At 53.8% G+C, this 51,506-nt stretch carries 74 protein-coding genes, 1 tRNA gene and 1 pseudogene (2 of these 76 cut by a window edge); 37 read left to right on the plus strand and 39 right to left on the minus strand.

All coding sequences use genetic code 11. From position 1 onward, the window contains the following. The 25 genes from ACG0Z5_RS10785 to ACG0Z5_RS10905 all read right to left on the minus strand — a co-directional run. On the minus strand, nt 1–439 hold the 5' portion of the coding sequence (locus ACG0Z5_RS10785) for a Rha family transcriptional regulator (protein WP_394447215.1). Its footprint begins 89 nt before the window's first position; the window shows 439 of its 528 coding nt (coding positions 1–439); the start codon lies at nt 437–439; its stop codon lies off the left edge, out of view. A gap of 198 nt (nt 440–637) precedes the next feature. Next, complete coding sequence (locus ACG0Z5_RS10790) at nt 638–1,117, minus strand: lysis protein (protein WP_394447217.1); 480 nt, start codon at nt 1,115–1,117, stop codon at nt 638–640. Next, a complete protein-coding gene (locus tag ACG0Z5_RS10795; RefSeq protein ID WP_394447219.1) occupies nt 1,114–1,590 on the minus strand; it encodes a glycoside hydrolase family 104 protein in 477 nt (158 codons plus the stop codon). Before ACG0Z5_RS10795 ends, ACG0Z5_RS10790 begins: the two co-directional genes overlap by 4 nt. A 3-nt stretch (nt 1,591–1,593) precedes the next feature. Then, on the minus strand, nt 1,594–1,869 hold the full coding sequence (locus ACG0Z5_RS10800; RefSeq protein ID WP_133459881.1) for a phage holin family protein: 276 nt from the start codon (nt 1,867–1,869) through the stop codon (nt 1,594–1,596). After that, the gene (locus ACG0Z5_RS10805) at nt 1,866–2,264 is read right to left on the minus strand and encodes a putative holin (RefSeq protein ID WP_133459882.1); all 399 of its coding nucleotides are present in this window, start codon (nt 2,262–2,264) and stop codon (nt 1,866–1,868) included. The genes ACG0Z5_RS10800 and ACG0Z5_RS10805 overlap by 4 nt, the downstream gene beginning before the upstream one ends. Before the next feature lie 234 nt (nt 2,265–2,498). Continuing rightward, nucleotides 2,499–2,690 carry a hypothetical protein gene (locus ACG0Z5_RS10810; RefSeq protein WP_394447222.1) on the minus strand — a complete coding sequence of 64 codons (192 nt, stop codon included), beginning with the start codon at nt 2,688–2,690 and terminating at the stop codon, nt 2,499–2,501. 201 nt (nt 2,691–2,891) lie between these two features. Further along, on the minus strand, nt 2,892–3,581 hold the full coding sequence (locus ACG0Z5_RS10815; RefSeq protein ID WP_394447223.1) for a bacteriophage antitermination protein Q: 690 nt from the start codon (nt 3,579–3,581) through the stop codon (nt 2,892–2,894). Then, on the minus strand, nt 3,578–3,718 hold the full coding sequence (locus ACG0Z5_RS10820; protein WP_125353954.1) for a YlcG family protein: 141 nt from the start codon (nt 3,716–3,718) through the stop codon (nt 3,578–3,580). The genes ACG0Z5_RS10815 and ACG0Z5_RS10820 overlap by 4 nt, the downstream gene beginning before the upstream one ends. Further along, entirely contained in the window at nt 3,715–4,521 is an 807-nt protein-coding gene (locus tag ACG0Z5_RS10825) for an HNH endonuclease signature motif containing protein (protein ID WP_394447225.1), read from the minus strand. The genes ACG0Z5_RS10820 and ACG0Z5_RS10825 overlap by 4 nt, the downstream gene beginning before the upstream one ends. After that, nucleotides 4,518–4,880: a crossover junction endodeoxyribonuclease RusA gene (gene rusA, locus ACG0Z5_RS10830; RefSeq protein WP_394447226.1), complete on the minus strand. Its 363-nt coding sequence runs from the start codon at nt 4,878–4,880 to the stop codon at nt 4,518–4,520. Before rusA ends, ACG0Z5_RS10825 begins: the two co-directional genes overlap by 4 nt. Further along, nucleotides 4,877–5,167, minus strand: a complete 291-nt coding sequence (locus ACG0Z5_RS10835; RefSeq protein WP_394447228.1) for a DUF1364 domain-containing protein — start codon at nt 5,165–5,167, stop codon at nt 4,877–4,879. Before ACG0Z5_RS10835 ends, rusA begins: the two co-directional genes overlap by 4 nt. Continuing rightward, a complete protein-coding gene (locus tag ACG0Z5_RS10840; RefSeq protein ID WP_394447230.1) occupies nt 5,160–5,330 on the minus strand; it encodes a NinE family protein in 171 nt (56 codons plus the stop codon). Before ACG0Z5_RS10840 ends, ACG0Z5_RS10835 begins: the two co-directional genes overlap by 8 nt. After that, a complete protein-coding gene (locus ACG0Z5_RS10845; RefSeq protein ID WP_394447231.1) occupies nt 5,323–5,760 on the minus strand; it encodes a recombination protein NinB in 438 nt (145 codons plus the stop codon). The genes ACG0Z5_RS10840 and ACG0Z5_RS10845 overlap by 8 nt, the downstream gene beginning before the upstream one ends. A 188-nt stretch (nt 5,761–5,948) precedes the next feature. After that, a complete protein-coding gene (locus ACG0Z5_RS10850; protein WP_394447233.1) occupies nt 5,949–6,701 on the minus strand; it encodes a DUF551 domain-containing protein in 753 nt (250 codons plus the stop codon). Then, complete coding sequence (locus ACG0Z5_RS10855; RefSeq protein ID WP_394447234.1) at nt 6,691–7,119, minus strand: hypothetical protein; 429 nt, start codon at nt 7,117–7,119, stop codon at nt 6,691–6,693. Before ACG0Z5_RS10855 ends, ACG0Z5_RS10850 begins: the two co-directional genes overlap by 11 nt. Before the next feature lie 10 nt (nt 7,120–7,129). After that, complete coding sequence (locus tag ACG0Z5_RS10860; protein WP_394447235.1) at nt 7,130–7,882, minus strand: hypothetical protein; 753 nt, start codon at nt 7,880–7,882, stop codon at nt 7,130–7,132. Then, nucleotides 7,882–8,322 carry a hypothetical protein gene (locus ACG0Z5_RS10865; protein WP_394447237.1) on the minus strand — a complete coding sequence of 147 codons (441 nt, stop codon included), beginning with the start codon at nt 8,320–8,322 and terminating at the stop codon, nt 7,882–7,884. The genes ACG0Z5_RS10860 and ACG0Z5_RS10865 overlap by 1 nt, the downstream gene beginning before the upstream one ends. Beyond that, a complete protein-coding gene (locus tag ACG0Z5_RS10870) occupies nt 8,319–8,942 on the minus strand; it encodes a hypothetical protein (RefSeq protein WP_394447238.1) in 624 nt (207 codons plus the stop codon). The genes ACG0Z5_RS10865 and ACG0Z5_RS10870 overlap by 4 nt, the downstream gene beginning before the upstream one ends. After that, nucleotides 8,939–9,775, minus strand: coding sequence for a DNA adenine methylase (locus ACG0Z5_RS10875; RefSeq protein ID WP_394447239.1), 837 nt, complete (start codon nt 9,773–9,775; stop codon nt 8,939–8,941). The genes ACG0Z5_RS10870 and ACG0Z5_RS10875 overlap by 4 nt, the downstream gene beginning before the upstream one ends. Continuing rightward, nucleotides 9,772–10,095, minus strand: a complete 324-nt coding sequence (locus tag ACG0Z5_RS10880; RefSeq protein ID WP_394447240.1) for a hypothetical protein — start codon at nt 10,093–10,095, stop codon at nt 9,772–9,774. Before ACG0Z5_RS10880 ends, ACG0Z5_RS10875 begins: the two co-directional genes overlap by 4 nt. Further along, on the minus strand, nt 10,092–10,541 hold the full coding sequence (locus ACG0Z5_RS10885; RefSeq protein ID WP_394447241.1) for a hypothetical protein: 450 nt from the start codon (nt 10,539–10,541) through the stop codon (nt 10,092–10,094). Before ACG0Z5_RS10885 ends, ACG0Z5_RS10880 begins: the two co-directional genes overlap by 4 nt. Next, nucleotides 10,538–11,386, minus strand: coding sequence for an ATP-binding protein (locus ACG0Z5_RS10890; RefSeq protein WP_394447242.1), 849 nt, complete (start codon nt 11,384–11,386; stop codon nt 10,538–10,540). The genes ACG0Z5_RS10885 and ACG0Z5_RS10890 overlap by 4 nt, the downstream gene beginning before the upstream one ends. A 2-nt stretch (nt 11,387–11,388) precedes the next feature. Further along, complete coding sequence (locus tag ACG0Z5_RS10895) at nt 11,389–12,243, minus strand: replication protein (protein WP_394447244.1); 855 nt, start codon at nt 12,241–12,243, stop codon at nt 11,389–11,391. A 32-nt stretch (nt 12,244–12,275) separates the two neighbouring features. Next, nucleotides 12,276–12,575: a CII family transcriptional regulator gene (locus ACG0Z5_RS10900; RefSeq protein WP_394447245.1), complete on the minus strand. Its 300-nt coding sequence runs from the start codon at nt 12,573–12,575 to the stop codon at nt 12,276–12,278. Nucleotides 12,576–12,661: 86 nt separating this feature from the next. Beyond that, entirely contained in the window at nt 12,662–12,880 is a 219-nt protein-coding gene (locus tag ACG0Z5_RS10905; RefSeq protein WP_394447246.1) for a helix-turn-helix domain-containing protein, read from the minus strand. 118 nt (nt 12,881–12,998) lie between these two features. Here ACG0Z5_RS10905 and ACG0Z5_RS10910 point away from each other — a divergent pair, with 118 nt between their 5' ends. Both ACG0Z5_RS10910 and ACG0Z5_RS10915 read left to right on the plus strand, forming a co-directional pair. Further along, entirely contained in the window at nt 12,999–13,709 is a 711-nt protein-coding gene (locus ACG0Z5_RS10910; RefSeq protein WP_394447247.1) for a S24 family peptidase, read from the plus strand. Between the two features lie 168 nt (nt 13,710–13,877). Next, on the plus strand, nt 13,878–14,849 hold the full coding sequence (locus tag ACG0Z5_RS10915; protein WP_394447249.1) for a P63C domain-containing protein: 972 nt from the start codon (nt 13,878–13,880) through the stop codon (nt 14,847–14,849). Between the two features lie 42 nt (nt 14,850–14,891). Here the strand turns inward: ACG0Z5_RS10915 and ACG0Z5_RS10920 are convergent, their stop codons facing one another. Beyond that, entirely contained in the window at nt 14,892–15,095 is a 204-nt protein-coding gene (locus ACG0Z5_RS10920) for a hypothetical protein (RefSeq protein WP_394447250.1), read from the minus strand. An 805-nt stretch (nt 15,096–15,900) separates the two neighbouring features. Here ACG0Z5_RS10920 and ACG0Z5_RS10925 point away from each other — a divergent pair. From ACG0Z5_RS10925 to ACG0Z5_RS11020, 20 genes and pseudogenes are all read left to right on the plus strand, one after another. Beyond that, nucleotides 15,901–16,182, plus strand: coding sequence for a hypothetical protein (locus ACG0Z5_RS10925; protein WP_394447252.1), 282 nt, complete (start codon nt 15,901–15,903; stop codon nt 16,180–16,182). Between the two features lie 136 nt (nt 16,183–16,318). Continuing rightward, a complete protein-coding gene (locus ACG0Z5_RS10930; RefSeq protein WP_394447253.1) occupies nt 16,319–16,570 on the plus strand; it encodes a hypothetical protein in 252 nt (83 codons plus the stop codon). Then, nucleotides 16,567–16,719, plus strand: coding sequence for a host cell division inhibitory peptide Kil (locus ACG0Z5_RS10935; RefSeq protein ID WP_394447254.1), 153 nt, complete (start codon nt 16,567–16,569; stop codon nt 16,717–16,719). The genes ACG0Z5_RS10930 and ACG0Z5_RS10935 overlap by 4 nt, the downstream gene beginning before the upstream one ends. A 72-nt stretch (nt 16,720–16,791) precedes the next feature. Further along, the gene (gene gamL, locus ACG0Z5_RS10940) at nt 16,792–17,076 is read left to right on the plus strand and encodes a host nuclease inhibitor GamL (protein WP_394447255.1); all 285 of its coding nucleotides are present in this window, start codon (nt 16,792–16,794) and stop codon (nt 17,074–17,076) included. 11 nt (nt 17,077–17,087) lie between these two features. After that, the gene (locus ACG0Z5_RS10945; protein WP_023328770.1) at nt 17,088–17,321 is read left to right on the plus strand and encodes a hypothetical protein; all 234 of its coding nucleotides are present in this window, start codon (nt 17,088–17,090) and stop codon (nt 17,319–17,321) included. Then, nucleotides 17,318–17,516 (plus strand): annotated as a pseudogene (locus ACG0Z5_RS10950) (hypothetical protein). The gene ACG0Z5_RS10945 and the pseudogene ACG0Z5_RS10950 overlap by 4 nt, the downstream one beginning before the upstream one ends. 23 nt (nt 17,517–17,539) lie before the next feature. Beyond that, on the plus strand, nt 17,540–17,821 hold the full coding sequence (locus tag ACG0Z5_RS10955; protein ID WP_162268729.1) for a hypothetical protein: 282 nt from the start codon (nt 17,540–17,542) through the stop codon (nt 17,819–17,821). Beyond that, nucleotides 17,818–18,441, plus strand: a complete 624-nt coding sequence (locus tag ACG0Z5_RS10960; protein WP_049126172.1) for a lambda exonuclease family protein — start codon at nt 17,818–17,820, stop codon at nt 18,439–18,441. The genes ACG0Z5_RS10955 and ACG0Z5_RS10960 overlap by 4 nt, the downstream gene beginning before the upstream one ends. Beyond that, a complete protein-coding gene (locus ACG0Z5_RS10965) occupies nt 18,438–18,866 on the plus strand; it encodes a regulator (RefSeq protein ID WP_394447258.1) in 429 nt (142 codons plus the stop codon). The genes ACG0Z5_RS10960 and ACG0Z5_RS10965 overlap by 4 nt, the downstream gene beginning before the upstream one ends. Continuing rightward, nucleotides 18,863–19,027 (plus strand): hypothetical protein, encoded by a 165-nt coding sequence (locus ACG0Z5_RS10970; RefSeq protein ID WP_394447260.1) that lies wholly within the window; start codon nt 18,863–18,865, stop codon nt 19,025–19,027. The genes ACG0Z5_RS10965 and ACG0Z5_RS10970 overlap by 4 nt, the downstream gene beginning before the upstream one ends. Then, complete coding sequence (locus ACG0Z5_RS10975; protein ID WP_394447262.1) at nt 19,024–19,575, plus strand: phage N-6-adenine-methyltransferase; 552 nt, start codon at nt 19,024–19,026, stop codon at nt 19,573–19,575. The genes ACG0Z5_RS10970 and ACG0Z5_RS10975 overlap by 4 nt, the downstream gene beginning before the upstream one ends. Beyond that, a complete protein-coding gene (locus ACG0Z5_RS10980) occupies nt 19,572–19,790 on the plus strand; it encodes a hypothetical protein (protein ID WP_394447263.1) in 219 nt (72 codons plus the stop codon). The genes ACG0Z5_RS10975 and ACG0Z5_RS10980 overlap by 4 nt, the downstream gene beginning before the upstream one ends. Continuing rightward, nucleotides 19,787–20,104 carry a hypothetical protein gene (locus ACG0Z5_RS10985; protein WP_394447265.1) on the plus strand — a complete coding sequence of 106 codons (318 nt, stop codon included), beginning with the start codon at nt 19,787–19,789 and terminating at the stop codon, nt 20,102–20,104. The genes ACG0Z5_RS10980 and ACG0Z5_RS10985 overlap by 4 nt, the downstream gene beginning before the upstream one ends. Further along, nucleotides 20,101–20,292 (plus strand): DUF1382 family protein, encoded by a 192-nt coding sequence (locus ACG0Z5_RS10990; RefSeq protein ID WP_394447267.1) that lies wholly within the window; start codon nt 20,101–20,103, stop codon nt 20,290–20,292. The genes ACG0Z5_RS10985 and ACG0Z5_RS10990 overlap by 4 nt, the downstream gene beginning before the upstream one ends. 353 nt (nt 20,293–20,645) lie before the next feature. Beyond that, on the plus strand, nt 20,646–20,864 hold the full coding sequence (locus ACG0Z5_RS10995) for a TraR/DksA family transcriptional regulator (RefSeq protein ID WP_394447268.1): 219 nt from the start codon (nt 20,646–20,648) through the stop codon (nt 20,862–20,864). Next, entirely contained in the window at nt 20,864–21,256 is a 393-nt protein-coding gene (locus ACG0Z5_RS11000) for a phage protein NinX family protein (RefSeq protein WP_394447269.1), read from the plus strand. Before ACG0Z5_RS10995 ends, ACG0Z5_RS11000 begins: the two co-directional genes overlap by 1 nt. Continuing rightward, complete coding sequence (locus ACG0Z5_RS11005) at nt 21,219–21,458, plus strand: DUF4222 domain-containing protein (protein WP_394447270.1); 240 nt, start codon at nt 21,219–21,221, stop codon at nt 21,456–21,458. Before ACG0Z5_RS11000 ends, ACG0Z5_RS11005 begins: the two co-directional genes overlap by 38 nt. Before the next feature lie 8 nt (nt 21,459–21,466). Next, nucleotides 21,467–21,697, plus strand: coding sequence for a hypothetical protein (locus tag ACG0Z5_RS11010; protein WP_394447272.1), 231 nt, complete (start codon nt 21,467–21,469; stop codon nt 21,695–21,697). 73 nt (nt 21,698–21,770) lie between these two features. Continuing rightward, nucleotides 21,771–22,106, plus strand: coding sequence for a helix-turn-helix domain-containing protein (locus tag ACG0Z5_RS11015; protein WP_072059588.1), 336 nt, complete (start codon nt 21,771–21,773; stop codon nt 22,104–22,106). Next, entirely contained in the window at nt 21,989–23,146 is a 1,158-nt protein-coding gene (locus tag ACG0Z5_RS11020) for a tyrosine-type recombinase/integrase (RefSeq protein WP_394447345.1), read from the plus strand. The genes ACG0Z5_RS11015 and ACG0Z5_RS11020 overlap by 118 nt, the downstream gene beginning before the upstream one ends. A 15-nt stretch (nt 23,147–23,161) precedes the next feature. Here ACG0Z5_RS11020 and ACG0Z5_RS11025 read toward each other — a convergent pair. Continuing rightward, a tRNA-Arg gene (locus ACG0Z5_RS11025) sits at nt 23,162–23,238 on the minus strand. 402 nt (nt 23,239–23,640) lie between these two features. Between ACG0Z5_RS11025 and ACG0Z5_RS11030 the strand changes: the two genes are divergently transcribed. Continuing rightward, nucleotides 23,641–24,318 (plus strand): hypothetical protein, encoded by a 678-nt coding sequence (locus ACG0Z5_RS11030; protein WP_394447274.1) that lies wholly within the window; start codon nt 23,641–23,643, stop codon nt 24,316–24,318. A gap of 896 nt (nt 24,319–25,214) precedes the next feature. After that, nucleotides 25,215–25,847 carry a fimbria biosynthesis transcriptional regulator FimZ gene (gene fimZ, locus ACG0Z5_RS11035; protein WP_394447276.1) on the plus strand — a complete coding sequence of 211 codons (633 nt, stop codon included), beginning with the start codon at nt 25,215–25,217 and terminating at the stop codon, nt 25,845–25,847. Nucleotides 25,848–25,894: 47 nt separating this feature from the next. Here the strand turns inward: fimZ and sfmF are convergent, their stop codons facing one another. The 6 genes from sfmF to fimA all read right to left on the minus strand — a co-directional run bounded on the left by sfmF (nt 25,895) and on the right by fimA (nt 31,912). Next, entirely contained in the window at nt 25,895–26,419 is a 525-nt protein-coding gene (gene sfmF / locus ACG0Z5_RS11040) for a fimbria assembly protein (RefSeq protein WP_394447277.1), read from the minus strand. Nucleotides 26,420–26,429: 10 nt separating this feature from the next. After that, nucleotides 26,430–27,413: a type 1 fimbria D-mannose specific adhesin FimH gene (gene fimH / locus ACG0Z5_RS11045; RefSeq protein WP_394447347.1), complete on the minus strand. Its 984-nt coding sequence runs from the start codon at nt 27,411–27,413 to the stop codon at nt 26,430–26,432. 13 nt (nt 27,414–27,426) lie between these two features. Then, the gene (locus ACG0Z5_RS11050; protein WP_394447279.1) at nt 27,427–30,009 is read right to left on the minus strand and encodes a fimbrial biogenesis usher protein; all 2,583 of its coding nucleotides are present in this window, start codon (nt 30,007–30,009) and stop codon (nt 27,427–27,429) included. Further along, complete coding sequence (gene fimC, locus ACG0Z5_RS11055; protein WP_394447281.1) at nt 30,009–30,701, minus strand: type 1 fimbria chaperone FimC; 693 nt, start codon at nt 30,699–30,701, stop codon at nt 30,009–30,011. Before fimC ends, ACG0Z5_RS11050 begins: the two co-directional genes overlap by 1 nt. Nucleotides 30,702–30,744: 43 nt before the next feature. Next, nucleotides 30,745–31,290 carry a type 1 fimbrial protein subunit FimI gene (gene fimI / locus ACG0Z5_RS11060; RefSeq protein ID WP_394447283.1) on the minus strand — a complete coding sequence of 182 codons (546 nt, stop codon included), beginning with the start codon at nt 31,288–31,290 and terminating at the stop codon, nt 30,745–30,747. Between the two features lie 70 nt (nt 31,291–31,360). Continuing rightward, complete coding sequence (fimA, locus tag ACG0Z5_RS11065) at nt 31,361–31,912, minus strand: type 1 fimbrial major subunit FimA (protein WP_394447285.1); 552 nt, start codon at nt 31,910–31,912, stop codon at nt 31,361–31,363. A gap of 361 nt (nt 31,913–32,273) precedes the next feature. Between fimA and folD the strand changes: the two genes are divergently transcribed. From folD to malI, 4 genes are all read left to right on the plus strand, one after another. Continuing rightward, a complete protein-coding gene (gene folD, locus ACG0Z5_RS11070) occupies nt 32,274–33,140 on the plus strand; it encodes a bifunctional methylenetetrahydrofolate dehydrogenase/methenyltetrahydrofolate cyclohydrolase FolD (protein ID WP_319626827.1) in 867 nt (288 codons plus the stop codon). A 2-nt stretch (nt 33,141–33,142) separates the two neighbouring features. Further along, nucleotides 33,143–33,355 (plus strand): ribosome-associated protein YbcJ, encoded by a 213-nt coding sequence (gene ybcJ / locus ACG0Z5_RS11075; protein ID WP_319626826.1) that lies wholly within the window; start codon nt 33,143–33,145, stop codon nt 33,353–33,355. 236 nt (nt 33,356–33,591) lie between these two features. Next, a complete protein-coding gene (locus tag ACG0Z5_RS11080) occupies nt 33,592–35,091 on the plus strand; it encodes a PTS transporter subunit EIIC (RefSeq protein ID WP_394447288.1) in 1,500 nt (499 codons plus the stop codon). A gap of 91 nt (nt 35,092–35,182) precedes the next feature. Further along, nucleotides 35,183–36,199, plus strand: a complete 1,017-nt coding sequence (malI, locus tag ACG0Z5_RS11085) for a Mal regulon transcriptional regulator MalI (protein WP_319785345.1) — start codon at nt 35,183–35,185, stop codon at nt 36,197–36,199. A gap of 37 nt (nt 36,200–36,236) precedes the next feature. On the opposite strand, the gene ACG0Z5_RS11090 is transcribed toward malI, so the two are convergent. The 3 genes from ACG0Z5_RS11090 to cysS form a co-directional block, all read right to left on the minus strand. Then, nucleotides 36,237–37,883: an FKBP-type peptidyl-prolyl cis-trans isomerase N-terminal domain-containing protein gene (locus tag ACG0Z5_RS11090; RefSeq protein WP_394447290.1), complete on the minus strand. Its 1,647-nt coding sequence runs from the start codon at nt 37,881–37,883 to the stop codon at nt 36,237–36,239. Nucleotides 37,884–38,150: 267 nt separating this feature from the next. Beyond that, nucleotides 38,151–38,612 carry a hypothetical protein gene (locus ACG0Z5_RS11095; protein WP_394447292.1) on the minus strand — a complete coding sequence of 154 codons (462 nt, stop codon included), beginning with the start codon at nt 38,610–38,612 and terminating at the stop codon, nt 38,151–38,153. Nucleotides 38,613–39,054: 442 nt separating this feature from the next. Further along, nucleotides 39,055–40,440 carry a cysteine--tRNA ligase gene (gene cysS / locus ACG0Z5_RS11100; RefSeq protein ID WP_394447294.1) on the minus strand — a complete coding sequence of 462 codons (1,386 nt, stop codon included), beginning with the start codon at nt 40,438–40,440 and terminating at the stop codon, nt 39,055–39,057. A 173-nt stretch (nt 40,441–40,613) separates the two neighbouring features. On the opposite strand from cysS, the gene ppiB reads away from it, so the two are divergent. Both ppiB and lpxH read left to right on the plus strand, forming a co-directional pair. After that, on the plus strand, nt 40,614–41,108 hold the full coding sequence (gene ppiB / locus ACG0Z5_RS11105; protein ID WP_394447296.1) for a peptidylprolyl isomerase B: 495 nt from the start codon (nt 40,614–40,616) through the stop codon (nt 41,106–41,108). Nucleotides 41,109–41,111: 3 nt separating this feature from the next. Continuing rightward, entirely contained in the window at nt 41,112–41,834 is a 723-nt protein-coding gene (lpxH, locus tag ACG0Z5_RS11110) for a UDP-2,3-diacylglucosamine diphosphatase (RefSeq protein ID WP_394447298.1), read from the plus strand. A gap of 9 nt (nt 41,835–41,843) precedes the next feature. On the opposite strand, the gene ACG0Z5_RS11115 is transcribed toward lpxH, so the two are convergent. Further along, a complete protein-coding gene (locus tag ACG0Z5_RS11115) occupies nt 41,844–42,104 on the minus strand; it encodes a DUF2534 family protein (protein ID WP_319626818.1) in 261 nt (86 codons plus the stop codon). 235 nt (nt 42,105–42,339) lie between these two features. On the opposite strand from ACG0Z5_RS11115, the gene purE reads away from it, so the two are divergent. The 3 genes from purE to mnmH all read left to right on the plus strand — a co-directional run bounded on the left by purE (nt 42,340) and on the right by mnmH (nt 45,074). Then, nucleotides 42,340–42,849 (plus strand): 5-(carboxyamino)imidazole ribonucleotide mutase, encoded by a 510-nt coding sequence (gene purE / locus ACG0Z5_RS11120; protein WP_394447301.1) that lies wholly within the window; start codon nt 42,340–42,342, stop codon nt 42,847–42,849. Next, a complete protein-coding gene (purK, locus tag ACG0Z5_RS11125) occupies nt 42,846–43,913 on the plus strand; it encodes a 5-(carboxyamino)imidazole ribonucleotide synthase (RefSeq protein WP_394447303.1) in 1,068 nt (355 codons plus the stop codon). The genes purE and purK overlap by 4 nt, the downstream gene beginning before the upstream one ends. Nucleotides 43,914–44,003: 90 nt before the next feature. Next, on the plus strand, nt 44,004–45,074 hold the full coding sequence (mnmH, locus tag ACG0Z5_RS11130; RefSeq protein ID WP_394447305.1) for a tRNA 2-selenouridine(34) synthase MnmH: 1,071 nt from the start codon (nt 44,004–44,006) through the stop codon (nt 45,072–45,074). Between the two features lie 61 nt (nt 45,075–45,135). Here mnmH and ybbP read toward each other — a convergent pair whose 3' ends face one another. After that, on the minus strand, nt 45,136–47,550 hold the full coding sequence (gene ybbP, locus ACG0Z5_RS11135; RefSeq protein WP_394447307.1) for a putative ABC transporter permease subunit YbbP: 2,415 nt from the start codon (nt 47,548–47,550) through the stop codon (nt 45,136–45,138). Continuing rightward, nucleotides 47,547–48,233, minus strand: coding sequence for a putative ABC transporter ATP-binding protein YbbA (ybbA, locus tag ACG0Z5_RS11140; RefSeq protein WP_394447309.1), 687 nt, complete (start codon nt 48,231–48,233; stop codon nt 47,547–47,549). Before ybbA ends, ybbP begins: the two co-directional genes overlap by 4 nt. On the opposite strand from ybbA, the gene tesA reads away from it, so the two are divergent. From tesA to ACG0Z5_RS11160, 4 genes are all read left to right on the plus strand, one after another. After that, nucleotides 48,201–48,827, plus strand: a complete 627-nt coding sequence (gene tesA / locus ACG0Z5_RS11145) for a multifunctional acyl-CoA thioesterase I/protease I/lysophospholipase L1 (protein WP_394447311.1) — start codon at nt 48,201–48,203, stop codon at nt 48,825–48,827. The two genes, ybbA and tesA, sit on opposite strands and share 33 nt — an antisense overlap. 28 nt (nt 48,828–48,855) lie before the next feature. Then, nucleotides 48,856–49,626 carry an SDR family oxidoreductase gene (locus ACG0Z5_RS11150; protein WP_394447313.1) on the plus strand — a complete coding sequence of 257 codons (771 nt, stop codon included), beginning with the start codon at nt 48,856–48,858 and terminating at the stop codon, nt 49,624–49,626. Between the two features lie 68 nt (nt 49,627–49,694). After that, entirely contained in the window at nt 49,695–50,549 is an 855-nt protein-coding gene (locus tag ACG0Z5_RS11155; RefSeq protein ID WP_394447315.1) for a co-chaperone YbbN, read from the plus strand. A 155-nt stretch (nt 50,550–50,704) separates the two neighbouring features. Continuing rightward, nucleotides 50,705–51,506: the 5' portion of an SPFH domain-containing protein gene (locus ACG0Z5_RS11160; protein ID WP_394447317.1), read on the plus strand. The gene runs 116 nt beyond the window's last position; only the first 802 of its 918 coding nucleotides appear in the window; the start codon lies at nt 50,705–50,707; its stop codon lies off the right edge, out of view.

Raw genomic sequence — 51,506 nt, forward strand, 5'->3', positions numbered from 1 at the left:
CTCTTCCCCATCGGCTCAATAATCGGCCCGAAATACTCGCCACATCCTTCTCCTTCATAAACTCAAGCATCAACTCGTTATGCTCACGCTGATATGACTGAGCAAGGTTCATTAGCTGGTCGCGCATCCAATTAAACGCTTTGATAAACGCCTCTTTGATTGCCGCCGCTTTCTTTCCGGTAAAGGACATGATGATGTACATCGCGCCGTCTTTGGATATTTCATACTCAACGTACTGATTACCCTTGTGCTCGTAAGTAACCCGCGAAAAGTTGCTGGTTAGAAATTCATCTGAGCAATCGAGTTTTTCAATTTTCTGGATAATGTGGTGGTGCTGCTTGTCGAAATAAGCTGCGACCTTTCGTGAGGTGGTGATAATGCGATCGCCAGATACGGCAACCATGTCGCGAAAGTCGATAGTGGCTAATTGATATTGCATAGCGATTACCTTTTAGAAAGATGAGCCTGCTCGCACAGAAAAGCCGCCCCGAGATGGTCGCCACCATATACGGCAATTCTCAGGCTCAGCTTTCTGAAAGACTCGGGATGATTTGCGCTGCGAGGCGCGATGTTTACTGCGGGTATAAAAAAGCCCGACCGAAGTCAGGCTCTATTATTTGCTATTGTGGGTGACGAATTACTTAAGGCATTGCTCTTTGATGTATTCCTGCAGATAGCCAACCTGCTTCGTCACTGTGACGATTCGCTCTCTGAGGGTGAAATAATCCCGTTCAGCGGAGTCAGTAAGTCGGGGGCTGGTAGCATCGACCACGCCGCTGGTGCCGGTCGCTCCGCTCGCGGGACAGTTTGCGTTGAGCTGCAGCCGCTTACGGCCAGCAATGACATCGCTATGTAGACGCTCAATGGTTTCTTTCGCATCGGCCAGTTCTCCGGTGTATTTGGCATCGAGCGCAGCAACGTCACGCTGACGGGTCTGCATGTCGGTGATGGTGGCGTTCGCCAGGCTAAGCTTCTCAGTTGCCTTATCGCGCTGGTCTTTGTAGGTGATGGCGTTGTCGCGGTAGTGGTTTGCAGACCACGCTAGTCCGCTAATGACAGCGATAAGTGCAATTGGCAGCCAGAGCTTTTTCAGTAGCGCAACGATGGCTTCCGTCATGATTTCGGCTCATTCACTTTCCCGCCCGCCTCTTTGAACTTAGCGATCAGGCTTTCGGCCTTATGCTCGAACTGGCCATAACCAGCCCCTGGAAGCGATGCCCAAATATTGCTGCAACGGTCGATAGCCTGGCGGATGTCGCCTTTATCGATAAGAGGCAGCGCGCCACGCTCTTTAATCTGCTGCAATGCGACGGCATCCTGGCTGGCAGGAGAGAAATCTTTCAGGCCGAGTTGCTTGCGGTATGCGTCCCACCATTTCGACAGGACTTGATAGCGACCAGCCGCCGTGGATTTTAATTTTTGATTGAGCGTTACCAGCTTGCGAGGGTGATCGGAGTAATCAGTGAATATCGATCCACCGACGATAACGTCGTAACCGTGGTTTTTCGTTGGTTGCCCAGGTTTCTCTGTGCCCTCTGACCAGGCGAGCATATCGAGGAACGCTTTACGCTGTGGGTTCATTGCCTGCATCACCTACTCCGTTATGACGACACGCGCCAGATTTCCGCGCGCCATCCAGATTGCAGCGCACATTACTGAATTCAGCACCAGTTCCGCCGGATCAACCTGGACGTACTGTCCCATGATGATTCGAAACGCAGTGCCGCCCGCAGCCAGAATCAGCAGATAAGCAATGAACGCCACGCCGAAGCGGCTCCGCTTGCCAGCCTTGCTGAAGAACATCAGCCGCATGACAATCAGGAGGCAAACAATAGCGTTTGCGTCCATCATGAAAACTTGCCATGTCATTTGTCTTCCTCCCCCAGCCCCGGCATCTTCCCGTCTTTCGACCGACGAAGAATACGCAGCAGGACTGCCACGGAAATGGAAGCAGAGACTATCGCCCCGACAGTTGGGGACACTTCAATGCTGGTCGGCGGCTTCATCATGCTCAGTGGGGTATTGATAATACCGGCCATGATTTTCGCCATCGGCACCGAGAACGTCACACCGCCAATAAACGAGATGACAGCAAAGATGGTCTGCTTCCAGAGTTGATGGGGATCTGAGGTCAACACATAAAGCGCCGTACCGGCCAACGACCCGAGCATTACTGCAGGAGTTGCCTCCGGGAACAGCGCGGCGAAGGTTACGCCGACCGCAGCCGATGTAACCCCGCCAGCAATAGTGATTGGCTCAGACATAAGCATTCCGTGTATAGAGAGAAAGTGCCGCCGGGTGATTTAACGACAAAGCACAGAGGGATGGTCCCGACGGCACAAATAAAAAAGCTCACCATGTGGCGAGCAATATGAGGGTATGGCATTGAGCCGAATGGCTCTTGTAATCGGCTCGTATATTGAGCCGAATAATTTCAGAAAAATAAAAAGCCCTGCTTTCGCAAGGCTCTAAGGTCATTTCATTCAATCGGGCAGAAGCTAAAGCTTGGGCTCTTCAATGGGCCCACTGAGAACTTCAACTTCGCCGTTATTGCACAGGTCATGGCCTCTGGTGACATACCACACACCAATAACTTCATCTCCTGAAATGAAATCGTAGCCCTCTTCAGGGGAGTAGTAGGCAATTTGTCTGCCGCCATTGTATTGAATCCAGTAGTAACCTTCTTTCATAGCCATCTCCCATAATAGTATGAGAAGTATAAGCCTGATAAAGAACGATGTCCGCCATAAATAGCACAGGCGAACTAAAGAACAAATGTATAGAAGAAGGCAAATAAAAAGCCACCGACGTTAACCAGTGGCTTGAATTCTTTTTCTGTCGACAACCAAAGCTATGGCGACGATATCAGATTTACACGAAATATAGCCTTTTCAGTTCGGTTTTGCAATAACTTGCTCGCAATTAGCTGCCTTTTGTTGTGAACGTGATCGCGTCACTGCAATCAATGCTCCGGTATCAAGCCGGGTAAAAGCGTCACGCATAACCAGCCAGTGAGGAAGATATGTTTCAGTCCAGGTGGATTTAGCCACGCCAGCCAACTCTGCCAGTTTCTGGTATTCGTAAGTAACCTTCCCCGCCAACTCCGCTTTCACATCCTGCGCCGCCAGCCAAATTAGCTGCCGTAGTCGCTCCATCGTTTTGGCGGCCACCTTTCGAGCCCCCAATTTCGACCTGAACTCTACCCATGCCCATTGTGTTATCGCGACCTGGTATTCAAAGCGAATATTCTCGCTGTAGCTCCAGAGCAACCAGGCCTTTTGATGTTCATCGAGAGACAGTACCGCCCGCCGCCATGAGGCACTGCCAAACTCTACCGGCTGAACCAGCGCGATGGATGAACCCTTGGCGCGTGACTGCCGCCCGGGAATGGCAGGGGTGCTCGGATTGACCATGCGGCCGGTTGCCGGGTCGACAATCTTCTTGCGGCCCCGGCTGCGTGCCGTCGCAGTGAATTGCGCGTTCTCAGCGAAAGCGACCAGTTGCCCTTTCGTCGCCCCGCTCAAATCGGCAGTCGCAATAATCAGCTGCTGGCGTATAAATTCCAGGTGTTGAGTGTTCATGCTGATGCTCCTGCTCTCTGGTAAATACGAATGAGGTTCTTTAGGATCCGGTAGTCAATGAGCACCGAGCCCGGGCGGCGATAAATGCGGAGGCTTTGCCAGCGACGGCGGAGTGATTCGATTAGTTCTGGCTTCACGCGGCCTCCTGTTGCTTTAGTGCTTTATTTCCTTTCAAGCCGCTCCTAGATGCCGGCTTGAATAAGCAGTCAAAAGCAGACATTCCAGCCTTCGCTCTACTTCTGATCGTCCCATCACTTAGCGCGATTCTTGGATCGCAGGCCCATTCGGAAGGTGTCTTCTTTTCGCCCTCCCATTCGATAGCGATGCTATTTTTCCGTGTATATTTAGGAGGGGTTGGTGGCTTAATGGGAAGATTGCCGTTATGGGTGACCTTGGGCGCGAATAAGCAATCAAAGTCTGCCATGCCTAGCTTCTTCCTGCGCGCAATCGTAGCGTTGCTAACTTTTATCCTTGGATCTCGAGCCCATTCATTCGCCGTTTTAGTCTCACCAAGAAACGTGATAGCAACAGCATCCTTTCTGTTGTGAGCAGGCTTTTTACTTCTGTTCGTATTGCACGCGCCGCAAAGCGGCCTCAAATTTGACTCGCTATTGTTTGTTACGACCTCATCAATGTGGTCAATGTGAGCTATGCGCCAATTAAGATTTTTCCCGCACAACTCACAATCAGGTAGGCTGTCGCCATATTTTGCATAAATAACCGCGCGATGCTCATAAACGGAACCATTTGCCATTGCCAAGGGATGATCAGGCCGGTGCAGCATTTGATAGCCCCTGTCGTTTTGCGAGCGCTCTTTCCTTTTCCCTGACTTTGTTAGCTCGTATGTCCCGTATCGCATCATTCTGAAGTAGTGTTTTTGACATACGCACTGCTGCACGTATGTTGCCTCTCTATCACACCCCTGCACTTTGCATTTCATAGGACCTCCAGCTCGGTAATTGTCAGCTCTAACCGCCCGCCTTTTACGATCGGCATCTTCACAACCCGGTAATCAATCACCTGGCAGTCATCCATCCAGAACCCGGCTTTAGTCAACGCATCGAACGCGGCCTTTTGCAGGTTGTCTAGGTCACGGCGACGGCGATCTGGCATATGGCATTCAATGCGGATCTTTAGTAGTGACTCGGTGCGGATATCGAGCGCTCCGTCCGCAATAATTTTCTCCACTGCTAACCGGTACGCGGACCCCTCTGAACTGATATGAGTGCGCCCCCGATTGTGTCGGTAATACCGGTTGTTGCTCGGAGGCCATGGAAGCGTGATGCTGTACGTATTCATGCCTTCACCTTCCCTTCTTTCAGCCAGATAACCTGTGTACGTGCCATTCCTTCCAGAGCGCACTCCTTTGCATACTCCGCATTAACAAAGTGTGTGCGGCGGTCCATTTCGTCGTGACAGCTTGAGCACGCGATGGTGGCGATCAGGTCAGGTGGCTTGATGCCGGTGCCGCATAGGCCAGCAAGGCGGATGTGTGCCAAAACTGATGTTTCTGGGTTGCCGTTGCACACTCCGGGGATCCGCACCTGACACTCACGGCCGCGCGCAGCTTTGCGTAAATCAGGCATGCTTCCTCCTTGCCGCCAGGCGCAGCCATTTCTGATCGACCAACCGCGCGGTGTAGTCCTTGAATGTCGGGATTTCGGATGGCTTCAGTTCCGGCTTACGCTGTCGGCGTGCCGGTACTTTGAATATGTGGTTGGTGATGACGCGGTTAAGCGGATTAGCCACGGGCACCTCCAAAGCGAGAAGCCCATTCCATAGCCAGGCGCGATTCATCGCCCCAGCGGACATTGCGCTCTGCGCCAAATGCGTGGATCAGCTCGATGAGGTCACGCATCTGGCCAACGGTCATTTTGCTGGTCGATTGCCCGAGCACAACAAAGCCATCCCCGGCAAGGTTAGGAACGACATCCTGCTTGACCAGCGCGGCGGTGAAGATGTGCTTCCAGGATTCAGAGGAAAGTTTCCGACCATGCCATTCAACCTGACGACTGACGTCGCTCAGAATGGCCCAAAGTTTGGCGTTCTGGTCGATTGAGCGGGTCATCTCTTTTATCTCGATGACGACCGGGCGCTTCTCGTCGAGCTGTAACTGGTTAATCGCGTTGATGGCATTGGCGCGAATGTTGGGATTGCGAAGAAGGTATTGCTGTTTCATACGGCCTCCTTAACGGAAACCGCAGAATGCAGAAAATCGCAGGTGCATTTCTGCATCTGTGACTTGTGGAAATGTGTTCTGATTGTCGTTTGCACTTTGAGTCCCCTCAAAGCGCAGAAGTCACCGGAGTTGTTCAGGCTCCGATGACTTAATTATGGCTCAGTGATTACTGATAATCAACGCTGTCTTTACTGCTGCGGTGCTGCCGGTAGTAGCATCCAATGGGTAACCCCCCCAGGAACTGCATCGTGATTACTCCACCCCTGCCAGGTATCGCCATCCCACCATCCTTGACCGATGTCGAGGCCGTTAGAGGTTATTACTGTCTGCATCCCTTCAGGCATCCGCTCGCTGCACTTAATCCAACCAGGCAACTCATCAGCTACAGGCTCAAAAGACTTGATGACTCCAGACCGTTTAAGCCAGGCCAGCCATGCGGCTTGTTTGACGGTAAGCCCAGCAAGAGGGCAATCTGCATCGTTGTTCCATGCATTGAATTCCACACGCTCATCAGGCACCGCCTCTACGGCTGCCAGAATTGCCGGTTCGGATGGTGCGTTGTTTAACTCCCGAATAGCTGCTGCCAGCTTCTCTGCGTCATCTGGTGAAATATCACCGTCAAAGAACGCTATTGGCCTAACCTCTACTGTTGGGGCTGGCTGCGGGGTGGTGTAGAGTGGCATTGCAGCGCCTTCAATATTTGACCTGTCTGTGCTGATAAACTTCTCGCCACTATCGGAATCTATCACCATCCAGGCCACCGGCTCGCCTGCTGCTTTCCGGTATTCCTGAACCTCCGTCACCAGAGCAAGGATGGCTTGATGATGTGAATACTCCGGGATGTCTTCTGGCGTCTCGCCCAGCGAAATTACCGCTTCAGACTTCCATGCGCTCAGGGTTTCGTCGTTAATGCGCGCACCTGTTAGTTTGTTATTGGTCATTGTCGGCTTTCTCCCGGCGATCCAAACGCTCAATTTCAGCCAGCAGTAATGCGGCGGCCTTTACAAGATTTCGACGCTTTCCTTGCGGCTTCCACCACTCATCACCCCACGGCCATTTAACAGGCGAATCCCCCACCCCCCTGACTCCCGAATATTCCGCATAACAGCAGGCGGCTAACACTAACTCCCCGCTCCGGTATGAGTCGTCGCGCTCTGGCGTCCAGCCCTCCGCACCTATCTGCCGCTGGCGTTCCGCAATAACGTCGCGCTGCGCTGGCGATGATTTACGGTATTCTTGAATCTCACGCATTGCTGCGGCAATATCTGCGTAATCTGTCAGAACTGAATCGTCACAAATCTCAGCACGCGCAAGTATTTCTGCAACGCGTCTGTCTGTTAGTCTGTATTTATTGGTCATGGTTTAGTCCTTAAATCTCAAATGCCAACTGCGGCATGAAAAGGCCACTATCGGCGTCATAGTCCAAAGAACTGGCGCTGTTGTATGATTCAATGCGCTCCGCAAGAACATAAGCACGCGTCTCTTTACTGGCTGGAGCGTAGGCTGATTTATCCCACGCCTTGTTTATGCCGATGTTGCGCGCGACATTTGTGCTATCAGCCGATGACAATGGAACCTGGCTGAATAACCGTTTATCCAACATCCGCAGGCCGTGTAACTTAGTTATTGGATAGCCGTTGGAGTCAACAACATGGCGAATCAGATCCTTAAGTTTTGCAGCACAGTCGTTAGGCCGTTTAGCGTCGTACTCCCCCATACTGCCGATGCAGACCCGTGGAAACTCATGACACAGACGTATAAAGCGTTCGTCAGGTTCGTTAAAGTGATATACCGGTGCACCAATGACCTTCCCAAGAGGCCATTCAGCTATCAGCGCGTCGTTTTCTTCACTGGTACCGCCTATTACGCCTGGAATAACCGCAAAGGCAAAGCGAGGATGATTGGCCCAGCGAGCAACAAAATCGTAATACTCACCCCAGTTAACCACGCGCTGTTTCGTCCAGAAGCTAAACGCCCCGTTATCCAGCGCGAATGATTGAGTCACCTCGCTGGCCAGCGCAATTTGCCCTGGGTTTGCAAACGAGATAAATGCGTGCCGACCTTTCCACGCCTTCAGCGCGCAGGTGTCGGGAGTGATAGGGCCGCCATGAAAATGGATCATCACTCCCCCGTATCCAGTGCTATGCCAGCATCACGCAGCGTATTTATTACCAATCTTCGGGAGAGAACTGGTATTTCTCTCGGTAATTCATCATGCTCGTACCAGAGAGTTGGCGGCAACCTCACCTCCCGCGCCTCCAGCTCAGCGATTCGCGACATAACGCGGCGTGATTTTTCACGCTCAAGTTCTAAATACTTGTCTTTGGCTTCCAGCTCATCCAGCAGCGCCAGCACATTACCGCCATCATCAAGTGGCCAGGCCTTCAGAACCTCATCACCCTCATACTCGATAAGTGCCCTGCCATTTTCGTAGTGGTACCAAACCAAGTCATCGCTCAGCATCGCCAGCGTTTCATAAACGTCCCCCTCACCATCCCAATTATCACGAAAGAGGATGGCGTATGTTCCTGCCGTCAATGCGCGTTTGTCGATGTTGCTCATACTGCACCTTCCTCTACACGTTTGAATTCAATAACCCACACCCACGGGTTAGCGTTCCAATTTTCTTCTCCGTAGATGTCCGACCACAGCCAGGAAAAAACTTCGCGTGCATCATGACTGGCGCCACCGAAATATTGATCCCCTTGGTTCAGGCAATAACGACCAGTGGCGGGCAGTCTTATCAAACCCTCACGGGCGGCGTCGTTCTGGCTAATTGACTGAATGCGCTGAACGCCAACATTGGAAATCTCCAGCAGGATGCGGGAATACTCTCGAGGCATGTGAATCGATGGCCGCCATTTTCCGTACGGGCCAGTGCCGTCGGCGGCATACAAAACTGCTGCACTGCCGGCTGGTTCATCGTGGTCAGGAACAATGCTGAATGTCTCACGCACCCAAATGCGGTCGCCGGGCTTGCCGTGCGGGCAGGCAATGTGTGCAAAATTACGATTTGTTTCGCGGTCGGTGCTGCCTGACCCGTACACACGATTCTTCCATGAAAAACCTGATCGCTCAGTCAGTTCCGGTTGCGGCTTAATCGGCCGCCGCGTCTGCATCTTCCGGCCATCGAGCAGCGCACGAACCATCTCGCCATTGAAAATCATGCCGCGCTCTTTCATGCTGCACGCTCCTGTTTCTGCTGCGCCGCCTGATTAATCCAGAGGCATTCCGTGCGCTGGACTGAACCGGAACAACCATTTGCCGCAGTGGTTCGGGTGACCCTTTTCCAGCCGCGCAGGGTGTCGTTGTAGAGCTCACTGTCATAACCGCTCACGATTACCATGCCCTGCAAAGAATTCATCGCCGCGAGAAGTTCAGCATGCTCCGCGTTCGTCATTTCGAACCGGTATGCGCTGTTTTTAGCTACCTCAACTCGGGTGTCGTGAATGTATGGCGGGTCCACAAAGTGCAGCGTAGAAATGGTGTCGTGGTCGCGCATGCATTGAATAGCGCCACGGTTCTCAACAAGCACCCCGGCGAACCGGCTGGCCACGGCGGCCAGATTGTCAGGCTGGCGTGCCCAGATGCGCTGCGCGGTGGCGCTGTTGCGTTTCGTGTCCAGGCGAAAACCAGTCTTCCCTTTCGTGGCACCGGCGCTACCAAATCCCATCGTCGCCCTGACAATCATGCGACGGGCCAGTTCTACCGGGTTATCCGTTGGTTCGTATGCGCAGCGGAATTCCTCGCGGGAATACGGCGTCAGTGCGCAGGCCTCAATCAGTGCCTGACTGGTTTCTGGATTACGCATAACCCGGAACAGGTTAACGACATCCCCATCGATGTCGTTATAGACCTCGGCTGCGCTGGGCTCTTTTTTCAAAAGCACTGAAGCGGCGCCGCCGAATGACTCGACGTAACAGCGGTGATCTGGGAAGTGACTGATGATCCAGGATGCCAGCCGGAATTTGCCGCCGTGATAGCGGATAGCAGGATGTTTGATAGCGGTGCTCATAGTGCTGCTCCCTGGCGAAGCCACACGCAAATTGGGCCATAGTCGGTGTCGTGAATCGAACCAACAAACCAGCCGTCGCCCTCCGGCATTTCTGGTTCCCACAGGCCAATTGACCCTAGAGTTTTATATTCGTGAGCAGCAATTGATTCGTCGTCAATATCCAGCCGCACCGATTGTGACTGCAGGCCGTGCGTTTTCAGCCAGTCGTTGAACTCGACTTCGGGAACGGATTCACGGCCATCGCAAAACGCCTCATACGCTGGGTGTGTCCAGCCGTAATCCGGGCAGATGTATACTGGCAATGCTGTAATTTTGCTCATTTCGATTCTCCCTGGCGAAGCTGTGCTGCGAACTCCTGCACTTTTTCTGATTCAGAACGCAGAAATTTAGCCGCATCTTCCCAACCAGTTTCTTCTGCGCGGTCCGCTTCTGATTTCAGTTGCTCTGCGTAACTCTCCACTCCCTGCGCTCGCACTTCAGCCTGGAAGGCGTCGGTGGCTGGTGTCGGAATGTCGTCAATGATGGCGCGCAGACCTGCCCGCAAAGACTCAGCGGCATCCTCCCCATTGCCTTCGGCTATTGCTTGCGCGACATAACCGATATCGTCTCGAGACATCCAGTTATCAACATTCATCAGCCCCGCATTCTCCACGGCCAGCGCGTTCATCTTCCCCACCGCTGCGGCCAGCAATTCCCGCCCGGCCTGTGATTCCAGTTTCGCTACGTTCGGATACGCAGCTGTGATTTGTTCGATTGTCATGTTCATGCCTTGCTCCTGTAGCTATCCCAGGTAAACGCCAGGGTGCAGCCACCACCGTCGTTCATGCGGTCAATTACACGCTCGCCGATAAACGCGGCCAGCTCTTCTTTGCTCTGATTGCTGATGAGGATCGTCGGCTTCATACGCTCATAGCGGGTGTTGATGATTTCGAACATGATGAGCTTCTCCGCCTCACTACCGAACTGCACACCAACCTCATCGATGATAAGCAGGTCCGCACGGGTGAAGTGTCCGATCACATCGTCTTCGCAACGAGTCGATGTTTTCGACCAGGTCGATTTGAATTCGCGCGCAATCTTCAGAGCCGTTGTGAAAATTACCGAGCTCTGGTGCTGCTCGATAACGTACCGGGCTATAGCCAATGCCAGGTGGTTCTTACCGGTCCCAGGCTTGCCACACATCACCATCCCGCCTCCCTGCCTCAGGCGTTCAGGCCATTTGTCGGCGTAGGCGCGGCAGACGCGCAGTGCACGCTCAGAATCCGTGCCGACTGGCTGGTAGTTATCCAGAGTGCAGGACATGAAGCGATCCGGGATTTCCAACTGGCGCAGCAGACGCTCGACGTTCTGCTGGCGGCTGCGGTTTTCCCATCGGACCTTCTCGGTCTTCAGGAAATCCAGCTCTTCACGTAGGCAGCCTGGGCAGCGTGTTGGCGGCGCCGGCAGCTTGATAGGGCTGTCTATCAGGACGCGCTTGCGCTGCTCGTATTCGCCGTGCTTCTCGCAGCAAACCGTTTCGCAGATTACGTCGCAGTTTTGGATTTGCTCTGGCGGCCTGGCCAGGATATCCAGCATCTTTTCGATGGTTGAGATTTTTTCTTCCAGTTCCATGCTCAGTCCCTCGCCCATGATGGAATTTCTGTCTGACCATAGTCTTTTGATGCAAAGTTTTCAGTAATGCGAGACTGTGCACGGGCAGGCTGTTTGTCGCCCTTAGGTTCGAACAGTCCTTGCCAGCCATTTGCGATGCTCTGGTTAATAATTTCTTCAGGCGGGTGTCCGTTGCATCGGCAGCGGTCGAGCAGGTTTATGGCCTGGGTAACCGTCTGTTGTGATTTGATCGGTTTTTTCAGGTCACGACGGTATGCAACCCACGAAGACCAGACCGAAGCCGATAGCCATTCAGGCAGGTCAACAACAGTTGGATCGAACACAGCCGCTTTGGGGGATTTAGGGGGTTTATTAATATTGTCTTTATTGTCTTTTGTATGTTTGTCTTTTGTGTTTACCTGATTCGGGTAAGTGCCATTACCTGATTCGGGTAAACTTTTCTTACCTGATTCGGGTAAATTTACCTCTTTCAGGTAAACTTTATTTTCCTTACCTGATTCAGGTAATTTAGCCCATTCACTGACCGTTTTATTGATGCCAACTAAACGACCTGTTTGAGTGAATATTCCGCGCTTCACCAGCGTGCTTTTTGCCGCCGAACATTTGTGCGGAAGTATCCCAGTCATTGATGAGATCTGCTCGTTGCTAACCCAGTCAGACTTTTTGTTAAAGCCATATGTTTTTCGCATGACAGCAATGAAGACCAGCAGCTGATGCTGAGACAATCCAGCCAGCATGACAGCCTCCAGCAATTCATTGGCGATGCGCGTATAGCCATCTTCGAGATCTGCCACGCGCGGCTCCTTAGGTGCCACGTCAGGCACAGGGAAATTGATTACTTCGGCAGTGTTTGCCATAATTGCTCCTGTGAATTGATCCAGTTATTCGGCTAGAATTTCATGGTGATTTGATCTGAATCCTCGGTTGCAGCCGGGGATTTTTTCTTTGTGAGCAGACCGGCGACTTCCCGCGCCAGTCTAGCCATGTCATCGTCAACCACTCCCCACTCCAGCTCTGCCAGCAGCATCGCTATCTTCGGGAGCATCTTTTCTTTCCAGTGCGTGATCGTCGATTTGTGGACGCCAATAGCGTTCGCTATCTTTGTGGAGCCGCGCATTGCGATCTGATTGTGAAGCCACGACTCAATGTGGCGAGCCTGCACTTTGTTGCGTGTTGTTGAATTGTCCATACGTTAAATTCCCATGTAATTAGTTGATTCGGCTGACTTCTCAGCCGTTTTAAATTTGGGTACAGATTGTTAAAGAGCGATGTTTCTTAGGCAGTAAAAATGCCTGGGTACAGCACTTCTTTTGACAGACCGGTTGCTTCTTCATACTTCAGCATTTTGGTAACCGGGAGGCTTCCGCCTCGCTTTTTAAGCATGTTGATGGCTTGAGGTGTAACGCCGACCTTCTCGGCGAGAATCTTCTGAGAGCCACCAACAGCATTGATAGCCATGTCAAGAGGAGTAGCTGCCTTCGGTTTGTTGATCATGTCTTACTCCAGCTAACGTTAATCAACACCATGTTAATTCATGATGTGGATTAAATCAACATCATGATGATGGAAAAAATACACATCATGTTTACCATGGGGGATAAGCGGAGGATTTATGAGTGGAATTGCGGAAAGAATCAGGCTGTTACTTGCCAGAGAAAGAATGAAACAGAAGGATTTAGCTGAACAACTTTCTACGAGTGCGCAGACCGTCAATAACTGGATTAAACGCGACTCAATAAGCCGCGAGGCTGCTCAGCAAATATCAGAAAAGTACGGGTATTCTCTTGATTGGCTTTTAAATGGAAAGGGAGACCCTAAACCGGGTTTCGATAGTAGCATTCCTCCAGAATCAGAATGGGGGACTGTTGACGCATGGGATAAGAACACGCCCCTACCAGATGATGAGGTCGAAGTGCCATTCCTTAAGGATATCGAGTTTGCGTGCGGGGATGGCCGTGTCCATAGCGAAGATCACAACGGATTTAAATTGAGGTTCTCAAAGGCTACCCTGCGACGCGTCGGTGCAAATAGTGATGGTTCTGGAGTCCTCTGTTTCCCCGCTACCGGTGATAGCATGGAGCCGGTGATACCTGACGGAACCACCGTTGCGGTAGACACGAATAACAAACGAATAGTTGATGGGAAGCTTTATGCGATCGCCCAACCGGGCGGCGGTGACGATAAGCTTAAGCGCATAAAGCAGCTATATCGTAATCCCGGAGGAATGCTGACTATACGCAGCTTTAACCGAGAAGATGAGACAGCCAACGAGGCGGATGTCGAGGTTATTGGCCGCGTTTTTTGGTACTCGGTCCTGCTGTAGTGGCCTGACGAGACGTTTGGGTGATGGTTTCGGATAAGAGAGGTCGCAGAGAGGCGGCCTTTTTTTGCACCTACGACAATGCAAGCATAAACAATGAACATTGTGCTTGCTTGTTTATTTATACAGTATCTATAATGCAAGCACATTTCACAGCAATGGTGCTTACATATGTCTCAAGATAAAAAAGAACCAACTGGTAAAGCCAAGGGCGGCATGGCTAGAGCAAAATCGCTAACCAAGACACAACGTTCAGATATTGCCAAAAAAGCTGCCGCTGCCAGATGGAAGGGAAAGCCATATAAAGCAACTCACAAAGGTAATTTTCTAGACGAATTTGGCATCGATGCCGAGTGCTACGTACTTAATGACGAAGTAAAAACAGTAGTCGTTACTAAGAAAGGGCTTGCTCAACTACTTGGAATCGGCGATGTTGGCAAAACCATTGATGAGCTATTGAAGACGCAGTACATGAGCGAATTCAGTGATCGTGAATTGCGTGCAAAAATAGATAATCCCCTTGTATTTCAATACAGTGGTCAGTCGAAAAACATCAATAACGCCCACGGTTATGATATCACGGTAATAGTAGATATCGGCAAAGCTCTAATAGACGCAAAAAATGCCGGAGCCCTGCCAGCATCAAGAGTGCATTCAGCTGAAGCTGCTCAGAAGCTGATTAATGCATCAGCGAAATCTGGGATAAAAGGTGTAGGTTATGCACTGGCTGGCTACCGACCAGAAGTGCAAGAAGTAATTGATGCATTCAAAGCCTTCGTTCGTGAAGAAGCCCGCCAATATGAAAAAGAGTTCCCTGATGAGCTTTATGAAGAATGGTACCGATTGTACGGCCTGAATCGGCCTGAGAAAGGAAGGCCAATCCGATTTGGTCAGCTGACAAATATGCAGATTTATGTTCCGCTCGCTAAGAGTAAGGGTAAAATACTTGATCAGATACGAGCTAGTCGCGATGAAAATGGCAAGCAATCAGATAAGTTGCACCTTTTTCTTTCAGAAATTGGGGTTAAAGCGTTACGTCAGCACATCGGTAAGCTTCTTGGTGTTGCTGCAATGAGTGAAAGTAAGGAAGAATATGAGGCTGGAATTCAAAAGGTCTTTGGCAGAATGAAGCCAGATCTTTAAGTTCAATCCCCTACCCGGCCACCGCGCCGGGTTTTTCATGCCCTACTCTTTCGATAACGACAGCACATCAAGCGCCAGCTCAACTGCCAAATCCACATCATCCTCCTGCCACAACACCTGAATCATTTCTATCAGCGCCTCTCGGCTCGGCTCACGTTGCTCAACCAGCACCTGCATAACAGCTATGCCAAGAATCTCTACTATTTGCGGATGAAGCTCCGCGAAAAATTCCTCTTCGCTACTCATAACCATGCCCTCGGTAATGTTTTTTTGAGCATAGCACTAACAGGACACAAAAATAAATCAACACACAAATCAACGCAAAAGGATGAAATCAACATAAATAATCCACACCGTGTTGACTATCAAATCCACATGATGTTTAATCAATCCATCGAAACGAAACATCGACAGCTGAGCGAAGTTAGCCAGCGGCGGACAGCAAGTCGCCTGCTCATTAACAACATGCAGATTTACAGCGTCAACAACCTGTTAAGACCCCTACACGTAAACGTGCTGTATCACCGGGTGCGATCCGGTCGGTGAGAGAGTATCCCCGCGCGAAAGCGATAACGGCGTGAGAACGGGCAACACTGGCAGGGAGTTGGCGCTGATTCAACTTAGAGGAGTGATTCCAATGAAGCACTAAAGCGGACAGGCCGCACTTTGATGCCTGTTCAGGCAGCGTGACGACGGCGTTAATACGGTCGGGTTCCCACGGCGGCGTAGTGAGGGAAAGGTGGCGTAAAGCATCACTGAGTTACCGGTTAGCGCCCGGTTAACGCGTAAGCAGCTTAAAAGGTGACCGGGCAACCGGCGCTGGCCACTGCGAGAGTGTGGCGAAGTGCTTTGGGGTGTGGTGACGGTGTCCTCAAGCGAGGTGCAACGCTAGCAGTGTGATAAGACCTGAAAACCGGCTGGGCAGATTGTTGTTTGCCAATACAGAAACAGGGCGCTCAGGAAGTAAGTGAGAGTGGCGGCTCAGTGCCAGTCCACCACACCGACCAAAGCATTTCTCCCGCATCAGCGGGTAACTACAGAGGGTAAGACGATGGCATGTAAATGCTTTTCAGAAGTTAAAGAACGCATGGAAGCGCGTGTGAAAGAAGCGCTGGGCGACTCAGTTCATTCAATGGAAGAGTGTGATTTTGGAAATCGAGTTTGGGTACTCGAAAAAGGCGATTACTGCGAGGTAATGCTGCCCTTTAACGTGCGGTATCGCAGGCGTAAGAAGAATGGTGAGCCTGAGCAACGTACCACAAATGCTGACACGAAAATCGCAATCAATTACTGCCCTCTCTGCGGGGCTAAATTTGAAGGTAAGGCCGCCTAACCAGCGGCTTTTTTCATACCTCAGTCGCTTCACCGAGGCGGCTTAGTTATGACAACCGGCGGCTATCCACCGCCAGAGATTAAGCGCAGAAGTCTTGTTTAACGTTTCGTTCGCCGCGATAAGGCCAAGAGGATTTATGAGCAACGCAATTACCGTCGGTCTTTCTGGCCTGACGAATCGCATCTATGCTGGGCGATCTAAGCCGCTTTCGGTAAGTAAGGGCAACATCCGCATGTTCACCGGTGAAAAATTCGATGTCACCGATGAAGCCTTACACGCGGTAGCGCACCACCTGACCCTCACAGATGACATCAAGGTGTTTCCACTCCCTGACGGACGTGAAATTCACCTCCGCGCTGACATCAAAGAAAAGCGAGAGGCCTCATGACAATCAATCACCCACTCCTTCGCAAAGCTCAAGAGAAAGCCCGTACAGCCCGTCAGAATCGCGACGGTGCCAAGTGGATGGAAGCCAACGAAGAAATGAAGAAAGCCGCTGGCATGCCGTGGTATCGCGGTCGCACCACCACTCACTAACCCCCCCCCCATTTTACGATCAGGCAGCCTTAACGGTGCCGGGATTCGCACAGCCAAAATTCAGGAGTCGCTATGAACGCATTTCGAGCTTACGACCGAATCGAAGAACGGCGCTGGGTTGAGCAGCAGCTCAGCGAAGAGAAAGATAAGTGGATCGACGACCGGGCTCGGGAAATCATCGACATGATGCCAAAAGAGCCGTCCGGCCTCTTTCACTTCTCCGTACCGATTGACTCCAGCCCATACGAAGGACTTCGCAGCGATAAAGCTGGCGAGGCCTACAACGATTTCATTTCGGCAGCTGCTTACGCCCAGGCGGAATACGACTGGGAACACCGTACCGGATGCCCGTTTTAAGGAGAGAGCTAATGGCCCGCAGAAATTTACTCCACAAATCGAAATTAGCCGACTTTAAGGAGTGGCTCTCGATGAACGGAATTCAGTGGAGAGATGGGAAAGGTAGTTACCAGGTGATCCAAGTGAATACGGGATGCGGCTGGACACCGATTTATGACAGCAGCAAAGAGCGACGCGAGCATTTCACCATTCAGGATGCTCTCAGGCCTTTGGTAAACAGATTCATCAGAGAGGCTGCAAAATGACAGATTCAAAAACACATTACCGCAAGGCATTTGACTCCCCTTACCTGAGCAGCGCCGACATCGTTGAGCCAACGGTGCTGACGATCGCCCGCGCAACGTTAGAAAACGACAGAACAAAAAAATCAAAAGACGTTTTTAACACTGCTTATTTTGAAGAGCGCGAGCTGCGCCCTGGCGAAAAGCTTAAGCCGATGATTCTGAATGCCACGAACAGCAAGATGCTGAAAAGCATTACCGGATCCCCCTTCCTTGAGGATTGGGTAGGCGTGAAGGTCACTGTTTACGTCGATAAAAATGTCCGGTTCGGAAAGGAATCGGTTGAAGGCCTCCGCTTAAGCCCAGCGCGCGTTACAAAGCCGGTGCTTTCGCCCGATAAAACGCAGGCATGGAATAACGCTAAAGCTGCCTTCAAGCGAGACGGTAACCTTGAAGCAGTGCTGGCGAGAATGGACATTTCTCCGGAGCATCGACGCCAGCTTGAGCAGGAGTGTTCATCATGATCTGGCACGACGTCGAGCAAAATGGTGAAGAGTGGGATGCTCTTCGCCTTGGTAAGGCCACCGCTTCAAACTTCGGCCTGATTATGGCTAACGATGGAAAGGCGTTTGGTGAACCAGCCAAGCGTTATGCCCTTCAGTTGGCTCTTGAGCAGATTAAGGGGTGCAAGTCTGAATTTGGCTTCTCAAACGACCACATGGAGCGCGGGCACGAACAGGAGCCAATTGCCCGCATGCTGTACGAAGAGATGAACTTCGTCGACGTGGATAACGGCGGTTTCTTTGATCACGACACGTACGGCGACAGCCCTGACGGCCTCGTTGGCCAGGACGGGCTCGTTGAAATTAAGTCTGTCATTGCCGCCACTCACTACTCCACCCTCACCCGCGGCTCCTTCGATCCGGCATACAGATGGCAACTGGTTGGTCACCTTGATTGCTCTGGTAGGGATTGGGTGGACTTCATCAGCTACTGCTCAGACTTCCCGGACGGTAAGCAACTCATAGTCTATCGCCTTACAGCTGCTGAATGTGAAACAGAAATAGCCCGGCTTCGCGCGCGTCGAACAGACTTCCTCGAACTTGTTGCGGACACGAAGCGCCGCATTCTGGAGCTCGAATGAGACGTACACCCTTCTACCGCAGGCCCGGGCGAACCGGGCAATTCTCCGGCCTACGTGAGCGCGTTATCTGGATGATTCAGACGCGCGGCCGCCCGGTAACCGGCAGCGAAATCGCAGAGAAGTTTGGCGTAACGCTCATCGAGTTTAACCGGGTCGCCAACGGCATCACCCGCGGCACCGGACAGATAGCGCAGATCGTTGAGTCGAAAAAATGGTTCAACGAGGACGGCATCTGCGACCGGACTTTCGACCTGTCCACGAAGCCAAAAGTTGTAACGCCGCAGGGTAAATCGCGGCTGTTCACCCGGCGCGCCATAGAGCAGTCGCAGGAAGGCAGGCGGCAGGAGTGCATAGCGCGTGCCGCACGCCGTCGCCGACTGATTGCTCAGGGCCTCTACATCGACGAAATGGAGTCAGTGCTATGAAAGCATGGTCACTCGAAGAGCTGGCGCTGCTGTGGCGACACTCAAACGCCGAAGTCGCGGAAATTACCGGCCGCAGCATTGAAGATGTCGGGGAAAAGCGGCTGCAAACCAATATTGAGCGTAATGGATGGGATCAACATGACCCGGAGCGTGCAGAATGACTGACTACACCGGAAGCAACACGCCATCCGATCAGCGCGACCTCTGGCGCACTCCGCCCGCCCTTTTCACTGCACTGGATGCTGAATTCTGCTTTCAGCTCGACGCAGCAGCGGCACCTCAAAACGCGCTTTGTCGTCACTTCATTACCGCCGAACAGAACACACTGGAAACACCCTGGATCGAATATATGACCGTTCCCGGTTATGTCTGGCTGAATCCACCCTATAGCGACATCACGCCGTTCGTGAAGAAAGCCGCGACTGAGAGCGCCAACCAGATCGGCACAGTCATGCTGGTTCCTGCGGATACTTCTGTCGGCTGGTTCCGCAAGACTATCGAGACCGCCAGCGAAGTGCGATTCATCACCGCCGGACGGCTCGCATTTATCAACCCGGTCACCGGTAAGCCGGTCAGCGGTAACAATAAAGGGTCGATGCTCATCATCTGGCGACCGTACCCGCGTACACACTGCCACTTCGCAACTGTGGACCGGGACGAGCTGATGGCTTTCGGGGCGAAACTTCTTGCCCGCCGGGAGGCCGCATGACGCCAGCAAATGAAAACGCCGTCCGCGCCGCCTGCCGCCGCTGCACCGAGGAAATACAGCAGGCCATGCGCAAGAAGCCAAAGCCTAACTGGAACGAAACGGTGCCTCCCATCATCAACAAGCATCACAAGAAAATTGAAGCTCTGGTAGTTAGTCTCCTGGAGTTCGTCGTCAAAACTGGCCGCCTTAATGGGCGGTTTGGAGCCGAACAATGACAACAGAATTTAAAGCCCAACCCGCTGAACGCGACCAATACGGCTACTGGACTCACCCGCTTTACGATGAATTTTGCGATGGGCGTGAATCTATCTCGCCTGATGAATTGAACGCCTGGCTGGATAAGAACGGCCTCGAGTGGAAAGTGGTTTACCGCGATGAGGATGGCGTCGATCCCGATGTGGACGGTTATGGCATTTCAGCGTGGCAGCCCGAAACGCCAGCCGGGGACGGTTGGTTTGTCGGTTCAATTCACGAAACAGAAGATGGCGCTGTGTGCATCTGGCTGCGAAACGTTGCCGGTGCGTCATGAACAGAGCATCGCCCGTTGATTTGAGAAACTGCCTCGAAATTGCCAATAACCTCGCGCACATCGGCATTCGCTTTGTGCCGATCCCGGTGTCGACAGAGGAAGAGTTCCAGGCTCAGGCCGCCGAGCTATCGCGACGGCTTGAGCAGATGGCGGTCGAGGCCGAGAAGAATGAAGGTGGTGCAGCATGAAGGCACTAATCACCAGGTCGTTAAAGCGGCCTTTTTTATTGCTGGCGTTCACCTTCAACCGAATTAACCGACAGTTCAGGGAGCGCTGATTATGGCTGACATTATCCAAGCTACTTGCGAGTGCGGTGAGCAGATAAGCATTGAGCTGAACTGCAAACGAGCGGCCCGCAAAGACGGCAAGCGACCTTTCTATCCAGATGAGAACGTAGAGCCATGGTCGGTCGTCAAGGATGGAGAGCGAATCCAATACAGCCAAAGCGGAGTGACAACCTTCAGGTGCCGACGCTGCAGTGGATGGCTTGGTGACACGGTGCCAGAAGCTAAATTCGAAAGAGCAGATAGGGGATTAAATCATGGCTGACATTATCGATAACGCATCAACGCTTGAAGATTTGCAGCGTGACGCAGCACTGAGCATGCACAGACTCAACCACTCAGCAGTATCAGCAACGCACGGTGAGGAATGCGGGGACAAGTTACTGGAGGCTCGCCGGAAAGCGTATCCGGGATGCACGATGTGCGTAGAGTGCCAGAGAAATATGGAGTTGCGTAAGAAGATTGGGAGGATGTGATGGATTACGGCAAGTTGAGCGACAAAGAAATTAATAAGCTTGTGGCATTCGCATTGGGCTGCAAAGAGGTCGTTCCTGATATTTTCATGAGCGATGAACGCCGGTATGAGTTCGAAAAACCAAAGAATAAACAAGGGAACAAATTTTATTTCGACCCGTGTAATTCTATAGCCGATGCATGGCCAATTATTGCCAAACACAGAATCTCCATCGAGTTTGACGGTGACCACAGCACAGAGCCACAAACTACCTGGTGCCATACGAGCAATCTGGACCGGACGTGCGGAACTGATTACCAGAAGAACCCACTGCGAGCGGCAATGATTACCTTTCTCCTTATGCAGGACCTTCCCAATGTTCAAGCTAATTCAAAGAGGTCAGATTTACGCTGACCAGAATGGGTGGCCCGTCATCATTCACAGCAGCACATCACAGATAGTCCGCTACTGGCGACAGGGCCGGATCAACACCGCTTCAATCGACCGCTTTAATAACGATTTCGAGCACCTCGACCCACAAGAGGCGGCACAGATTCGCGCCGAACTGGAGAAGAGCGAGCACATTAAATCGCTGCGTGCTCAGCGCGCGGCATGAGGAGAGCCATGAGTACCATTCAGGACATCCGCAACCAGCTATCAACCCTGGTCACCGAGGCGCATAAAGTAGCGTGCACCTTAGAGATTGGTGACGAGCGAACCGAAGCTTTCGAGCTATACGAAGCGCTTCGCCGACTTCAGCGCCAGGGTGCAGCAGGCGAAGTTCTTTCCGCTACCAACCCCCTTCTGGCCTCGCCTTATTACGACGATGACTGGGAAGAGGATGAAGACAATTGACGCAACTGATAGCCAGTTATGAGCTGGCTATTGGGTGCGAAAGCCCGTTATCCCTTTTGCCTGGAGGAAATACATGGTTGAGGCAAAAACACTGACAGCCAGGCAGGCGGCCGAACTACTGATCACCTCACCGAGAACTGTCTACCGACTTATAGACTCGGGACAGCTGGCCGGGAAGAAGATTGGCAACAAATACCGCACGACCGACGTCGCCTGTATTGCGTATTTACATGACCCGCGCGATCCTGTTTCCGCGAGCGCGGGTGAACATAAAGGAGAAATTTTATGTCAATCACCCTCAGAGGCGGCGTCTGGCACTGTCATTTCGTTACGCCGTCAGGGAAAAGAATTAGACGATCTCTTGGCACGGGGGACAAGAAACAAGCGCAGGAGCTGCACGACAAGCTGAAGGCAGAAGCGTGGCGGGTGGATAAAATTGGGGAGTTGCCTACCAGGACGTTTGAGGAATGTTGCATCAGGTGGATCCGAGAGAAGGAGCACAAACGGTCCCTCGATGACGACAAGACCAAAATCGAATATTTCCTGCGTCATTTTTCCGGGCGGGATATCTCGACCATCACAGCTGATCAGGTGAACGAGGCTGTTTCCAGGATGGTTAACCGCAAGCATATTCAGGTGTGGGAGTCGCGCAGGGACGCGGCTATGCGTCGGGGAAAGGAACCACCGCCGTATGTTGAAAAGCCAGTTAGCCAGGCCACAAAGAGCCAGCACCTGTCTTTCATGCGATCACTGTTTAAGGCAGCAGCCAATGACTGGGGCTGGATAAATACGACCCCGGTTATCAAAACGAAAAAGCCGATCAGCAAACGCATCCGCTGGCTGACCAGAGACGAAGCAGAGCGGCTTATCGCCTGCATGCCGGAATCGATAAAGCCGGTGGTGATATTTGCACTGGCTACCGGCCTGCGCCGCTCCAACATCATTGATCTGGAGTGGCAGCAGGTCGATATGCAGAGAAAGGTTGCATGGGTAAATCCGGAGAACGCGAAGGCGGGCAAGGCTATCGGCGTGGCTCTGAATGATACCGCATGCAGGGTGTTAAGGGATCAGATCGGGAAAAGCTCGAGGTGGGTATTCGTTCACACGAAGCCATCGACGCGCCCGGATAAAACACTGACTCCGGCTATCAGGAAAATGCGTGTGGACGACAATAGCGCCTGGCGTATTGGCCTGGCAAAAGCGGGCATTGAGGACTTCCGTTTTCACGATCTCCGGCATACCTGGGCGAGTTGGTTGATTCAGTCCGGAGTTCCACTGTCCGTTCTGCAGGAAATGGGAGGTTGGGAATCGATAGAAATGGTCCGTCGGTATGCTCACCTTGCACCGAACCATTTAAGCGAGCACGCACGGAAAATAGATGCCATTTTTGGCAACCATGACACAAATACGACACAAGGAGAAAATCAGGCTGGTTTGAAACTGGCTTAAGTTACTGATATTGAATGGTACGCCCTACAGGATTCGAACCTGTGACCTACGGCTTAGAAGGCCGTTGCTCTATCCAACTGAGCTAAGGGCGCCCTGAGAAGATGAACTTCGCGGTGTTGAACGCGACGAATTATACGGTCAATGCCTGGTGAGTCAATGGCTTTCGCCCTCAAAACCCCCTTCTTCATCCAGATGCCCAAAACACGCCCGCTCAACTGATTAAAGCTTAGACACTCGCCTTTATCTGCCCTCTCTCTACGAAATATCCCGCCACGGTTTAAGCAACGCCTGGTACCTTCAGAGTTTTCCTGTAGCAACAATGGAACAGGTCATGCGAAGACGGGAACCGTCGCAATGACAGGGTGTTGTCGGGAACACGTCAGGCAACATTTCTTCGTTCATGCCGATACTGAATAAAAGGCGTGAGCCAGTGCGAACGTGCCGGGAGGGAAACGATGCGCGTGATGCTACGCAGGGAAAGGCGGCGGCGTAATATGATGGATTTTCAGGGGCATTCACTTCCCCTGCCCCATAACGCCCTGGTGGATCGTGGCGACCTGCTCAACCACACGGCACGCTATTGTGACTATCGCATTCTGGTGACACGCGACCACTACCTTGCCATCGGTGTTCGCCACAGCCCGGTTCCGCTCTGTCTGTGCCGCATTTATGACGATTTCGATGAAGCGCTGAACGTGGTTCGTCAAACGCTCCCCCTGTGTCTAATTGTTGACCTTGAGGGATGGAGCCAGCCTACCCTCACTCTGCTAGATCGGCTGCGGGATTTACAGCAACGCCATCCCCAGATGGATATTGCGCTGATTACGCCAGAAACCGATCGGGAATCACTGCGTTTTTTACAAGCGTCCTGCCGCTGTCGGATTATTGATAAGCGTCTGGCGCTGGTGCAGGCGCGTCACGCTTTTCAGCTTCACGATCCCCCACAACCTCTGGTGTCACGCTTGTTCAAAAGCAAAGAGTGGAGCGTGCTGATGTTGATGTCCAACGGTCATTCGCTGTGCAACATCGCACGCCAGCAGCTGCGCCCCTATCATCGAATCATTTATCGCGTGGGCTGTGTACTGTCACTGCTTCGTTTAAATCATCGCCAGCAGCTTCTGCGCCTGTTGCAGCGCGTCAACGCGATCCGCGATAACCATCACTCGGAATAACCTGCTGATGCCGGGACATATTTAAGAAATTACTTAAATTAAAGTTAATATTTGGTAATTTTTTAACCAAAACGAAACAATTGCAACTATTCCTAATTTCAACCACAACGCAAAACGAAAAACCATGTAGAGCATAAATCCTGGAGTTTGATGCTGAGAGATAAGAATAAACTCAACGTTGCAGGTGATATATTCGAGGTTATTGTGAGCAAGGCGACAAACGCGGCCCATTAAGGGGCCTCAAAACAGAACAACCTTCTGCATGAGACGGCTCAGGCGGGCTCAGACTTTTAGGGCAGGATATTGGCCGTAACAGTCTATTATGACTGCACTTTTTAACCCCGTTCCTTGAGGGATGGTGATATAACAATTCGAAAATATTTTAACACCCCCACAACAAGCAGTCGCATGTTTTGTTTTTTGCTATTACATGAAAACTTAGCGTCAGCAAACCGATAAACCGCAGGAATTCACCCCAAAAGAAAATTGCATGCCAATCTCATTCAGCACATCGTAATTAGTAAAGTTAATTGTCATAATCTCAGGCTTTTTCCTAAAACATTACACGGTATAATCAACGCCATTGAGACTAATAACAAAACAGGCAAAACAATCGCCTATGAATAATAGTTCAATGCGACAATTCTGCCGCCAGTAAAAAAGGAAGAGTAGCTCACACCAACGGATAAATAATCAACGCATCAGGATTTCCTGATTACACCCATCGTTTTTACGAATACTGGCCAATCAGCCAATTATTGTTTTCTTCTCTTACCCCTGACATCGCTTCTTTGCGCACTACGGGTTATTGAAGAATGCAATCCATTGGCGCTGGGCTGGTGCCAGAGTTCTTCGCGAACGCTGCACACTTGAATACATGATCTGAGGAATAGAAAATGAAACCTGCTTCCGTTGTTATTATGGATGAGCAACCTATCGTGAGGATGTCGATAGAGGTTCTGCTGAAGAAAAATAGCAATATTCACGTCGCCCTCAAGTCAGACGATGGCAGGGAAGTGATTGATTATGTGCGTAAAAACAAAGTCGATCTGCTGATCGTTGACATCGAACTGCCGGGAACCGATGGATTTTCTTTGCTGAAACGAGTCAATGACATTAGCCCGCAAACGAAGGTTCTTTTTTTATCCTCGAAATCTGAAAATTATTATGCTGGACGGGCAATACGTGCTGGCGCGAATGGTTTCGTTAGCAAAAGAAAGGATCACAATGACATCTATAAAGCAGTAGAAATGCTGTTAAATGGATATTCATTCTTCCCGTCGGATACCCTTAACTTTCTCAGCAATACCTCCTCACGCCGTGGGGAATTGAGCGAACTTCCGCTCTCCAATCGCGAAGTGACGGTGTTGCGCTACCTGGTAAACGGTCTGTCAAATAAAGAAATCGCCGAGCAATTGCTGCTCAGCAACAAAACAATCAGCGCACATAAATCAAATATTTTCTCCAAACTCGGCGTACATACCATAGTTGAATTGATTGACTACGCCAAATCCCACGAACTGCTTTAAGCGCTAGCGTCATTCCCTATAAAATATTGGGAATGACGCTGAATCCATTAGTTATAATTAATCATAAACGTCGCATCCGCATCGGCTTTGCCTGGCTGCGGATTGTCGGCGGTCGCAATATAGTTAGCATAAAACTGCAGCGTGGCATTGCCCAAAGCATCCACCGCGACCTCTTTACTGGCCTGCTGCAGCGGCAGCCGGCTGCGGTCTGCGTCACGAATTTCAACCGCCACCCGGCTGGCATTGCTGCCACCATTAAGCCCTAGCAACGTCGGATCACTGTCATCTGCTTTCCCGGCAAAGGTTATCGATGCCGAGCCCGGTGGACAGCCTGTCAGGCTGAGCGTAAAAGGAATGACCGAGGTGGTACTGCCAGCGTTGCGTAGCTGTTTGGTTGCCCAGCGCCCCAGCTCAACCGATTTGTCGCTGTCGGCGGCTTCCACTACACAAGTGTAATCCACCACGTTGCCGAACAGTTCGATGTTGACCGCCCCCAGCGCGTTATCAGCCCGAACGCCAGGACTCATCAGCATGCCAGCCAGCAACGTCACATACAATTTCACTGATTTCATCGGCTGGCCCTCAGTCATAATCCACACGCAAATAGCCCCGCGCCGTAAACTTCCCTTCCGCCGGTTTATTGCCGGTGACGCTGATTGGCCACGCGCGGATCCCCACCCGTGCCTGCGCGCTGGCATCCAGACGGAATGGGATTTTGCTGTTGATGTTATTCGGCGTCAGCGGGTTGCCGCTGCTGTCGGCCACGATAAAGCCCAGATCCGGATTATCGGAGACCATCGCATTACCCTGACTTTTCTCCGCCTCAACGCGCATCGTGAGGTACGCCTGTGACTCCACGTTGGTGCATTTGATGGCGATAGTTTTTTGCTGCGGCGGAATGTTGGCCGGACGATTGCCCGCCCCTGCCTGGCTAAACAGCGATGCGCCGATATCCCCGAAATCAAACTGCACCACCGTGCCTGCATTGATTTCACACGTTTGCGGCACGTTGATGGTGCCACTGTAGCTGATGGTATAGACCGGCGTTGTCAACGGGTCGGCGGTGGTAGTGGTCACATAGACGTTAAACATCGTCTGTTTAGGAATAACCACCATGTTGATAAAACGCCGGGTCACTTTCAGGCGAAACACCAGCTTCGAGTCATTCACCGGGAAGGCTTTCTGCTTTGAAACGTTAGGGTGCGAGCCCATCTGGATATAGTTCTGCGGCGGATAGAACGTCCCGGCGTAGCTGTCGGTTATCTGCATCGCACCATCAAGATAGTCGTTCAGTTTCAGATATTTATAGCCACCCTCGGTGCTGACCACCGGAAAACGGGTGACATAGCTGCGTTTGGTGGTGTTCCCGCTGGTGCCGCTCGGGCACACCGCATTGACCCCCACCCAGCCCGATTTCTGACTCAGCGTCACTACCTGTCCGACCTGGTTATTGGCGCTGGTGAAAGTGTCGGTCAGATCGTAAAACACATCCGTCGGTACACCGGTCGAGTTACGACATACGGTGGCCCAGGCGGAGGTGGACAACATCGCGCCCCCCAGCACCATAAGGGTGATGACTTTATTTTTCACAGCGGATCTCCGTCAGCGTGATTGCCTGTTGCAGGCTCTTTTCAGGCAGCGTATAAGGCGCGCGGCACTGGGATCCCGCCCCCTGGCCCCACTGAATCAACAGCTCACCGCGCAGCGGTAAACCACTTAAATAAATTTGTCCGTCGTCGCCCACCATGCTGGTCACGCCGCTGGTATTTTCCCGGACCATCGCCCCGAATGGCACCGGCTGGGTACCCCGACGTACGGTAATCAGCGCCCGCACGCCAATACGCGTATCGAATGCCGCACGCACGACGGCCCCTTCGGTCGGTACTACGCTGCTGACGTTGTTTTCCACATCGGTGCTGTTGCTCATGGTGTTGGTATCCAGCGCGATACGGTTGTAGCGATAGACCGTGGCGTACGGCATGACCGCGTAACCGCGCCAGTCGGTTTTCACCCCGGTCTGGTTTTCGATGCTCACACCGCTGGCACCTGGCGCTTTGATCAGCACATTAGTGTCACCCAACGGCTGGCTGAAGGTGACGCCATCGGCGTGAGCCAGAATGCCCCCCGCTGCCTGCCAGTTAAGAGAGTGCTGATCGCGGTCGTAGTTGTACGCCCCACTCAGCGTGCCGTAGGTCGCCTGCCAGTTAGCGCTGGCGCTGCCAGTGTAACCCCGCCCGCTGGCGTTGCCCTGGGTCACGCTGTAACTGAGGTTGTTCCCTTCCAGTAGCGTGCCGCTGACGCCGCTCTGCCAACTGTTATCGCCATCGCTGTTGCGGCTGGCCGACACCGTGGCGTAGGCCCTGTCAAACGCGGAATCGCGGCGCGCGGCACCGTTGTTAAAGATGCTGAACGGCACCGACAGGTTGAATGATGCGATGCGGTCGGTGCCGGGGATCCCAATCGATTTGTTCCACGACATCGACAAGGAATAACTCACCCCGCGCCAGCCGCCGGAATAACCGACCTGATACCAGGTGTTGGTTTCATCCGAGCCCCAGTAGGTTTGCTCGCTACCTGAAAGATACAGCGAGCCGTAGTCGCCGAGCTGCTGTGAGATGTTGGCCTGAAAACGCCCCTTTTTGTTCTGCGTCAGGTTGTGATAGCTGATGATATCCGGCACGCCGTTTTCATCTTTATCTTTGTCGCTGTACTGGTAGCCACTCATGTTCTTCCACGTCGTGTCGTCGAGGGTGAAGAATCCTTTGGTCGAGTAGCGATAGCCCAGCAGCTGGAAGTTAGTCCCGAAGGTGTTCAGGGATTTGGCGTACAGAAAACGCAGCGATTGTCCGTCGTGGGTGCTGTCGTCCACCAGCCGACTGTGGGCATGGGTGATGTCCACCGATACCGCGCCCCAGTCACCGAGATTTTTGCCCAGACCCAGCGCCACGGCGGTGTAGTCTTCTGACAGCTGCGTGCCGCCGTAAACCGTATAGCCGCCATTCAGGCCGGTAATCAGTGTGCCCTGAGCGAAGAAAGGCCTGTCCTGCTGAGTGTTGCCGGAGCGGTAATCCCCGGCCACCAGGTCATACTTCCAGCGCCCTTCACGCTGCAGCAGCGGCACCGATGAATACGGCACGGTATAGCGCTGCTGGCTGCCGTCTTTTTCATCTACCGTCACCTCCAGGTCACCGCTCGACGAGGTCGGGTTGAGATCGGTGATGGCGAATGCCCCACTCTGCACGTAGCTTTGATAGACCACATAGCCATTCTGACGGATGGTGATTTTGGCTGGCGTGCGGGCGATACCGCGCACCGTCGGGGCGAAGCCCTGCATACTGTCGGGATACATGCTGTCGGAGGAGTAGAGGCGTGCCCCGCGAAAACCGACGCTGTCGAACACATCGCTGCCGGTATTGCTGTCGCCAAGGACAATTTCGCTTTTCCACGGCACGATGGCCCGCTGTGCCCAGGTCGCCACGTTCCGCCAGCTGTTTTCCTTTTGGTTATTGTTGTTGGAATAGCTCCAGGTGCCGTTATTGCGCAGCCGCCACGGGCCGTAGTTCAGGCCGCTGGTCAGGTTCAGAAAGTAGCTGTCATCGTCGCTACCCCGGTTGCCGCTGAAGCTGTAGTTCGCCAGCAGGGCCGGAATGCCCTCATCCCACTCCTCCGGGGGAATATAGCCGCGCGCACTGTTGAACATTGCCACCTGAGGCAGGCTGATGCTGAGTTTCAGGGCCGCAAAATCAAACAGCACTTCTGCGCCTGGGATGGTTTTTTCCAGCACCACACAGGCGTCTTTGTCCTCTTTGGCCAGCAACGGAAACGCCGCGGTGTTTACACCGAGACGCTTGAGCAGCGCAGGTGTCAGACACGGGGCTAACCCGCCTGCTGCAGGTTTGGTGCCGTCGGCGGGTTCGAAGGGCAAATCCTGCGCACCCACGAACTCCTCGTTACGCCAAATATCGACGCGATAAACCCCGGCCGGTTGCTGATGCCCTTTTTCAAAGCGCGACAGATCCGCCACGCCCGCCGCATCATCCGAGAGAAACGCCGGGTTAAAGTAGCTTTCTGCCTGCACGCCAGGTGCGAGCGATAAGCCCGACAGCGCGAGCGTCAGCAGTTTTAGACGCGGCGGGCGTCGCGGGAGAGTGAGCGCGTTCATTACAGATTCACACGACGAGCCGGAGTAATTGCCCCGTAGTCATTCACGCTCTGCCAGCTCAGCGTGCCCTGGGCACCGGCTGGCAGCGTCACCGTGGCGCGGCTTTTTGGTGCGACCATCACGTTATCGAGCTTTTTCCCTGCCATCTGTAAATTGACCAGGGTGAGGTAATACGGCGATGGATTATTGATGTTGATGGCTGAACCGCTACGGCTAAACGCCAGCTTCTCGAGCGCCTGCGCGGGCTGCATCTCGAGATTTTTCGGACGCACAAACAGCTTGATGCGCGACAAGATTGCCAGCTGCAGCACGTTGCTGTTATCGCCGCTCTTTTTTTCCATCGACGGGATAGCTTTCACATTCAGGTAAAACAGCGTCTCTTTATCTGCCGCAAGCGTAGGCCCGGCGTAGATGATGCGCAGCGTGTTTTCACTGTCGGGTTCGCTGACGAACAGCGGCGGCGTGATGACGAAGGTTTTTTCTTTTTGACCGTGGGTGTTTTCAATCCACGCGTTAATCAGGTAGCGCTCTTGCTTGTTGCTATTGCTCAGCGCCAGCGAGGTTTGTTTGGCGTCGGCAGGGTAAATCACCCGGGTTGCGCCCAGCGCGATGCCACCCGCCGCCTGAGCAGGCAGCGCGCCGGTAAGCAGCAGCAATGAGAGTAAAATTGTTTTTTTAATTAAGCGGATCATAACCCATTTACCTGTTTTCTTATTTTCTGACAGCGTCTGATATTTACGGATAAACGAGGGTAAACCAGACATCGGTGAGTAAATTCCCTGGTACTAGCGGTAATGAAATAACGCGATAACGAGCACTAAAATGTAAAATCATTTCTTCAGCGGTTATCGGGGAATAATGTTCAGGCGGAGCGTTAGGAATAATAAGTTTTTGTTGCCCATCAAATAGCGCCAACCCCAAACCGCTTTCACCGGGCATACCGGTGGCTTTGGCCGAAGCGACAAAAACCTGCGGGTCTTCCGCCGGACTCAGGCCCTGAAAGCTCACGCCTACCAGGCTTGCAATATCGGGGCGACACTCGACGAGATGGAGCGAGAACGGCACGGTCACGGTGGAAAAGGAGCCCACTTCACCGAAGGTATTACTGCGGTACTGGCCCATTTCGACGCGCAGATCCTGGCTTTCCTGCGCCACGGCACAGGCGCTGTTGACCAGTTCGCCGCGCAGCTGAACGCGCCCGCCGTCCACCACAACCGTGTGGCTGAATGCGGGGAATGCAGCGAAAATCATCAATGCCAGCAGCGGCAACGTCCGTATCATGTTGACTTCCCGGGAGTCTGAAAACGAGCCTCATCCCTGAGGCAATGCTCATCCTGAGCGCGACGAGGTCTTACTCGTATTTCATAACGAAGGTTGCGTCAGCGTTAGCCTGGCCCGGCGCGGTGGTGTCGGCAGTGGCTTTATAACGTGCGCTGAAGTGCAGGGTGTTGGTGCCTTCGGTCAGGTTATGTGCGGCAGAGAATGCGGTGCCGTTCGGTGCCAGAGTAGCGGATGCGTTATCCAGAATTTCGATACCTACGCCTGACGCGGTGTCGGCGTTGTTACCGGAAGCCACGGCCAGCAGGGTGTTGTCTTTGGCATCAATCTGGCCCGAGAACGCAACAGCAGCGGTCGCTGCCACGGCTGGATCACAGTCGTTCAGCACGATAGTGAACGGGATTTTTGCCGAGGTATCACCGGTTTTTGCGAAAGACGCGGTGCGGTACTGGCCCAGGTTGACTTCCTGATTAGAGGAGTCCGTGCTGACGGCACAGGCGGCGTTAACCAGCTCGCCTTTAAAATGCACGGTACCGCCGTTTACGCTAGTGGCATCGGCATGCACTGCGCCCGCAAACAGACCCAGAGTAGCGACCAGAGACGCAGCGATTTTGCTAACTTTCATGATTTTTCCTTGATGATTTATCTAATTATTCACGGCGAAGAAACTATCCGAAAATAAGTTTCGTCGTTCCTTCAACACTGAACGGAAATATGGCCCGCAGCAGTAGCACTAAATTAAACAATTCGCCTGATGCAAAATACGTATAAAAGCTGCGATCGTGTTCAGTTGCTTCCTAATAAGAATTAAGAAATGACTGCATTAGGATTAATCACCAAGAAAAGTCCTATGATCTGGAGGGGTTTCGGCTCTCCTCCTCACCTGTGCGCCAGAAAAACGCAAACGGTGACTGACATCACGCCCGGCTTCTGACAAAATATAGGCATCCCCCCTTTCGAACTCGACAGACGGAATCTTCTCTCTGATGGCAGCAAAGATTATTGACGGTAAAACGATTGCGCAGCAGGTACGCTCTGAGGTCGCGGAAAAAGTGAAGGCGCGAATTGACGCCGGAAAACGCGCCCCTGGATTAGCGGTTGTGCTGGTCGGTAGCAATCCTGCGTCGCAAATTTATGTCGGCAGCAAACGCAAAGCGTGTGAAGAAGTGGGCTTTATCTCCCGCTCTTACGATCTGCCGGAAACCACGCTTGAAGCCGAGCTGCTGGAACTTATCGATACCCTTAACGCCGACGATACCATCGACGGCATTCTGGTCCAGCTTCCACTGCCAGCCGGAATTGATAACGTTAAAGTGCTTGAGCGAATTGCACCCGATAAAGACGTCGACGGCTTCCATCCGTACAACGTTGGCCGCCTGTGCCAGCGTGCACCGCGTCTGCGCCCTTGCACCCCTCGCGGGATTGTGACGCTGCTTGAGCGTTACAATATCGATACTTACGGGCTGAATGCGGTCATTATCGGCGCATCCAATATCGTCGGTCGCCCGATGAGCATGGAACTGCTGCTCGCTGGCTGCACCACCACCGTGACCCATCGCTTCACCAAAAATCTGCGTCAGCACGTTGAGAATGCCGATCTCCTGGTCGTGGCGGTTGGTAAACCGGGCTTTATTCCGGGTGAGTGGATCAAAGAAGGCGCGATTGTGGTCGATGTCGGGATTAACCGTCTCGAAAGCGGGAAAGTGGTCGGCGATGTAATTTTTGACGATGCCGCCGCGCGCGCGTCGTATATTACGCCGGTACCCGGAGGCGTTGGCCCGATGACCGTGGCGACGCTAATCCAGAACACGCTGCAGGCGTGTGAAGAATATCATGATGTTAAGGACGTATAAGAATGGCCACTTTTTCTTTAGGCAAGCACCCGCACGTTGAACTGTGCGATCTCCTGAAACTCGAAGGCTGGAGCGAAAGCGGTGCGCAGGCGAAAATCGTCATCGCAGACGGTTTGGTTCGCGTTGACGGTGAAATCGAAACCCGCAAACGCTGCAAAATCGTTGCTGGCCAGACCGTGAGCTTCGCAGGTCAGAGTATTACCGTTATCGCCTGATAGCGGGTTTGTGCCCGGCGGCACTGCGTTTGCCGGGCCAACTCAACTTAATACCCCTCCTCTTAATTATCGATCGACTTCAAAGAATCACCATTTCCTCTGACGACATGTGAAATTTAAGTTGCATGCCGCGTACACTTCTTAGACGATAAGTAGAACGTTCTACTAAAACGTTCTACTCACAATAACAGCACGCCATAAGTGCATCTCAGGGTCTCAGGTCGGGGGAAAACAGCATGAGTCTGTTCTCAGGTTTTGTTAAATCGTTGTCAAAATTATCCATGATTGGTCGCGCGTTGATGCTGCCAATTTCATTGCTGCCTGCGGCCGGTCTGCTGCTGGCATTCGGTGATAAATTCCATCTGCCGTTAATGATGAATGCCGGGGGCGTTATCTTTGATAACCTGCCGATGCTGTTCGCCATCGGTTCCGCCGTGGGGCTGGCATCTGAGTCAGGGATTGCCGCGTTGTCCGCAGCGGTGTCGGTGTTTATCACCAACATCACCATCAGCACGGTGCTGAGCATTACGCCAGAGATGGCCTCTCAGGGTGGAAAATATGCGATGGTGGTCGGCATTCCGACCCTGCAAATGGGCGTGTTCGGCGGCCTGATTTGTGGCGTGCTCGCCGCATGGTGCTATAACCGCTTCCATCAAATGCAGCTCCCGGAATTCCTGGGCTTCTTCTCCGGCAAGCGCTTTGTGGCCATCGCCACCGCCTTCCTGTCATTCCTCATGGGTCTGCTGTTGCCGTACATCTGGTCGCATATTCAGTCGGGCATTGATGCCCTGTCCGTGGTTGTCAACGGCGATAACCAGGCGGCATCAACCTTTATCTTCGGCCTCGTTGAACGGGCGCTGATCCCGCTCGGCCTGCACCATATCTGGTATCCGTCGTTCTGGTACTCCTTCGGGGATTACACCACCCAGGCAGGCCAGGTAATTCATGGCGACCAAACCATTTGGTTCAAAATGCTGGAAGAAGGCGTGAAATCCTTTAGCAGCGATAGCTACCAGAACGCCGGTAAATTCATGCAGGGCGAGTTCCCGCTGATGCTGTTCGCTCTGCCCGCAGCCTGTCTGGCGATGTATCACGAAGCGCACACCGCCAACAAAAAAATCGCGGCCGGTATTCTGTTCTCCGCGGCGCTGACCTGTTTCCTGACCGGTATAACCGAACCGGTCGAATTTACCTTCATCTTTGTGGCGCCGATCCTGTATGTGTTCAACGCCATCATGGCGGGCCTGGCGTACATGACCATGTACCTGATGCACGCCCATATCGCGAAATCCTTCTCCGCCGGTTTCATCGACTATCTGTCGTTTGGCATCCTCCCGTCGTTCAACGGCTACCAGACCAACTTCCTCAGCGCGGTGATTATCGGCATTCCAATGGGGCTGGTTTACTACTTCACCTTCCGCTTTGTTATCCGCCGCTTTGATGTGAAAACGCCCGGCCGTACCAGCGTCACCGCCAATGCGAATGATAAAACGGATAGCGAACTGGCGACGGAAATTATCAGCCTGCTGGGCGGCGCGCAGAATATCGACTCCGTCGGTGCCTGTATTACCCGTCTGCGTCTGGAAGTAGCGAAAAGCGATATTGTGGATAAGGATGGCCTGAATGCGGTCGGGGCGCGCGGCGTGGTCTTCGTCGGCGATACCGGGATCCAGGTGATTTTTGGCGCCCGGGCACAATTTATCGCACAAACCATGTCGACGATGATTGGCAAATAAGCGGAAGATGGTACGCTGTCCAACGTCTCCTGCGTATACGGGGGACGTTGTGTTATCTGGCTGATTGTGGCGGTTTTTTCAGGGAGCAGGTTTGAAAAAAGTCAGCATTATCGATGTGGCAAAACAGGCGGGCGTGTCGGTCTCCACCGTCTCGCTGGTTCTGCGTCAGAAGGGAAAAATATCCGACGCCACCATTGAGAAAGTTCAGGCGGCGATGAGCCAGCTCGGCTACGTGCATAACGTTGCCGCCGCCAACCTGCGTTCCAACACCTCCAACCTGATTGGCCTTATCCTGCGTGATTTCAGCGATAGCTTCTCCATCAAAGTGATGGCAAGCGTCGTTCAGGAACTCGAGAAACAAGGCTTTATGGTGTTTCTCGGTCAGCCGCAGGACGACAGGGCAAGCCTCGAACGCTGCCTGTTATCGTTTAAACAACAGGGCGTGGCGGGGGTTATCTATCTGGCGTCCGACACCACTCGCCCTACGCTGCCCGAGTTAGTTCGCCAGTGCCCTTTGCCGCTGGTCGTTGTGTCCCAGTCGCTGATGGAAGAAAACTGTAATCTGGTGATGCGCGATAATCGCCAGGCGGCCAATCTCGCGACCCGTTATCTGATAGAACGCGGACACCGCAGCATTGGCTACATCGGTGGCCAGGTCGATTGCCTGATTCGCCAGCAACGGTTACAGGGTTTTCGCAGCGCGCTGGTGCAAAGTGGCATGGTGTATAAAGAGGATTCGGCCCCGGCGTGCAGTGATGATACCCATGCGGCCAGTATCGCCACCCGCCAGCTGCTGGAGAAAAACAACACCCTCACCGCCCTGCTCTGCCATTCACCGGATGCGATGATCGGCTGTATCAACGGCATTCATCAGGTGGGGCGTACTATCGGTAAAGACGTGTTTCTCACCCAGCAGGTCGCACTGATAGGCTTTGAAGATATGTTGCACGTGAACCTCACCTCGCCGTCATTTACCTACGTCTCTTCCGCCAGTGAAGAAACCGGTCGCCAGGCTGCCGGGTTGATTATCAGAAAACTGAAAGAACCTGAATTGCAGACGCAAAAGATAACGCTTTCCGGGCAACTGGTAGCGCGGGAATCCGCATAAAAAAATGCCCGAGAAACTCGGGCATTCATACGGTGGATTATTTGGCCTGCGCAGGCTTCACATCCTGGACCGTTATCTCGTACACCATCGTAGCTTTCGGTGGGATCTGCGGGGGCTGTCCACGATCGCCGTAGGCCAGCGCTGGCGGCACAACGATCTGTACCTTACCGTGGCTGCCCACCAGACCGATCGACGAAGCGAACACCGGCGGGAACTGATCGAGCGGTAGAGTCACCACCTGCTTTGTCTTCGCCATATCTTTGATAACATTGCCATTGCTCAGACTCTCTTTCACCGAGACTGCAACGACTTCACCATGCTTAATTTTCCCGCGGCCAGCATCTAACACGCGGTAGTAGTAACCCATCTCAGCTTTCTTCACGCCGGTCTGCTTACTGAAATCAGTGATGAATTTATCACCTTCACTTTCTGCTGTTTCAGAGGTCTGTTTCTGGCGGGCGAGAACTTGTTTATTCATGGTATCTAGCTGCGCCATGATCTTCTCTTTCGGGATTTTAAACTCGCCGCTAAGCGAATCCGAAACGCCGCTGACAACCTGTGTCAGGTCAGGTGCAAAGCCATCTGCCTGCACGTTGGCCAGCGCGCCCCTGATCTCCTGCCCCCACAATGTTCCCAGGGAATAGGCACGGAGTTTATCGTCTGAATCTGGCGCTGTGGTTGCAATCGGTGCCGCTTTACTGGCCGCATGTAAACTGTCGACCTGTTTATTTAACGCTGTAGTCTGAGCCTGGCTCTCGCTCAGGGAGGTTTTCAGCTGCGCGAGAACCTTGTCGGCATCGGCTTTTGCTGCCGTCTGTGCTTTGGCATTCGCCGTTTGCGCCGCGGTTAATTCCGTTACCTGCTTGTTCAACGCCGTAGCCTGAGTCTGACTTTCGGTCAGGGATGTTTTCAGCTGGGCAATCACCTTATCGGCATCCGCTTTTGCCGCTGTCACGCTACTCATGTTCGCCGTTTTCGCCGCGGTTATTGCAGAGGTTAATTCTACAACCTGTTTGTTTAACGCCGTGGTCTGCGTCTGGCTTTCGGTCAGGGATGTTTTCAGCTGCGCAATCACCTTATCGGCATCTGCTTTCGCAGCGGTCTGGGCTTGGGTCTGCGCCGTTTGCGCGGCGGTCAGTTCGTCAATTCGTTTGCTTAACGCCGTTGCCTGGCTTTGCGCGCTGGCCAGCGATTTTTTCAGCTCGGTAGACTCAGCCTGGCTTTTACTCAGCGATTGCTTCAGGGACCCCACCGCTTCAGAGTCACTAGCCTTCGCCGCAGCGAGGGCTTTGGCATTCTCTACCTGTGAGGCAGTAAGCGTCGCAATTTGCGCACTCATGGATGCTTTCTGGTCCTGGGTATCAGCCAGCAATTTTTTCAGTTGCACGATATCCTGGCTATCGCGCGTTTTAGCTGCCGCCAGTTCAAGCTGATTCGTCACCTGCGCTGCCGTCAGGGTGGAGATCTCTTCTTTGAGAGCAGCAATTTGCTTCTGACTCTCGACCTGGCTCTTTTTCAGGTCGGTCGCAACGGTGGTGTCATTTTTTTGCGTACTACGCAGTTGCTCCAGCTGTTGCGCTTTTTCTTCGAGCTGCTGGTTCGCGACTTGCCACTGCTGCTGCAGGCTATCTAATTGCTTCTGGGTGTCGGTGAGTTTTTTCTGTAATGCGGTATTTTCTTGCACACTAATAGAAATTGGGCTTTTGGAAGCATTCGCTATTTCGGAGTGGGTTGTTTTTTTAACATGCTTAGTTTTAGCAGGTTTTTCAACAACCGCAGGCGGAAGGTCAATAGTCTTACCCGTTAGTAACGCGGGGATCTCGCTCGATTGAGCTGTAATGTCATTCAGCGACTGGACGGTGGTCATCTCATCGCTGGCACACGCGTTATTTGTCGCAACCCCACCAATCAGGGTCGAGAATGTGAAAAAAAAATATCGTTCTTGAGTCAATCATTTAAAGTTTTCTCCACGATTAATCAGAGCCTGACGAACGGATTGCTCGATATCGCTGCAAAGTTTTTGCGTTTTGTATTTGTAGAGCGCATCCATAGTGGTGCGAGTGTCTTCTCCAATATCACCACGGACATTTGTATACACGGAGGCGCTAGCGAGTAAATCATCGAAAGAAGCTTTCCGCTGCGCATAGGCAGCCTGATTTACTTTTGAAAGCGCCAAAAGTTCCTGCTGGCAGGTGGAAGCCATACCTTCTGAATTCCCGCCCACCGATTCCGGGCTTTTCGTTTCAGTCATCAGTTGCGGCGATGGGACAGAACTGACATCCGCAGACGGTGATTGACTGACGACTGATTTAGGCTGCACGTGTTGTTGGCAGCCGCTAATCATTCCGGTTATCACCAATAATAAGCATGACGTTCGTTTTATAAAGCCACTGCAAGCATCATTTAAAATCATAATTAGAAAGCCTCGAAACATTTAAAAAATGTAGCAATAGGAATGCATAATGTTAGTAAATAGATCAGCTCTAGAAAGCGTATTCGCGCATTATCGCACATCAGACTGTATAGGAAAGAGGCTTTATTTTTTAAATCAGCACCAATAATCAAGACGCTGAATGTTTACATAATAAATCATCAATAAAACAAATGAATATAAAAGCGAAAACAAGAAAAAACACATTCAAATCAAGACACAACAGGTATATCTCGTGAAAAACGAAGAGTTGAATAAAGATATCTGAATAATCTATTCAGTTAAATTAATAACGATAACTCACATATCCTTGGCGAAAAATAAATGACGAGAGATAGAAGCGCGGGAACAAAAACATAAAGAAGGCAGCAAGGGAGGGATATGCCCCCCTCACACAAAGAGGAGGGCATTAACATCAAGCGGATTACTTACGGCGCCAGGTTGTCCCCTGGGCACCGTCTTCCAGCACGATACCCATTTCGTTCAGACGGTCACGCGCCGCATCGGCTAACGCCCAGTCTTTCGACTGACGCGCTTCCAGACGCTGTTTGATTAACGCTTCGATTTCCGCGACTTCGCCGTCATCAGCCTGTGCCCCACCCTGTAAGAACGCTTCCGGATCCTGAGCCAACAGGCCCAGCACGCCGGAGAGTTTGCGCAGATGCGACGCCATGGCATTCGCCGCAGCCACATCTTCGCCCTTCAAACGGTTGACTTCACGCGCCATGTCGAACAGCACGGAATAGGCTTCCGGGGTGTTGAAATCGTCGTCCATCGCTTCACGGAAACGGGCTTCGAACGCCTCACCGCCTGCGGCTTCAACGGACGCATCGGTGCCGCGCAGCGCGGTGTACAGACGCTCCAGCGCAGAGCGCGCCTGCTTGAGGTTCTCTTCGCTGTAGTTCAGTTGGCTGCGGTAGTGGCCCGACATCAGGAAGTAACGCACGGTTTCCGCGTCGTAATACTTCAGCACGTCGCGCACGGTGAAGAAGTTGCCCAGCGATTTGGACATTTTTTCACGATCGACCATCACCATCCCGGAGTGCATCCAGGTGTTGACGTATTCGCCATCGTGCGCACAGGTGGACTGCGCGATTTCATTTTCGTGGTGCGGGAACATCAGATCCGAGCCGCCACCGTGAATGTCGAAATGGGAACCGAGCTGTTTGCAGTTCATTGCCGAACATTCGATATGCCAGCCTGGACGGCCTGCACCCCACGGAGACGGCCAGCTTGGTTCGTCCGCTTTCGACATTTTCCATAGCACGAAGTCCATTGGGTTACGTTTGACGTCAACCACGTCAACGCGTGCGCCCGCCTGCAGATTTTCCAGATCCTGACGCGACAGCAGACCATAATTCGGATCGCTAGGCACCGAGAACATCACGTCGCCGTTTTCTGCGACATACGCGTGACCACGGGCGATCAGGCGCTCAGTGATTTCAATAATTTCGTGTATATGATGCGTCGCGCGCGGTTCGTTGTCCGGACGCAGAATGTTCAGTGCATCAAAATCTTTGTGCATTTCGGCAATCATGCGGTCAACCAGCGCCACAAAATCTTCGCCGTTTTCATTCGCGCGCTTGATGATTTTGTCGTCGATATCGGTGATGTTGCGCACGTATTTTAGCTTGTAGCCGAGGAAACGCAGATAGCGGGACACCACGTCGAACGCCACAAACGTACGGCCATGGCCGATGTGACAGAGATCGTAAACGGTAATACCACACACGTACATGCCGACTTCCCCGGCATGGATAGGTTTGAATTCCTCTTTTTGGCGCGTCAGTGTATTAAAGATTTTTAACATTGAAGATTCCATGTAAACGTGTGTGGTCGTAAACGGCATATTCTACACGTAAATTCATTCCGGAAGCAGCACGCATTGCAAGATGATCGAACCCGTCGGTTATGCTATAACACCCCTCTATATGTGACCCTCATGTGGGTCGACGTACCACTATATCGAAACAGGATGCAAAAATGGTTACTTTCCACACCAATCACGGCGATATCGTAATCAAAACTTTTGATGATAAAGCGCCTGGAACCGTTAAAAACTTCCTCGACTACTGCCGCGAAGGTTTTTACGACAACACCATTTTCCACCGTGTTATCAATGGCTTTATGATCCAGGGCGGCGGCTTTGAGCCAGGCATGAATCAGAAAGCGACCAAAGATCAGATCAAAAACGAAGCCAACAACGGCCTGAAAAATACCCGTGGTACGCTGGCAATGGCCCGTACTCAGGCGCCACACTCCGCTACCGCACAGTTCTTCATCAACGTGGTCGACAACGACTTCCTGAACTTCTCTGGCGAAAACCTGCAGGGTTGGGGCTACTGCGTGTTTGCAGAAGTGGCTGAAGGCATGGACGTGGTCGATAAGATCAAAGCCGTGGCAACTGGCCGCAGCGGTATGCATCAGGACGTGCCAAAAGAAGATGTGATCATCACAAGCGTTACCGTCAGCGAGTAATCGGTGGCGACACTCTTTATTGCAGATTTGCATCTGCACCCAGAAGAACCGGCGATCACCGCCGGTTTTCTGCGTTTTTTACGCGGTGAAGCCCGCCGCGCCGACGCGCTGTACATTCTCGGCGATCTGTTCGAGGCCTGGATTGGCGACGACGATCCGCAGCCGTTACATCAGCAAATAGCGAAAGAAATCAACGCGCTGGTTGCGTCTGGTGTGCCTTGCTATTTCATTCACGGCAACCGCGATTTTCTGCTCGGGAAGCGTTTTGCCCGCGAAAGCGGCATGACGTTACTACCGGAAGAACAACGCCTTGAGTTATACGGGCGTCCGGTGCTGATTCTGCACGGCGACACGCTGTGTACTGACGATGCGGGCTACCAGGCGTTTCGCGCCAAAGTCCACCAGCCCTGGCTGCAAACGCTCTTCCTCGCCTTACCGCTGTTTATTCGCCGCCGCATCGCCGCCAAAATGCGCGACGGCAGCAAAAGCGCCAACAGCCATAAATCGATGGAGATCATGGACGTGAATCCGCAGGCCGTCGTCGCGGCGATGGAAAAACATCACGTTCAATGGCTGATTCACGGGCACACGCATCGCCCCGCCGTCCACGAACTGACCGCCAATGGTCAGCCTGCGTTTCGCGTAGTGCTGGGCGCCTGGCATTCAGAGGGCTCGATGGTCAAAGTGACCACCGATAATGTCGAACTGATACCCTTTCCTTTCTGACCGCCGCAATCAGCCGCGATCGTCTTTCGGGCCGAGGAAGTAAAAGCCAAACGGCAGCGAACCAATGATGGTGAACATCACGCTGTAGATGGCGGCCCATGCTCCCTGAATGAAGTACATTGACACGCTCCACTGCTCCATCGGCAGGTTGTACTGATCTTCTACGCCCTGAAACGTGACTTTAGAAACGACGGTCACGGCGATAATGAAAACGATCGCCACAGCGGTCAGAAATTTTTTCCCCTCCGGGGTGTGAAGAATCTTCAGCATACATGCTCCTTACGATGGTGCTGCGAGTGTCGCAGTCAGTTTTATCAAACAGGCAAATCCTGCGGTGACTTTACCGTATTTTGCGCCGCGATGGGCCAGATTTACAGGAACAGATAAAACCGTCTCTCATTCGCCCATCAACTGGCCGCGCAACCGTTTTCCTTGACGTTTTTCCGTGCTATTCTCTGTGGCCTTCAAAGCAGTGTGTTCCACACCCACAGGAGTTTTAAGACGCATGTCTTCCCGCAACAATCCGGCGCGTGTCGCCATCGTGATGGGGTCCAAAAGCGACTGGGCTACCATGCAGTTTGCCGCTGAAATCCTCGATACCCTGAACGTTCCGCACCACGTGGAAGTGGTCTCCGCACACCGCACGCCGGACAAACTGTTCAGCTTTGCCGAAACCGCAGAAGACAATGGTTTTCAGGTGATTATCGCCGGAGCGGGCGGCGCGGCACATCTGCCGGGCATGATTGCAGCGAAAACTCTGGTGCCGGTACTGGGCGTCCCTGTTCAAAGCGCGGCCCTCAGCGGCGTTGACAGCCTCTATTCTATCGTTCAGATGCCACGTGGCATTCCGGTCGGCACCCTGGCAATTGGTAAAGCAGGTGCCGCAAACGCCGCACTGCTGGCTGCACAGATTCTGGCGAGCCACGACGGCGAGCTACATCAGCGTCTGGCCGAGTGGCGTAAAGCGCAGACCGACGAGGTTCTGGAGAATCCGGACCCGCGGGGTGATGCATGAAGCAAGTTTGCGTCCTCGGCAATGGTCAGTTAGGCCGTATGCTGCGTCAGGCCGGTGAACCGCTGGGCATTGATGTCTGGCCGGTTGGCCTGGAAGCCGATCCGGAAGCGGTTCCGTTCCAGCAAAGCGTGATTACTGCCGAAATTGAACGCTGGCCGGAAACCGCCCTGACCCGCGAGCTGGCGCGTCATCCTGCCTTCGTTAACCGTGACGTGTTCCCGGTGATCGCCGACCGTCTGACGCAAAAACAGCTGTTCGATAAACTGAATCTGGCCACCGCGCCGTGGCAGTTGCTGGCCGACAAAGCGGAATGGCCGGGCGTGTTCACCCGTCTCGGCGAGCTGGCCATCGTCAAGCGCCGCACCGGCGGCTACGATGGTCGCGGCCAGTGGCGTCTGCGTGAGGGCGACACTGGCCAACTGCCGGAGGACTGCTACGGCGAGTGTATCGTTGAACAAGGCATCAACTTCAGCGGAGAAGTGTCGCTGGTCGGTGCGCGGGCGCATGACGGGCGCACGGTGTTCTATCCGCTGACCCATAACCTGCACCAGGACGGTATTCTGCGCGTCAGCGTCGCCTTCCCGCAGGCCAATGCCCAGCAACAAGCGCAAGCCGAAAGTATGCTGACGGCTATCATGAACGAGCTGAACTACGTCGGCGTGATGGCGATGGAGTGTTTCATCACCCCAGCAGGTCTGCTGATTAACGAGCTGGCCCCGCGCGTCCACAACAGCGGGCACTGGACGCAAAATGGCGCCTCCATCAGCCAGTTTGAGCTGCATCTGCGCGCGATCACCGACCTGCCGCTGCCGTCGCCGGTGATTAATAGCCCGTCGGTGATGGTGAATCTGATTGGCACCGACCTGAACTACGACTGGCTGAAGCTGCCGCTGGTGCATCTGCACTGGTATCATAAAGAGGTGCGCGAAGGCCGCAAAGTGGGCCATCTCAACCTCACCGACAGCGACACCGGGTGCTTAAGCGCTACGCTGGAAGCGCTGATCCCTCTGCTTCCGGCGGAATACACCAGCGGTATCGCCTGGGCCCAGTCCAAATTGAATTAACCTATCTGGCCGGGGATTGATCTTCACCTTCCCCGGCCCCCGCTTACACGCGTAGAATCCCCCCATGCTTTTTCAATCAAGGAATGCTCCATGACTAATGGGACGGATTTCCGCGCCATTCTGCGTGTCGGAACGCCCATCATCGACGTGCGCGCCCCGGTAGAGTTCCATCAGGGTTGCATGCCTGCAGCCATCAATCTGCCGCTGATGAATGACGAAGAGCGCGCCGCCGTGGGAACCTGCTACAAGCGCCACGGCGCCGATGCCGCGCTGAAACTCGGGCAAACGCTGGTCGCGGGCGATAAACGCCAGCAGCGCATTGACGCCTGGCGCGAAACCATTCGCCGTCAGCCTGAGGCTATTTTGTGCTGCGCCCGTGGCGGGCAGCGCTCGCACATCACCCAACAGTGGCTGCGCGAGGCGGGCATCGATGTGCCGCTGATCGTCGGCGGCTATAAATCCCTGCGGCAAACGGCGCTGACGGTGACGACAGAATTCGTCGAGCGCCCGATGGTGCTGGTAGGCGGCTGTACCGGCAACGGCAAAACGCTGCTGGTTCAGGCCCATCCTTCGGGTATCGATCTGGAAGGTCTGGCCCATCATCGCGGCTCCTCGTTTGGCCGCACGCTGCAACCGCAGCTCTCACAGGCGAGTTTTGAAAATGAGCTGGCAACCGAGCTGTTGAAAAAAGAGGCGTCGCGCTGGGTGCTGGAAGATGAAGGCCATATGATCGGCGCCAATCATCTGCCGGAATGCCTGCGCAACCGCATGGCACAATCGCCGATTGCGGTGGTGGAAGATCCATTTGAGGTGCGGCTGGAACGCCTACGGGAAGAGTACTTTACCCGTATGCATCACGATTTTCTTCAGGCGTTTGGCGAGGAAAAAGGCTGGCAGGAATACAGCGACTATCTGCATCAGGGATTGTTTGCCATTCGTCGCCGATTGGGGTTGCAGCGTTTCGCCGAGCTGACCGCCAGGCTGGATGGATCCCTGGTTGAGCAGCAGCGCACCGGCTCTACCGAAGCGCATTTTAGCTGGCTTTCGCCGCTGTTGGCGGAATATTACGACCCGATGTACCGCTATCAACTCGGCAAAAAGGCGGGGATGATTGTGTTTCGTGGAAGTTTTGAGGACGTTGCCGCCTGGCTGGCGGCATGACGTATTTTCTCCGGCGGCGCTTCGCTTGCGCGGGCCTACAGGTTTTGTAGGCCCGACGGATTTACATGCTGAATTGGCGGAACAGCGCTTTGCCTTTCAGCAGACGCAGCCCCAGCCAGCCGCCGCACAGTGAGAGTAAAATCCCGCCGCTCAACGGGAGTGTGACCCACAGTCGCCAGTCGGGCTCCCACGGGAAATCGAACACTTTAGTTTGCAACACCGCCAGCGCGGTTTCGGCCCCGATCGCCGCTACCAGACCTGACACCAGCCCAAGCAGTGCAAATTCAGCCCACAGCGTAGTGCGCAGCAGCGATTTCCCCGCGCCCAATGTCCGCCAGACCACCAGTTCCTGATGACGCTGACGCATCCCCACCTGGACCTGCGCCAACAACAGCAGCACGCCGCACAGCGTCACCAGCACTACCATCACTTCCAGCGCCCGGCTGACCTGCTCCAGCACCTGGCCGACCTGCTTGAGGATCGCGCCAATGTCCAGCAGGCTGACGGTCGGGAATTCGCGGTTGAGCTGGGTCAGCAGCGCGTTACCGTTATCCCAGCGGAAGCTGGTGAGCCAGCTTTGCGGCTGCCCGTCCAGCGCCCCATCCGGAAAGATGAAGTAGAAATTGGGTCGCAGACTTTCCCAGTCCACTTTGCGCAGGCTGGTGATTTTGGCGCTGAATGCCTGGGTGTCACCGGTGAAGGTCACGCTATCACCCACTCCGATATTCAGCCGTTTCGCCAGGCCCTCTTCAATCGACACTTCCCCCGTTTTCGGCGGCCATGTCCCGGCGGTCACTGAATTATGCTCCAGGGCCTGGCTCTGCCAGGTCAGGTTCAGCTCGCGGTTCAGGGCTTCATCTTTATTACCGTCGGTCGATTGACCGTTGATGTCACTCAGTCGCGCACGCACGATCGGGTAGAAGGTGGACGGGATCACCTGACGATCGGCGAGGAATTCCTTCACCGGCCCAACCTGATCCGGCGCGATGTTGATCAGGAAATAGTTCGGGCTTTCCGGCGGAAGCTGCTGCTGCCAACGATCCAGCAGATCGCCGCGCAGCACCAGTAACAGCGCCAGTAGCATAAACGACAGCGAAAACGCGGCCAGTTGGCTGAGCGTAGACCACGGCTGGCGCAGCAGACGGCTGACCGCCAGACGCAATGCCAGTGATTTCAGGGTCACCCGTTTGAGCACGTTCAGCAGCAACCAGCCCACAAGCCCGCACAGCACCGCCAACACGACTGCCCCCGCCAGCACCGACCACAACAGCATCGAGCCGCCCATCAGCCAGGCCAGCAGCCCAACGACAATCACCGCGATAACCGGGATGTAAAATTTCAGCGGCCAGACGTTGGCCACCGCATCACGACGCAACACGCGTAACGGCTGGGTCGCCAGCAACAGACGCCACGGACGCATCCCCACCAGCAGCGAAATCACCACCATAGCGCCAATGGCCCACAGCCACGGCCAGAGGCTGGCAGGCGGTAACGCCGCAGGCAGTACCGGTTTGAGCAGAATCATCAGGATGGATTCAAACAGCAGCCCCATCGCCCCGCCGCTGACCAGCGATAACAGCAGCAACATCGCCCATTGCCCGAGGATAAGCTTGCGCAACTGCGCCCGCCCGGCCCCGAGCGTTTTGAGCACCGCCACCAGGTCATATCGACTGCGGCAGTAATGGCCCATCGCCACCGCCACCGCAGCCACCGCCAGCAGCAGCGTCAACAGGGCCGAGAGCAACAGGAACTGCTGCGAGCGCTCGAGAGATTTGCCCAGCGCACCTTCGTCCTGCTCGAGGCCAATCCAGCGCTGATCGGGTTTCAACTGCGGCAACAGCCACTTCTCGTAATCGGCTAGCTGCTGCGCCGTACCGCCAAACTTGTAGCGCCAGCTGACGCGACTGCCCGGCTGGACCGCTCCGGTTTTCTCGACGTCTGCTACGTTCATCATCAGACGCGGCGCCATCTGGAACGGGTTGAAGCCGGAATCCGGCTCCTGAATGACTTCCCCGGCGATGCGCAGCGTGGCGTCGCCGACGTCAATGTTATCGCCGGTTTTCAGATTGAGCAGGGCCATCAGGCGCGAGGCCAGCAAGACGCTGCCCGCCTGCGGTTTAAGGCCCGGTGGAGAAGTCTCCAGCTTGCCGTACATCGGGTAGATATCATCCACCGCCTTAACGCTCGCCAACTGCGGCGTGTCCCCGGCGAAGGTCATGGTGGCGAAACTGAGCTGCTCCCCCACCTGCAACCCCATTTCGCGGGCTTTGCTCAGCCATTCCTCCGGGGCAGCGCGAGCGGTGCGTAGCGTTCTGTCACCCGCCATAAATTCACGGCTTTGCTGGCTGAGGCCTTTGTCCATCCGATCGCTGATATTGCCGAGCGCCAGCACACAGGCTACCGCCAGACTCAGCGCCAGCCAGACTATCAGCAGCGACGGCGAGCGCCATTCGCGCCAAAACCAACGGGCAATCATGACTCCTCCTGCAACTGTCCGTTGATCAGCCGCAACCGTCGGTCACAGCGGGCGGCCAGCGCCGGGTCGTGTGTCACTAACACCAGAGTCGTGCCGTGCTCACGGTTGAGAGAAAACAGCAGGTCGGCGATGCGATCGCCGGTCTGGCGGTCGAGGTTGCCGGTCGGCTCATCGGCAAACAGTAGGTCGGGACGGCCATTAAACGCCCGGGCCAGCGCCACGCGCTGCTGTTCGCCCCCGGACAGCTGGGCCGGTAAATGGTGCAGACGTTTGCCGAGCCCGAGCTGTTCCAACAGCGCTTTGGCGTGGCTACGCCCCTGACTGTCGGTTTCCCCCCGCAGCAGCGCCGGCAGCTCGACGTTTTCCAGCGCATTGAGAGTGGGGATCAGCATAAAAGACTGGAAGACAAAACCGACGTGCCGAGCGCGTAACGCCGCTCGAGCCTCTTCATCCATCGCATGCAGCGGTTGCCCTATCAGTTTCACTTCTCCGCTGCTGCCGTCGTCCAGCCCGGCGAGGATCGCCAACAGCGTCGACTTGCCTGAACCCGACTCGCCCACCAGCGCGATGCTCTGCCCCCGTTTGACAAGCAGCTCAACTCCGGTAAGGATGGAAAGTTCCTGCTCACCCTGACCGACGGATTTCTTAAGATGATGAACTTCAAGTATGTTTTCCGCTGGCATGTGCCGTTCCTGTTTCTGTTGCTGTTAACCTGTCGCGCGGCGTTTGCCGACACGCTGTTAATTCTGGGTGACAGTCTGAGCGCCGGATATCGCATGGCGGCAACCGCCGCGTGGCCCGCGCTCCTGAATGAAAAGTGGCAGCCGAAGACCGAGGTTGTCAACGCCAGTATTAGCGGGGATACCTCGCAGCAGGGGCTGGCGCGTCTGCCCGCGTTGCTTAAGCAACACCAGCCACGCTGGGTGCTGGTCGAGCTGGGCGGCAATGATGGCCTGCGCGGATTTCAGCCTCAGCAAACCGAGCAGACCCTGCGCACTATCCTGAAGGATGTGAAAGCCGCTAACGCCCAGCCGCTGTTAATGCAAATTCGTCTGCCTGCAAACTATGGCCGTCGGTATAATGAGGCCTTTAGCGCGATATATCCGCAGCTTGCCCGCGAGTTCGATATTCCTCTGCTGCCCTTTTTCATGGAAGAGGTCTATCTGAAACCGCAATGGATGCAGGATGATGGCATTCACCCCAATCGTGACGCCCAGCCGTTTATCGCGGACTGGATGGCGACACGTCTGGCACCCTTAGTTAAACACGACTCGTAAAAATACGGAGTTGTCATCAGGTAAAGTTATGCAAAAAACGGTCTTAATTACAGGATGTTCCAGCGGTATTGGGCTGGAAAGCGCGCTGGAACTCAAACGCGACGGTTTTCGCGTGCTGGCCGCGTGTCGTAAGCCGGAAGACGTGGCTCGCATGACGGAATTGGGGCTGACCGGTGTGCAGCTCGATCTGGATGATCCAGCCTGCGTCGAACGCGCCGCAGACGAGATTATTGCCCTGAGCGAAAACCGCCTGTACGGCATTTTCAACAATGCCGGTTACGGCGTTTACGGTCCACTCAACACCCTGAGTCGCACCCAGCTTGAGCAGCAGTTTTCGTCCAACTTTTTTGGCACCCACCAGCTGACCATGCGCCTGCTGCCCGCCATGGTGCCGCACGGTGAAGGCCGCATCGTGATGACGTCCTCGGTGATGGGCCTGATTTCCACGCCGGGACGCGGGGCGTATGCCGCCAGTAAATACGCGCTGGAGGCCTGGTCCGACGCGCTGCGCATGGAATTACGCCACAGCGGCATTAAGGTCAGCCTGATTGAACCCGGCCCGATCCGCACTCGTTTTACCGACAACGTCAACCAGACCCAGGCCGATAAACCGGTCGAGAACCCGGGCATTGCCGCACGTTTTACCCTCGGCCCGGAGGCAGTTGTGGCAAAAGTGCGCCATGCTTTCAGCAGTGATAAACCGAAAATGCGCTATCCGGTGACGCTGGTCACGCATGCGGTGATGCTGCTTAAGCGTCTGTTACCGGGGCGAATGATGGACAAAATTTTGCAGGGCTGAGTTGAAGCCCCGTCCTCCGCCCCCATCTCAATGAGATATTGACTCAAATCGAATAAAGAGAATGACTTATGTCTGCACAGTATATCGTTAACATTACCGAAGCTAACCTGCATCAGACGCTGGAGCAGTCGGCCACCGTTCCTGTGCTGTTTTACTTCTGGTCACCGCGCAGCCAACATTGCGAGCAGCTCACGCCAGTACTGGAAAGCCTCGCCAACCAATATCAGGGGCAGTTCATTCTGGCCAAACTCGACTGCGACGCCGAGCAGATGATTGCCTCCCAGTTCGGCCTGCGCGCCATTCCGACCGTGTACCTGTTCCAGAACGGTCAGCCGGTGGACGGCTTCCAGGGCCCGCAGCCAGAAGACGTTATCCGTGCGCTGCTCGATAAAGTGCTGCCGCGTGAAGAAGAACTTAAGGCCCAGCAGGCCATGCAATTGATGCAGGAAGGCAACCACGCCGAGGCGCTGCCGTTACTGAAAGACGCCTGGCAGATGTCGAATCAGGACAGCCAGATTGGCCTGCTGCTGGCCGAAACGCAGATTGCCCTGAACCGCTCCGAAGACGCTGAGGCCACGCTGAAAACCGTCCCGCTGCAGGATCAGGACACCCGCTATCAGGGTCTGGTGGCGCAAATTGAGCTGCTGAAACAGGCGGCAGACACCCCGGAAATCCAGCAGTTGCAACAGCAGGTAGCGGAACGTCCGGACGATGCGGCCCTCGCCTCACAGCTGGCACTGCAGCTGCATCAGGTTGGGCGCAATGAAGAAGCGCTGGAGCTGCTGTTCAGCCATCTGCGTAAAGACCTGGGTGCCGCCGACGGACAGGCGCGTAAAATGCTGCAAGAGATCCTTGCCGCGTTAGGCACGGGCGATGCGCTGGCCTCAAAATACCGTCGCCTGCTGTACTCCCTGCTGTACTGATATCCCCTCCCCTGGCGGCACTCTGCCGCTGGGGCATTTTGTTCGTTTTTTGCCCTTTAGAACGTTAGCGCTGCACGCTAAATAAAAGTTATACTTCCTGTACCGCCCCTGACATGTAAGTCCAAGGGTTTCTCAGTAAAAACAGGAGGTTTTTAATGCTTATTTTTATTCCGGTCCTAATTTTCGTGGCGCTGGTGATTGTCGGCGCTGGCGTCAAGATCGTGCCGCAGGGCTACCAATGGACGGTCGAGCGTTTCGGTCGTTATACCAATACGCTGCAGCCGGGTCTGAGCCTGGTGGTGCCCTTTATGGACCGCATCGGCCGTAAAATTAATATGATGGAACAGGTGCTGGATATCCCGTCGCAGGAAGTTATCTCCAAAGATAACGCCAACGTTTCGATTGATGCGGTGTGTTTTATTCAGGTGATTGATGCCCCGAAAGCGGCGTATGAAGTCAGCAACCTGGAACTGGCGATCATCAACCTGACGATGACCAATATCCGTACCGTGCTGGGCTCGATGGAGCTTGATGAAATGCTCTCCCAGCGTGACAACATCAACACCCGCCTGCTGCATATCGTCGATGAAGCCACCAATCCGTGGGGCATCAAAATCACCCGTATTGAAATTCGCGATGTGCGTCCACCGGCTGAACTTATCGACGCGATGAATGCGCAGATGAAAGCCGAACGTACTAAACGTGCCTATATTCTGGAAGCCGAAGGGATCCGCCAGGCGCAGATCGTGAAAGCCGAAGGGGAAAAGCAGTCGAAGATCCTGCGAGCGGAGGGTGAGCGTCAGTCCACGTTCCTGCAAGCGGAAGCGCGTGAGCGTTCTGCGGAAGCAGAAGCCCGCGCGACGCAGATGGTGTCCGAAGCGATTGCCGCCGGGGATATTCAGGCGGTGAACTACTTCGTGGCGCAGAAATACACCGATGCACTGCAGCAGATTGGCT

The organism is Scandinavium sp. M-37, assembly GCF_043558715.1.
GTDB classification, from domain to species: domain Bacteria; phylum Pseudomonadota; class Gammaproteobacteria; order Enterobacterales; family Enterobacteriaceae; genus Scandinavium; species Scandinavium vulneris_A.

Bases quoted from the DNA above. Each gene is read 5' to 3' on its own strand.
- ACG0Z5_RS10790 (WP_394447217.1), bottom strand. From the start codon at position 1,117: ATGACGGAAGCCATCGTTGCGCTACTGAAAAAGCTCTGGCTGCCAATT.
- ACG0Z5_RS10795 (WP_394447219.1), bottom strand. From the start codon at position 1,590: ATGCAGGCAATGAACCCACAGCGTAAAGCGTTCCTCGATATGCTCGCC.
- ACG0Z5_RS10800 (WP_133459881.1), bottom strand. From the start codon at position 1,869: ATGACATGGCAAGTTTTCATGATGGACGCAAACGCTATTGTTTGCCTC.
- ACG0Z5_RS10805 (WP_133459882.1), bottom strand. From the start codon at position 2,264: ATGTCTGAGCCAATCACTATTGCTGGCGGGGTTACATCGGCTGCGGTC.
- ACG0Z5_RS10810 (WP_394447222.1), bottom strand. From the start codon at position 2,690: ATGAAAGAAGGTTACTACTGGATTCAATACAATGGCGGCAGACAAATT.
- ACG0Z5_RS10815 (WP_394447223.1), bottom strand. From the start codon at position 3,581: ATGAACACTCAACACCTGGAATTTATACGCCAGCAGCTGATTATTGCG.
- ACG0Z5_RS10825 (WP_394447225.1), bottom strand. From the start codon at position 4,521: ATGAAATGCAAAGTGCAGGGGTGTGATAGAGAGGCAACATACGTGCAG.
- rusA (WP_394447226.1), bottom strand. From the start codon at position 4,880: ATGAATACGTACAGCATCACGCTTCCATGGCCTCCGAGCAACAACCGG.
- ACG0Z5_RS10835 (WP_394447228.1), bottom strand. From the start codon at position 5,167: ATGCCTGATTTACGCAAAGCTGCGCGCGGCCGTGAGTGTCAGGTGCGG.
- ACG0Z5_RS10845 (WP_394447231.1), bottom strand. From the start codon at position 5,760: ATGAAACAGCAATACCTTCTTCGCAATCCCAACATTCGCGCCAATGCC.
- ACG0Z5_RS10850 (WP_394447233.1), bottom strand. From the start codon at position 6,701: ATGACCAATAACAAACTAACAGGTGCGCGCATTAACGACGAAACCCTG.
- ACG0Z5_RS10855 (WP_394447234.1), bottom strand. From the start codon at position 7,119: ATGACCAATAAATACAGACTAACAGACAGACGCGTTGCAGAAATACTT.
- ACG0Z5_RS10860 (WP_394447235.1), bottom strand. From the start codon at position 7,882: ATGATCCATTTTCATGGCGGCCCTATCACTCCCGACACCTGCGCGCTG.
- ACG0Z5_RS10865 (WP_394447237.1), bottom strand. From the start codon at position 8,322: ATGAGCAACATCGACAAACGCGCATTGACGGCAGGAACATACGCCATC.
- ACG0Z5_RS10870 (WP_394447238.1), bottom strand. From the start codon at position 8,942: ATGAAAGAGCGCGGCATGATTTTCAATGGCGAGATGGTTCGTGCGCTG.
- ACG0Z5_RS10875 (WP_394447239.1), bottom strand. From the start codon at position 9,775: ATGAGCACCGCTATCAAACATCCTGCTATCCGCTATCACGGCGGCAAA.
- ACG0Z5_RS10880 (WP_394447240.1), bottom strand. From the start codon at position 10,095: ATGAGCAAAATTACAGCATTGCCAGTATACATCTGCCCGGATTACGGC.
- ACG0Z5_RS10885 (WP_394447241.1), bottom strand. From the start codon at position 10,541: ATGAACATGACAATCGAACAAATCACAGCTGCGTATCCGAACGTAGCG.
- ACG0Z5_RS10890 (WP_394447242.1), bottom strand. From the start codon at position 11,386: ATGGAACTGGAAGAAAAAATCTCAACCATCGAAAAGATGCTGGATATC.
- ACG0Z5_RS10895 (WP_394447244.1), bottom strand. From the start codon at position 12,243: ATGGCAAACACTGCCGAAGTAATCAATTTCCCTGTGCCTGACGTGGCA.
- ACG0Z5_RS10900 (WP_394447245.1), bottom strand. From the start codon at position 12,575: ATGGACAATTCAACAACACGCAACAAAGTGCAGGCTCGCCACATTGAG.
- ACG0Z5_RS10905 (WP_394447246.1), bottom strand. From the start codon at position 12,880: ATGATCAACAAACCGAAGGCAGCTACTCCTCTTGACATGGCTATCAAT.
- ACG0Z5_RS10910 (WP_394447247.1), top strand. From the start codon at position 12,999: ATGAGTGGAATTGCGGAAAGAATCAGGCTGTTACTTGCCAGAGAAAGA.
- ACG0Z5_RS10915 (WP_394447249.1), top strand. From the start codon at position 13,878: ATGTCTCAAGATAAAAAAGAACCAACTGGTAAAGCCAAGGGCGGCATG.
- ACG0Z5_RS10920 (WP_394447250.1), bottom strand. From the start codon at position 15,095: ATGAGTAGCGAAGAGGAATTTTTCGCGGAGCTTCATCCGCAAATAGTA.
- ACG0Z5_RS10925 (WP_394447252.1), top strand. From the start codon at position 15,901: ATGGCATGTAAATGCTTTTCAGAAGTTAAAGAACGCATGGAAGCGCGT.
- ACG0Z5_RS10930 (WP_394447253.1), top strand. From the start codon at position 16,319: ATGAGCAACGCAATTACCGTCGGTCTTTCTGGCCTGACGAATCGCATC.
- ACG0Z5_RS10935 (WP_394447254.1), top strand. From the start codon at position 16,567: ATGACAATCAATCACCCACTCCTTCGCAAAGCTCAAGAGAAAGCCCGT.
- gamL (WP_394447255.1), top strand. From the start codon at position 16,792: ATGAACGCATTTCGAGCTTACGACCGAATCGAAGAACGGCGCTGGGTT.
- ACG0Z5_RS10945 (WP_023328770.1), top strand. From the start codon at position 17,088: ATGGCCCGCAGAAATTTACTCCACAAATCGAAATTAGCCGACTTTAAG.
- ACG0Z5_RS10955 (WP_162268729.1), top strand. From the start codon at position 17,540: ATGCTGAAAAGCATTACCGGATCCCCCTTCCTTGAGGATTGGGTAGGC.
- ACG0Z5_RS10960 (WP_049126172.1), top strand. From the start codon at position 17,818: ATGATCTGGCACGACGTCGAGCAAAATGGTGAAGAGTGGGATGCTCTT.
- ACG0Z5_RS10965 (WP_394447258.1), top strand. From the start codon at position 18,438: ATGAGACGTACACCCTTCTACCGCAGGCCCGGGCGAACCGGGCAATTC.
- ACG0Z5_RS10970 (WP_394447260.1), top strand. From the start codon at position 18,863: ATGAAAGCATGGTCACTCGAAGAGCTGGCGCTGCTGTGGCGACACTCA.
- ACG0Z5_RS10975 (WP_394447262.1), top strand. From the start codon at position 19,024: ATGACTGACTACACCGGAAGCAACACGCCATCCGATCAGCGCGACCTC.
- ACG0Z5_RS10980 (WP_394447263.1), top strand. From the start codon at position 19,572: ATGACGCCAGCAAATGAAAACGCCGTCCGCGCCGCCTGCCGCCGCTGC.
- ACG0Z5_RS10985 (WP_394447265.1), top strand. From the start codon at position 19,787: ATGACAACAGAATTTAAAGCCCAACCCGCTGAACGCGACCAATACGGC.
- ACG0Z5_RS10990 (WP_394447267.1), top strand. From the start codon at position 20,101: ATGAACAGAGCATCGCCCGTTGATTTGAGAAACTGCCTCGAAATTGCC.
- ACG0Z5_RS10995 (WP_394447268.1), top strand. From the start codon at position 20,646: ATGGCTGACATTATCGATAACGCATCAACGCTTGAAGATTTGCAGCGT.
- ACG0Z5_RS11000 (WP_394447269.1), top strand. From the start codon at position 20,864: ATGGATTACGGCAAGTTGAGCGACAAAGAAATTAATAAGCTTGTGGCA.
- ACG0Z5_RS11005 (WP_394447270.1), top strand. From the start codon at position 21,219: ATGTTCAAGCTAATTCAAAGAGGTCAGATTTACGCTGACCAGAATGGG.
- ACG0Z5_RS11010 (WP_394447272.1), top strand. From the start codon at position 21,467: ATGAGTACCATTCAGGACATCCGCAACCAGCTATCAACCCTGGTCACC.
- ACG0Z5_RS11015 (WP_072059588.1), top strand. From the start codon at position 21,771: ATGGTTGAGGCAAAAACACTGACAGCCAGGCAGGCGGCCGAACTACTG.
- ACG0Z5_RS11030 (WP_394447274.1), top strand. From the start codon at position 23,641: ATGATGGATTTTCAGGGGCATTCACTTCCCCTGCCCCATAACGCCCTG.
- fimZ (WP_394447276.1), top strand. From the start codon at position 25,215: ATGAAACCTGCTTCCGTTGTTATTATGGATGAGCAACCTATCGTGAGG.
- sfmF (WP_394447277.1), bottom strand. From the start codon at position 26,419: ATGAAATCAGTGAAATTGTATGTGACGTTGCTGGCTGGCATGCTGATG.
- fimH (WP_394447347.1), bottom strand. From the start codon at position 27,413: ATGGTGCTGGGGGGCGCGATGTTGTCCACCTCCGCCTGGGCCACCGTA.
- ACG0Z5_RS11050 (WP_394447279.1), bottom strand. From the start codon at position 30,009: ATGAACGCGCTCACTCTCCCGCGACGCCCGCCGCGTCTAAAACTGCTG.
- fimC (WP_394447281.1), bottom strand. From the start codon at position 30,701: ATGATCCGCTTAATTAAAAAAACAATTTTACTCTCATTGCTGCTGCTT.
- fimI (WP_394447283.1), bottom strand. From the start codon at position 31,290: ATGATACGGACGTTGCCGCTGCTGGCATTGATGATTTTCGCTGCATTC.
- fimA (WP_394447285.1), bottom strand. From the start codon at position 31,912: ATGAAAGTTAGCAAAATCGCTGCGTCTCTGGTCGCTACTCTGGGTCTG.
- folD (WP_319626827.1), top strand. From the start codon at position 32,274: ATGGCAGCAAAGATTATTGACGGTAAAACGATTGCGCAGCAGGTACGC.
- ybcJ (WP_319626826.1), top strand. From the start codon at position 33,143: ATGGCCACTTTTTCTTTAGGCAAGCACCCGCACGTTGAACTGTGCGAT.
- ACG0Z5_RS11080 (WP_394447288.1), top strand. From the start codon at position 33,592: ATGAGTCTGTTCTCAGGTTTTGTTAAATCGTTGTCAAAATTATCCATG.
- ACG0Z5_RS11095 (WP_394447292.1), bottom strand. From the start codon at position 38,612: ATGATTTTAAATGATGCTTGCAGTGGCTTTATAAAACGAACGTCATGC.
- cysS (WP_394447294.1), bottom strand. From the start codon at position 40,440: ATGTTAAAAATCTTTAATACACTGACGCGCCAAAAAGAGGAATTCAAA.
- ppiB (WP_394447296.1), top strand. From the start codon at position 40,614: ATGGTTACTTTCCACACCAATCACGGCGATATCGTAATCAAAACTTTT.
- ACG0Z5_RS11115 (WP_319626818.1), bottom strand. From the start codon at position 42,104: ATGCTGAAGATTCTTCACACCCCGGAGGGGAAAAAATTTCTGACCGCT.
- purE (WP_394447301.1), top strand. From the start codon at position 42,340: ATGTCTTCCCGCAACAATCCGGCGCGTGTCGCCATCGTGATGGGGTCC.
- purK (WP_394447303.1), top strand. From the start codon at position 42,846: ATGAAGCAAGTTTGCGTCCTCGGCAATGGTCAGTTAGGCCGTATGCTG.
- mnmH (WP_394447305.1), top strand. From the start codon at position 44,004: ATGACTAATGGGACGGATTTCCGCGCCATTCTGCGTGTCGGAACGCCC.
- ybbP (WP_394447307.1), bottom strand. From the start codon at position 47,550: ATGATTGCCCGTTGGTTTTGGCGCGAATGGCGCTCGCCGTCGCTGCTG.
- tesA (WP_394447311.1), top strand. From the start codon at position 48,201: ATGATGAACTTCAAGTATGTTTTCCGCTGGCATGTGCCGTTCCTGTTT.
- ybbA (WP_394447309.1), bottom strand. From the start codon at position 48,233: ATGCCAGCGGAAAACATACTTGAAGTTCATCATCTTAAGAAATCCGTC.
- ACG0Z5_RS11150 (WP_394447313.1), top strand. From the start codon at position 48,856: ATGCAAAAAACGGTCTTAATTACAGGATGTTCCAGCGGTATTGGGCTG.
- ACG0Z5_RS11155 (WP_394447315.1), top strand. From the start codon at position 49,695: ATGTCTGCACAGTATATCGTTAACATTACCGAAGCTAACCTGCATCAG.